54 protein-coding genes (2 of these 54 cut by a window edge) are annotated in these 55,859 nt (G+C 71.7%); 25 read left to right on the top strand and 29 right to left on the bottom strand.

The annotated features are described in order from the left end of the window. Together WFJ17_RS10675 and WFJ17_RS10680 are read right to left on the bottom strand one after the other, a co-directional pair. Positions 1-169 carry the beginning of a DNA-3-methyladenine glycosylase family protein gene (locus WFJ17_RS10675; RefSeq protein ID WP_336648404.1) on the bottom strand. 779 nt of this gene lie to the left of the window's left edge, so only the first 169 of its 948 coding nucleotides appear in the window; its start codon is at positions 167-169; its stop codon lies beyond the left edge, outside the window. Positions 170-353: 184 nt separating this feature from the next. Beyond that, positions 354-1,076 (bottom strand): winged helix-turn-helix domain-containing protein, encoded by a 723-nt coding sequence (locus WFJ17_RS10680; RefSeq protein WP_251438901.1) that lies wholly within the window; start codon positions 1,074-1,076, stop codon positions 354-356. A 328-nt stretch (positions 1,077-1,404) separates the two neighbouring features. Between WFJ17_RS10680 and WFJ17_RS10685 the strand changes: the two genes are divergently transcribed. The 3 genes from WFJ17_RS10685 (at position 1,405) to WFJ17_RS10695 (ending at position 6,099) form a co-directional block, all read left to right on the top strand. Further along, the gene (locus tag WFJ17_RS10685; RefSeq protein ID WP_251438899.1) at positions 1,405-1,713 is read left to right on the top strand and encodes a GNAT family N-acetyltransferase; all 309 of its coding nucleotides are present in this window, start codon (positions 1,405-1,407) and stop codon (positions 1,711-1,713) included. 130 nt (positions 1,714-1,843) lie between these two features. Then, positions 1,844-3,076, top strand: coding sequence for an exonuclease SbcCD subunit D (locus WFJ17_RS10690; RefSeq protein WP_336648405.1), 1,233 nt, complete (start codon positions 1,844-1,846; stop codon positions 3,074-3,076). Further along, complete coding sequence (locus WFJ17_RS10695) at positions 3,076-6,099, top strand: SMC family ATPase (protein WP_336648406.1); 3,024 nt, start codon at positions 3,076-3,078, stop codon at positions 6,097-6,099. The genes WFJ17_RS10690 and WFJ17_RS10695 overlap by 1 nt, the downstream gene beginning before the upstream one ends. 19 nt (positions 6,100-6,118) lie before the next feature. On the opposite strand, the gene WFJ17_RS10700 is transcribed toward WFJ17_RS10695, so the two are convergent. The 4 genes from WFJ17_RS10700 to WFJ17_RS10715 form a co-directional block, all read right to left on the bottom strand. Then, a complete protein-coding gene (locus WFJ17_RS10700; RefSeq protein ID WP_251438893.1) occupies positions 6,119-7,273 on the bottom strand; it encodes a thiolase family protein in 1,155 nt (384 codons plus the stop codon). 70 nt (positions 7,274-7,343) lie between these two features. Next, positions 7,344-9,164, bottom strand: a complete 1,821-nt coding sequence (glmS, locus tag WFJ17_RS10705; protein ID WP_336648407.1) for a glutamine--fructose-6-phosphate transaminase (isomerizing) — start codon at positions 9,162-9,164, stop codon at positions 7,344-7,346. A gap of 40 nt (positions 9,165-9,204) precedes the next feature. Next, positions 9,205-9,465 (bottom strand): hypothetical protein, encoded by a 261-nt coding sequence (locus WFJ17_RS10710; protein ID WP_292885488.1) that lies wholly within the window; start codon positions 9,463-9,465, stop codon positions 9,205-9,207. Positions 9,466-9,539: 74 nt separating this feature from the next. After that, positions 9,540-10,697, bottom strand: a complete 1,158-nt coding sequence (locus WFJ17_RS10715; protein ID WP_336648408.1) for an acyl-CoA dehydrogenase family protein — start codon at positions 10,695-10,697, stop codon at positions 9,540-9,542. Positions 10,698-10,783: 86 nt separating this feature from the next. Here WFJ17_RS10715 and WFJ17_RS10720 point away from each other — a divergent pair, with 86 nt between their 5' ends. Continuing rightward, positions 10,784-11,362: a TetR/AcrR family transcriptional regulator gene (locus WFJ17_RS10720; RefSeq protein WP_251438886.1), complete on the top strand. Its 579-nt coding sequence runs from the start codon at positions 10,784-10,786 to the stop codon at positions 11,360-11,362. A gap of 10 nt (positions 11,363-11,372) precedes the next feature. Here the strand turns inward: WFJ17_RS10720 and WFJ17_RS10725 are convergent, their stop codons facing one another. Continuing rightward, complete coding sequence (locus WFJ17_RS10725; protein ID WP_251438884.1) at positions 11,373-11,987, bottom strand: TetR/AcrR family transcriptional regulator; 615 nt, start codon at positions 11,985-11,987, stop codon at positions 11,373-11,375. A gap of 166 nt (positions 11,988-12,153) precedes the next feature. On the opposite strand from WFJ17_RS10725, the gene WFJ17_RS10730 reads away from it, so the two are divergent. Together WFJ17_RS10730 and WFJ17_RS10735 are read left to right on the top strand one after the other, a co-directional pair. Then, entirely contained in the window at positions 12,154-13,626 is a 1,473-nt protein-coding gene (locus WFJ17_RS10730) for an APC family permease (protein WP_336648409.1), read from the top strand. After that, positions 13,623-14,744, top strand: a complete 1,122-nt coding sequence (locus tag WFJ17_RS10735; RefSeq protein ID WP_336648410.1) for a DmpA family aminopeptidase — start codon at positions 13,623-13,625, stop codon at positions 14,742-14,744. Before WFJ17_RS10730 ends, WFJ17_RS10735 begins: the two co-directional genes overlap by 4 nt. Positions 14,745-14,801: 57 nt before the next feature. On the opposite strand, the gene WFJ17_RS10740 is transcribed toward WFJ17_RS10735, so the two are convergent. The 5 genes from WFJ17_RS10740 to WFJ17_RS10760 all read right to left on the bottom strand — a co-directional run bounded on the left by WFJ17_RS10740 (position 14,802) and on the right by WFJ17_RS10760 (position 20,436). Then, positions 14,802-15,623 carry an HpcH/HpaI aldolase/citrate lyase family protein gene (locus tag WFJ17_RS10740; RefSeq protein WP_336648606.1) on the bottom strand — a complete coding sequence of 274 codons (822 nt, stop codon included), beginning with the start codon at positions 15,621-15,623 and terminating at the stop codon, positions 14,802-14,804. Next, positions 15,623-16,105, bottom strand: coding sequence for a MaoC family dehydratase (locus WFJ17_RS10745; protein WP_292885471.1), 483 nt, complete (start codon positions 16,103-16,105; stop codon positions 15,623-15,625). Before WFJ17_RS10745 ends, WFJ17_RS10740 begins: the two co-directional genes overlap by 1 nt. Beyond that, entirely contained in the window at positions 16,102-18,156 is a 2,055-nt protein-coding gene (locus WFJ17_RS10750) for an ATP-binding protein (protein ID WP_336648411.1), read from the bottom strand. The genes WFJ17_RS10745 and WFJ17_RS10750 overlap by 4 nt, the downstream gene beginning before the upstream one ends. Before the next feature lie 5 nt (positions 18,157-18,161). Further along, complete coding sequence (locus WFJ17_RS10755; protein ID WP_442927978.1) at positions 18,162-19,796, bottom strand: carboxyl transferase domain-containing protein; 1,635 nt, start codon at positions 19,794-19,796, stop codon at positions 18,162-18,164. Between the two features lie 82 nt (positions 19,797-19,878). Further along, a complete protein-coding gene (locus tag WFJ17_RS10760) occupies positions 19,879-20,436 on the bottom strand; it encodes a phosphorylase family protein (protein ID WP_251438874.1) in 558 nt (185 codons plus the stop codon). Between the two features lie 96 nt (positions 20,437-20,532). On the opposite strand from WFJ17_RS10760, the gene nadE reads away from it, so the two are divergent. The 3 genes from nadE (at position 20,533) to WFJ17_RS10775 (ending at position 25,921) form a co-directional block, all read left to right on the top strand. Beyond that, positions 20,533-21,351: an ammonia-dependent NAD(+) synthetase gene (gene nadE, locus WFJ17_RS10765; protein ID WP_336648413.1), complete on the top strand. Its 819-nt coding sequence runs from the start codon at positions 20,533-20,535 to the stop codon at positions 21,349-21,351. Positions 21,352-21,465: 114 nt separating this feature from the next. Continuing rightward, positions 21,466-25,164: a TM0106 family RecB-like putative nuclease gene (locus WFJ17_RS10770; protein ID WP_336648414.1), complete on the top strand. Its 3,699-nt coding sequence runs from the start codon at positions 21,466-21,468 to the stop codon at positions 25,162-25,164. Further along, positions 25,154-25,921 carry a GNAT family N-acetyltransferase gene (locus WFJ17_RS10775; protein WP_251438866.1) on the top strand — a complete coding sequence of 256 codons (768 nt, stop codon included), beginning with the start codon at positions 25,154-25,156 and terminating at the stop codon, positions 25,919-25,921. The genes WFJ17_RS10770 and WFJ17_RS10775 overlap by 11 nt, the downstream gene beginning before the upstream one ends. 9 nt (positions 25,922-25,930) lie before the next feature. Here the strand turns inward: WFJ17_RS10775 and upp are convergent, their stop codons facing one another. Continuing rightward, positions 25,931-26,563, bottom strand: a complete 633-nt coding sequence (upp, locus tag WFJ17_RS10780) for a uracil phosphoribosyltransferase (protein WP_233310171.1) — start codon at positions 26,561-26,563, stop codon at positions 25,931-25,933. Positions 26,564-26,662: 99 nt separating this feature from the next. On the opposite strand from upp, the gene WFJ17_RS10785 reads away from it, so the two are divergent. After that, positions 26,663-27,133, top strand: a complete 471-nt coding sequence (locus WFJ17_RS10785; RefSeq protein WP_251438865.1) for a nucleoside deaminase — start codon at positions 26,663-26,665, stop codon at positions 27,131-27,133. Between the two features lie 152 nt (positions 27,134-27,285). On the opposite strand, the gene WFJ17_RS10790 is transcribed toward WFJ17_RS10785, so the two are convergent. After that, positions 27,286-28,176: an alpha/beta hydrolase gene (locus WFJ17_RS10790; protein WP_336648415.1), complete on the bottom strand. Its 891-nt coding sequence runs from the start codon at positions 28,174-28,176 to the stop codon at positions 27,286-27,288. A gap of 15 nt (positions 28,177-28,191) precedes the next feature. After that, positions 28,192-29,163 carry a cation diffusion facilitator family transporter gene (locus tag WFJ17_RS10795; protein ID WP_336648416.1) on the bottom strand — a complete coding sequence of 324 codons (972 nt, stop codon included), beginning with the start codon at positions 29,161-29,163 and terminating at the stop codon, positions 28,192-28,194. Between the two features lie 55 nt (positions 29,164-29,218). Here WFJ17_RS10795 and proC point away from each other — a divergent pair, with 55 nt between their 5' ends. Next, positions 29,219-30,055: a pyrroline-5-carboxylate reductase gene (gene proC / locus WFJ17_RS10800; protein ID WP_336648417.1), complete on the top strand. Its 837-nt coding sequence runs from the start codon at positions 29,219-29,221 to the stop codon at positions 30,053-30,055. A gap of 135 nt (positions 30,056-30,190) precedes the next feature. Here proC and WFJ17_RS10805 read toward each other — a convergent pair whose 3' ends face one another. The 4 genes from WFJ17_RS10805 to WFJ17_RS10820 all read right to left on the bottom strand — a co-directional run bounded on the left by WFJ17_RS10805 (position 30,191) and on the right by WFJ17_RS10820 (position 34,925). Further along, on the bottom strand, positions 30,191-31,783 hold the full coding sequence (locus tag WFJ17_RS10805; RefSeq protein ID WP_336648418.1) for a hypothetical protein: 1,593 nt from the start codon (positions 31,781-31,783) through the stop codon (positions 30,191-30,193). After that, complete coding sequence (locus WFJ17_RS10810) at positions 31,765-32,550, bottom strand: ABC transporter ATP-binding protein (RefSeq protein ID WP_251438860.1); 786 nt, start codon at positions 32,548-32,550, stop codon at positions 31,765-31,767. The genes WFJ17_RS10805 and WFJ17_RS10810 overlap by 19 nt, the downstream gene beginning before the upstream one ends. 280 nt (positions 32,551-32,830) lie before the next feature. After that, entirely contained in the window at positions 32,831-33,502 is a 672-nt protein-coding gene (locus tag WFJ17_RS10815; RefSeq protein WP_336648419.1) for a potassium channel family protein, read from the bottom strand. Next, entirely contained in the window at positions 33,495-34,925 is a 1,431-nt protein-coding gene (locus WFJ17_RS10820; protein WP_292885433.1) for a TrkH family potassium uptake protein, read from the bottom strand. Before WFJ17_RS10820 ends, WFJ17_RS10815 begins: the two co-directional genes overlap by 8 nt. Positions 34,926-35,001: 76 nt before the next feature. Here WFJ17_RS10820 and WFJ17_RS10825 point away from each other — a divergent pair, with 76 nt between their 5' ends. The 11 genes from WFJ17_RS10825 (at position 35,002) to WFJ17_RS10875 (ending at position 43,759) form a co-directional block, all read left to right on the top strand. Then, the gene (locus tag WFJ17_RS10825; RefSeq protein ID WP_251438856.1) at positions 35,002-35,424 is read left to right on the top strand and encodes an ArsR/SmtB family transcription factor; all 423 of its coding nucleotides are present in this window, start codon (positions 35,002-35,004) and stop codon (positions 35,422-35,424) included. A gap of 163 nt (positions 35,425-35,587) precedes the next feature. Beyond that, the gene (locus tag WFJ17_RS10830) at positions 35,588-35,782 is read left to right on the top strand and encodes a helix-turn-helix domain-containing protein (protein ID WP_251438854.1); all 195 of its coding nucleotides are present in this window, start codon (positions 35,588-35,590) and stop codon (positions 35,780-35,782) included. A gap of 133 nt (positions 35,783-35,915) precedes the next feature. Next, positions 35,916-36,014, top strand: coding sequence for a 30S ribosomal protein bS22 (locus WFJ17_RS10835; RefSeq protein ID WP_003792170.1), 99 nt, complete (start codon positions 35,916-35,918; stop codon positions 36,012-36,014). 161 nt (positions 36,015-36,175) lie between these two features. Beyond that, complete coding sequence (locus tag WFJ17_RS10840) at positions 36,176-36,490, top strand: rhodanese-like domain-containing protein (RefSeq protein ID WP_336648420.1); 315 nt, start codon at positions 36,176-36,178, stop codon at positions 36,488-36,490. After that, positions 36,487-36,756 carry a glutaredoxin family protein gene (locus WFJ17_RS10845; protein ID WP_251438850.1) on the top strand — a complete coding sequence of 90 codons (270 nt, stop codon included), beginning with the start codon at positions 36,487-36,489 and terminating at the stop codon, positions 36,754-36,756. Before WFJ17_RS10840 ends, WFJ17_RS10845 begins: the two co-directional genes overlap by 4 nt. Before the next feature lie 117 nt (positions 36,757-36,873). Beyond that, a complete protein-coding gene (locus WFJ17_RS10850; protein WP_251438849.1) occupies positions 36,874-37,176 on the top strand; it encodes a Dabb family protein in 303 nt (100 codons plus the stop codon). Between the two features lie 215 nt (positions 37,177-37,391). Beyond that, positions 37,392-38,210 (top strand): basic amino acid ABC transporter substrate-binding protein, encoded by an 819-nt coding sequence (locus WFJ17_RS10855; RefSeq protein ID WP_251438848.1) that lies wholly within the window; start codon positions 37,392-37,394, stop codon positions 38,208-38,210. A 20-nt stretch (positions 38,211-38,230) separates the two neighbouring features. Next, positions 38,231-39,022, top strand: coding sequence for an amino acid ABC transporter permease (locus WFJ17_RS10860; protein ID WP_336648421.1), 792 nt, complete (start codon positions 38,231-38,233; stop codon positions 39,020-39,022). After that, the gene (locus WFJ17_RS10865; RefSeq protein ID WP_251438846.1) at positions 39,019-39,774 is read left to right on the top strand and encodes an amino acid ABC transporter ATP-binding protein; all 756 of its coding nucleotides are present in this window, start codon (positions 39,019-39,021) and stop codon (positions 39,772-39,774) included. Before WFJ17_RS10860 ends, WFJ17_RS10865 begins: the two co-directional genes overlap by 4 nt. Before the next feature lie 215 nt (positions 39,775-39,989). Beyond that, the gene (locus WFJ17_RS10870) at positions 39,990-41,294 is read left to right on the top strand and encodes an alpha/beta hydrolase (RefSeq protein ID WP_336648422.1); all 1,305 of its coding nucleotides are present in this window, start codon (positions 39,990-39,992) and stop codon (positions 41,292-41,294) included. An 8-nt stretch (positions 41,295-41,302) separates the two neighbouring features. After that, a complete protein-coding gene (locus WFJ17_RS10875; protein ID WP_251438842.1) occupies positions 41,303-43,759 on the top strand; it encodes a bifunctional lysylphosphatidylglycerol flippase/synthetase MprF in 2,457 nt (818 codons plus the stop codon). Positions 43,760-43,936: 177 nt separating this feature from the next. Here WFJ17_RS10875 and WFJ17_RS10880 read toward each other — a convergent pair whose 3' ends face one another. Genes WFJ17_RS10880 through WFJ17_RS10895 form a run of 4 tightly spaced genes read right to left on the bottom strand, consistent with a single transcriptional unit; the run spans position 43,937 to position 47,887 of the window. After that, complete coding sequence (locus WFJ17_RS10880) at positions 43,937-45,034, bottom strand: ABC transporter ATP-binding protein (protein ID WP_251438841.1); 1,098 nt, start codon at positions 45,032-45,034, stop codon at positions 43,937-43,939. Beyond that, on the bottom strand, positions 45,031-45,831 hold the full coding sequence (locus tag WFJ17_RS10885) for an ABC transporter permease (protein ID WP_292885405.1): 801 nt from the start codon (positions 45,829-45,831) through the stop codon (positions 45,031-45,033). The genes WFJ17_RS10880 and WFJ17_RS10885 overlap by 4 nt, the downstream gene beginning before the upstream one ends. Further along, positions 45,828-46,745, bottom strand: coding sequence for an ABC transporter permease (locus WFJ17_RS10890; protein ID WP_374208744.1), 918 nt, complete (start codon positions 46,743-46,745; stop codon positions 45,828-45,830). The genes WFJ17_RS10885 and WFJ17_RS10890 overlap by 4 nt, the downstream gene beginning before the upstream one ends. After that, on the bottom strand, positions 46,742-47,887 hold the full coding sequence (locus WFJ17_RS10895; RefSeq protein WP_251438838.1) for an ABC transporter substrate-binding protein: 1,146 nt from the start codon (positions 47,885-47,887) through the stop codon (positions 46,742-46,744). Before WFJ17_RS10895 ends, WFJ17_RS10890 begins: the two co-directional genes overlap by 4 nt. Positions 47,888-48,062: 175 nt before the next feature. On the opposite strand from WFJ17_RS10895, the gene WFJ17_RS10900 reads away from it, so the two are divergent. Beyond that, complete coding sequence (locus WFJ17_RS10900; RefSeq protein ID WP_251438836.1) at positions 48,063-48,515, top strand: hypothetical protein; 453 nt, start codon at positions 48,063-48,065, stop codon at positions 48,513-48,515. Positions 48,516-48,626: 111 nt separating this feature from the next. Here WFJ17_RS10900 and WFJ17_RS10905 read toward each other — a convergent pair whose 3' ends face one another. Both WFJ17_RS10905 and aspS read right to left on the bottom strand, forming a co-directional pair. Further along, positions 48,627-49,151 (bottom strand): GNAT family N-acetyltransferase, encoded by a 525-nt coding sequence (locus tag WFJ17_RS10905; RefSeq protein ID WP_295032879.1) that lies wholly within the window; start codon positions 49,149-49,151, stop codon positions 48,627-48,629. 211 nt (positions 49,152-49,362) lie between these two features. After that, the gene (aspS, locus tag WFJ17_RS10910) at positions 49,363-51,162 is read right to left on the bottom strand and encodes an aspartate--tRNA ligase (RefSeq protein WP_336648423.1); all 1,800 of its coding nucleotides are present in this window, start codon (positions 51,160-51,162) and stop codon (positions 49,363-49,365) included. Positions 51,163-51,299: 137 nt separating this feature from the next. On the opposite strand from aspS, the gene WFJ17_RS10915 reads away from it, so the two are divergent. Next, on the top strand, positions 51,300-51,695 hold the full coding sequence (locus tag WFJ17_RS10915) for a DUF5684 domain-containing protein (protein ID WP_251438830.1): 396 nt from the start codon (positions 51,300-51,302) through the stop codon (positions 51,693-51,695). Positions 51,696-51,714: 19 nt separating this feature from the next. Continuing rightward, positions 51,715-52,338, top strand: coding sequence for a histidine phosphatase family protein (locus WFJ17_RS10920; protein WP_251438828.1), 624 nt, complete (start codon positions 51,715-51,717; stop codon positions 52,336-52,338). Between the two features lie 61 nt (positions 52,339-52,399). Here WFJ17_RS10920 and WFJ17_RS10925 read toward each other — a convergent pair whose 3' ends face one another. The 4 genes from WFJ17_RS10925 to WFJ17_RS10940 all read right to left on the bottom strand — a co-directional run. Next, positions 52,400-53,647 carry a kynureninase gene (locus WFJ17_RS10925; RefSeq protein WP_336648424.1) on the bottom strand — a complete coding sequence of 416 codons (1,248 nt, stop codon included), beginning with the start codon at positions 53,645-53,647 and terminating at the stop codon, positions 52,400-52,402. Then, positions 53,644-54,531, bottom strand: coding sequence for an amidohydrolase family protein (locus WFJ17_RS10930; RefSeq protein ID WP_336648425.1), 888 nt, complete (start codon positions 54,529-54,531; stop codon positions 53,644-53,646). Before WFJ17_RS10930 ends, WFJ17_RS10925 begins: the two co-directional genes overlap by 4 nt. A gap of 3 nt (positions 54,532-54,534) precedes the next feature. Next, entirely contained in the window at positions 54,535-55,326 is a 792-nt protein-coding gene (locus WFJ17_RS10935; RefSeq protein ID WP_292885769.1) for a tryptophan 2,3-dioxygenase, read from the bottom strand. A gap of 237 nt (positions 55,327-55,563) precedes the next feature. Next, positions 55,564-55,859 carry the final stretch of an HNH endonuclease signature motif containing protein gene (locus WFJ17_RS10940; RefSeq protein WP_336648426.1) on the bottom strand. 1,003 nt of this gene lie beyond the right edge of the window, so the window shows 296 of its 1,299 coding nt (coding positions 1,004-1,299); its start codon lies off the right edge, out of view; it ends in the stop codon at positions 55,564-55,566.

The following is a 55,859-nucleotide window of genomic DNA, read 5'->3' on the forward strand; positions in this document are numbered from 1 at the left end:
TAGTGCGCAGCGCGAGCCAGATCACGGATCCGTCGCGGACGACCGTGGGGTCCTTCGGCCCGCGCCGCAGGATGCCGACCGTCTCGTGCAGATCGAGCGGCGCGCGCGGGCGGTACGAGGTCTCCCGCATCGTCCACGCGCGCGGGGCGGGATCCGCGGCGAGGGTCATGGGAACACCCTAGATCCGGCGGCCGACAGGGGCGCTCAGGATCCGGATCCTCGGGACGTTCGCCGATCGCGCCGGAGCCGTCGAGCGCACGAGAAGTCGCCGAGTGCACCGGACCTCTGCGTCGAAAGGCCGTGCGGTCGTCAGGATCCCGTGCGGTCGGCGGGATCCCGCGGGACCGCCCGGTTCAGAACCGGTCGGGGGAGGGGGTGCCCACGCCGTAGCGGATCGCGACGTCGGCGTGGCGGTCGAAGCGGTAGCCGACGCCGCGGACGGTGCGCACGATGTCCTCGTAGCGGCCGAGCTTGGCGCGCAGCCGGCGCACGTGCACGTCGATGGTGCGCTCTCCGGGGGCCTCCTCGTCGGAGGTCTGCCACAGCGCGCCGACGAGCTCGCTGCGCTCGATCGTCGAGCCCTCGCGCAGCACGAGGTACTGCAGCAGCTCGAACTCCTTGTACGTGAACGCGGCCGAGTCGCCGTCGATCAGCACGCGCTTGCGGGAGATGTCGACGACGACGCCGCCGCCGTCCTCCGGCTCGCGCTCCTCGGCCTCCGCCTTGGAGCGGGCGATCGCGCCGGGCTCGTGCAGCGCGAGGCGCACGACGTCGAGGTCGCGCCCGCCGGTGCCCTGCGGGGCGAGGGCGACCGTGGCGTGGGTCTCGGCGTCGGGGGCCAGCTCGGCGAGGGTGCGGCGCAGCGCGTCGACGAGCAGCGGGAGGCTCACGCCGTTCGTGGCGGCCTTGAGCTCGTCGATGCCGACGTAGAGGGCGAAGCCGCGCGGCGAGCGGGCCGGCGGGGCGTCGACCGCGGGGGCCGGGGCGTCGATCTGGGTGCGCGGCACGGCGTGCAGACGCGGGGCGGCGACGGGGGCGGCGGTGACGGGACGCTCGAGGAGGGCGGTGTTCGACATGATGATGGGTCCTTGAAAGGAAGGAGTCGGTCGGAGACTCGGAGAGTGTTGCGAAGAGACCGGCGAGCCGGAGGAACGAGCACGCGGATGGGTGCTCGAGACTCAGCCCGCGAAGATCACGACGAGCGAGTCAGACAGAGTTCTGTGGCTTCAGCGACACATTCGGCAACACATGCCAACGCAACCGGGCATCATCATCCCGGTCGTCCCGTTCGCCTCCTGGGCGGACATGGGGCGTGCGTTGGTGGTCATGGGGCCGATTATTACCGACGGTGACCAACAATGTCAAAACGAGCCGCCTCCGCGCGTCGGCGGTTAGCGTGGGACGGTGGCGATCTCTTCAGACTCGGATCGGTTCGTGCTCACCCGCGAGGACGACGCGTCGCGCTACACGCTCACGCGCGACGGCGTGCTGGTGAGCGTGCTCGACTACCGTGACGACGGGCGCACCATGGCGCTGACGAGGGCCTTCACGATCCCGTCTTTCCGCGGATCCGGCTATGCCGCGGTGCTCGTCGCGAGGGCCGTCGACGACATCGCGCACCGCGGCGACCGACGCATCGACGCGGTCTGCTGGTACGTCGCGGACTGGTTCGACGCGCATCCCGAGCGGGCCGATCTGCTGCGCGTGCGCTGAGCCCTATCGCCCCGCGCGGCGTGTGTGACGTTGTGTTACGCGGACGGCTTCGACCCGTCGTCGCGGCTCTGCTGCCGCCTCCCGGCACGCCTCGGGCGCAATGTCGGACCCCGTCCGTAGCGTTGAGGGCATGAAGATCCTGCACACCTCGGACTGGCACATCGGCCGGACCTTCCACGGGCACGCCACCCTGGAAGCGCTCGCCGAGGTGCTCGCCGCGCTGGTCGCGCAGGTGCGGGAGAACGACGTCGACGTGGTCGTCGTCGCCGGCGACGTGTTCGACTCGGCGACCCCGTCCGCCCCCGCCTACACGCTGCTCACCGATATGCTCGTCGCCCTGCACGCCACGGGCGCGCGGGTGATCGTGACCAGCGGCAACCACGACTCCGCGGCCCGGCTGGGCTTCCAGGCGCGACTGCTGCGCGAGGGGATCCATGTCGTCACGGATCCGACCGGCATCGGCGAGCCGATCACGATCGAGGACGCGGACGGACCCGTGCGGTTCTTCGGCATCCCGTACCTCGAGCCCGCGATCGTCCGACAGCATGCCGCCTTCCAGAAGCCCGCCTTCCAGAAGCCCGCCCTTCAGAAGCCCGCGTCGCCGCAGCCTGCCGGCGCGACCGAGGACGACGGGCGGCCGCTGCGCACGCAGGCGCAGACGCTCGCGCGCGCGATGGGCCTCGTGCGCGCCGGGATGGCGGAGCACCCCGGCCGCGCGGTCGTGATCGCGCACTGCTTCGCCGCCGGTGTCGACGCGACCACGGGGCTCGAACGCGAGATCCGCCAGGGCGGCATCGACATGGTGCCGGTGTCGCTGTTCGAGGGCGTCGACTACGTGGCGCTCGGGCACATCCACGGGCGGCAGGCGCTCACCGATCGGGTGCGGTACGCCGGGGCGCCCCTGCACTACAGCTTCGGCGAGCAGCACAAGCCCCGCGGCTCGTGGCTCATCGAGCTCGCGGCGGACGGCGCCGTTGACGCGCGATGGCTGGAGCTGCCCGTGCCGCGCCGGCTCGTGACGCTGACCGGATCCTTCGCGGACATCCTCTCGCCGGAGAACGTCGCGGCGCACGCCGACGACTGGGTGTGCGCGGTCTACACCGACGACCTGCCGCAGACCGAGCCCATGCGCCGCCTGCGCGAGAGGTTCCCGTTCTGCGCGCTCGTGCAGCACGAGCCCCTGCGCACGGCCGCGGTCGAGGAGCGCTCCTACACCGAACGGCTGCGCACCGCGGCGACCGACGAGGAGCGCATCGACGCCTTCCTCGCCCATGTGCGCGGCGGCGCCGGGGCGAGCCCGCAGGAGCAGGAGCTGATTCGCGAGGTGCTCGACGACCGCACGCGGGCGGAGGCGCTCGTCTAGTGCAGCTGCATCGTCTCGAGATCGAGGGCTTCGGCCCGTTCCTGCGGCGTCAGACGATCGACTTCGACGCGTTCGCCGCGGACGGCGTCTTCCTGATCGGCGGTCGCACGGGGGCGGGCAAGTCGAGCATCCTCGATGCGGTCTGCTTCGGTCTCTACGGCAACGTGCCCCGCTACGAGGGCGGTGAGAAGCGCCTGCGCAGCGATCACTGCGAACCCGCGGATCCGACCGAGGTCGTCGTGGAGTTCAGCACCGTCTCCGGCCGATACCGGGTCACGCGCTCGCCCGAGTACCAGCGCCCCGCCAAGCGCGGCGGCGGTCTGACCAAACAGGCGTCGGCGGTGGCGCTCGACGAGCTCGTCGGCGGGGAGTGGATCGGCCGGGCCGCGCGCGAGGTCGACGTCGCGCACGCGCTCGGCGAGATCCTGCAGCTGAACCTCCAGCAGTTCCTCCAGGTGATCCTGCTCGCGCAGGGGCGGTTCGCGCGGTTCCTGCTCGCCGACAGCCGGGAACGCCAGTCGCTGCTGCGGCGTCTCTTCGGCACCGGCCGGTTCGAGGACTATCAGAATCGTTTCGACGACCGCCGTCGCGCGTCGGAGCAGGCGCTCGGCGCGGGTCGGGCGAGCGTGAGCGCTCGCGTCGAGCAGGCCGAGAAGCTCGTCGCGGAGAACGGGCTGCAGGGCGCCGATCAGAGCGGCCTCGAGGGGGAAGCGGACCCTCCGGGGGGCGAGTCTGCGGCCTCCTCGCTCGACGAGCGGCTGGAGGCCCTGGGCCGGGCCAGGGCGCGGGCCGACTACCGCGAGGAGCAGCGCCGTCAGGAGCGCGACCTCGCCGAGGCCGCCCACCGCGCGGCGACCGCCGCGCTCGCCTCGGCCCGTGAGGAGAAGCAGGCGCAGACGGAGCGGGATCGTGCCCGCGCCGCGCTCGTCGTGCTCGACGCCGCCGCCGACCGGATCGCCGCGGATCGGCGCACGCTCGACGACGCCCGGGCTGCGGAGGCGCTGCGCCCTGTGCTGAGCGCGGCGGAGCGCACCGCCGCCGCCTCGGCCGCTGCGACCGCCGCGGAGGCCGCGGCCCGCGACTCCTGGCGGGCGTGCACCGCGGCCGATGCCGAGGCGCCGGACGGCTCCGCCGCGGATGCGCTGCGCACCTGGGCCTCCGACCTCACCCGATCCAGCGGCGCCTGGCAGCAGGCGGCCGGGGCGGAGGCGCAGCTCGATGCGCACGAGGCCGCGGTGACGGCCGGGGCACGCGAGGCCGAGGCGATCGCCGGGGAGCAGGAGCTCCGCGATCGGGAACGCGCGGCGCTGCCCGAGGCGATCGAGGCGCTGACCGCGGAGCGCGACGCCCTGCGGCGGCGGGCCGACCGCCGGGCCGACCTCGATGCCGTGGTGGCACAGGCCGAAGCCCGACTGCAGGGCGCCCGGGACGTCGCCGCGCTCACCGAGGCGCGGAACGACGCGGAGCGGACCGTCGCCGATCGTGAGCAGGAGGCCGCAGCCGCCTTCGCGCACGCCGCGGACCTGCGGCGCCGTCGCGATGCGGGGATGGCGGGGGAGCTCGCCGAGGCTCTGCGCCCGGGCGAGGCCTGCAGCGTCTGCGGATCCACGGAGCACCCGGCCCCGGCCGTGCACGCGGATCCGGTCTCGCAGGGCGACGTCGCCGAGGCCACGGAAGCGCGGGAGCGCGCCGCCGAGCTCGTGCGCGCGGCCACGAAGGCGCTGGCCGCACGGGACGCCGACCTGGCCGCCGCCACCGTACGCGCCGACGGGCGCACGGTGGAGACGGCGGAGTCCGAGCTCGCGGCGGCGCGCGCGGAGCGGGATGCCGCCGCTGCCGCGGAGACGGCCCGTGCGGACGCGGACCAGCGCCTCGTCGAGCTGCGGAGCTCTGCCGACCGCCTCGAGACGACGATCGCCGGGCTGTCCGCCCGTCACGCGGAGGCGAATGAGCGCCTCGCCCTTGCCCGTCAGGTGCTCGCCTCCGCCCAGGAGTCCGTCGCACAGGCGCGGGGCGCCTTCACCACCGTCGCCGCGCGGCTCGACGACGCGGCCGTCCGCATCGCCGCCGCGCAGGCGCTCGCGGCGGCGATCGCGGAGCGCGAATCCCGGTCCGAGGCGGCCTCGGTCGCGCGTGCCGAGCAGCAGGAGGCGTTGATCGCGTCGCCCTTCGACGACGCGACGGCCGTCGGAGCCGCGCTGCGCAGCCCCGCGGATCAGGCCGCGCTCGAGGAGCGGATCACGGCGCACGCGGCCGAGCGCACGAAGGAGCGGGCGATCCTGCTCGACCTGGAGCTGCGCACTCTTCCCGACGAGCCGATCGACCTCGCGCCGTACGAGCGCGCAGAGGCCGAGGCGCGCGCGGCCTGGACGACGGCGGTGGATGAGGCGAGCAGATCCCGCGTCACCGCCGCACAGCTCGGATCCCTGATCGAGTCCGCCGCGGCCGAGCACGCGCGCGGCGCCGCAGCGGCGCAGGAGCACGAGGTCCTGCAGCAGCTCGCAGACGCCGTCGCCGGTCGCGGGGCAAACACGTATCGGATGAACCTGGAGACCTTCGTGCTCGCCGCCGAGCTCGAGGAGATCGTCGCGGCCGCGAATCTGCGCCTCGCGGACATGTCCTCCGGGCGCTACCAGCTGCAGCACAGCGACGCCCGCGCCGCGCGCGGCGCCGCATCCGGCCTCGGCATCGTGGTGTTCGACGCGTTCACCGGGCAGACCCGGCCCGCCCAGTCGCTCTCCGGCGGCGAGACGTTCCTCGGCTCGCTCGCCCTCGCCCTCGGGCTGGCGGAGGTCGTCACCGCCCGTGCGGGCGGCATCCAGCTTGACACCCTGTTCATCGACGAGGGCTTCGGATCCCTCGACGGGGAGACGCTCGACGTGGCCATGCGCACGCTCGACGAGCTGCGCGCGGGTGGCCGCACGGTCGGCGTCATCAGCCACGTCGAGGCGATGCAGGAGCAGATCCCGGCGCAGATCACCGTCCGCACGACCCCCGACGGGCCGAGCGTGATCGAGTCCTGAGCCGCCGCGTACCTGCCGCTCAGACCAGTTCGTACACCGTCGCGTTCGCCATACCGCCGCCCTCGCACATCGTCTGCAGGCCGTAGCGGATCCCGCTCTGGCGCATGTGGTGCAGCAGGGTCGTCGCGAGGCGCGCGCCGGATCCGCCGAGGGGGTGCCCGAGAGCGATCGCCCCGCCGCGCGGGTTGACGAGGGCGGGATCCGCTCCGGTCTCCTCGAGCCAGGCGAGCACGACCGGGGCGAAGGCCTCGTTCACCTCGAAGGCGCCGATGTCGCCGATGCCGAGGCCCGCCCGCTCGAGCACCTTCGCCGTCGCCGGGATGGGCCCGGTGAGCATGAGGATCGGATCCGATCCGACGACCGCGACGCTGTGCACGCGGGCGAGGGGGACCAGCCCGAGCTCGGCGGCGCGGGCGCTCGTCATCATGAGCACGGCGGCCGCGCCGTCGGAGATCTGCGAGGCGCTGCCGGCGGTCACCACCCCGCCCTCGAGGAACGGCGTCGGGAGCGTCGCCAGCCGTTCGACCGAGGAGTCGGCGCGGATGCCCTGATCGGTCGTGACCATTCCCGTGGCCGTCTCCACGGGGACGATCTCGTCCGCGAACAGTCCGGCAGCGGTCGCCGCCGCCGCCCGCTGGTGCGAGCGCACCGAGAACTCGTCGAGGTCGGTGCGCGTGAGGCCCCACTTCTGCGCGATGAGCTCGGCCCCCACACCCTGGTTGCCCAGATCCGGATAGCGCTCGTGCATGAGCGGACCGTAGGGGTCCTGACCCACGACGCTGGAGAACATCGGCACGCGGGACATGACCTCGACGCCACCCGCGACCACGATGTCGGCGTAGCCGGCGATGATCGCGGCGGCGGCGCTCTGGATCGCCTGCTGCGACGAGCCGCACTGCCGGTCGATGGTCATTCCCGGCACCTGCTCGGGCAATCCTGCGGCGAGGGCGGCGTTGCGCCCCACGTTGAAGGACTGCTCCCCGACCTGCGACACGCAGCCCCAGATCACGTCGTCGACGAGATCCGGATCCACTCCGGTCTCGGCGAGCACCGCACGGATCGGGTGGGTGGAGAGGTCGACCGGGTGCACGCCGCTGAAGACCCCGCGCTCGGGCTTGCCGATCCCGACCGCGGTGCGGCGCGCGGCGACGATGACCGCGTCTCTGCTGCTCATGGATCCATTGTCCCTCCGCGCGCGCCGGCGCGGTTCCCTCGGGGTGGTGCGCTCGCGCAGCGACCCCGGCTCACTCCACGGTGACCGACTTCGCGAGGTTGCGCGGCTTGTCGACGTCGTGCCCCAGCAGCACTGCGGCGTGGTAGGCGAGCAGCTGGGTCGGGACGGTCAGCAGGATCGGATCCAGCTCGGGCTCGTTCTTCGGCACGACGATCGTGCGCACGTCGAGGTGCGCGAGATCGACACCCGGGTGCGTGATCGCGATGAGCGGCCCCTTGCGCGCGAGGATCTGCTCGGCGGCGGCGAGGTTGCGGTCGGTCAGCTCGTCCTCCGGGATCACCGCGACCGTCGGCATGTGCGGGTCGATGAGGGCGAGCGGGCCGTGCTTGAGCTCGCTCGCCTGATACGCCTCCGCGTGGATGTAGCTGATCTCCTTGAGCTTCTGCGCGCCCTCCCGCGCGACCGGGAACCCCCGCACGCGGCCGATGTAGAACGCGCTCTGCGCCTTCGCGACCTCTTCGGCGACGACGGAGATCCGCTCGGCGCCGTCGAGGATCTCCCGGATCTGCTCCGGGATGCGCTGCAGGCCGCGCAGGATGCGCTGGCCGTCCGCGTGGGAGAGATCGTGGAGCCGTCCCAGGTGCAGCGCGAGCAGCGCGAAGGACAGCGCCATGTTCGTGAGCGCCTTGGTCGAGGCGACGGAGATCTCCGGTCCCGCGTGCAGGTAGATGCCGCCGTCGACCGTGCGGGCGATGGTCGAGCCCACGACGTTGACCACGCCGATCACGCGTCCGCCCTTGCGCTTGATCTCCTCGACGGCGAAGGCCGTGTCGGCGGTCTCGCCGCTCTGGCTCACCGCGACGTAGAGCGTGTCCGACTCGATGATCGGCTGGCGATACCGGAACTCCGACGCGGCCTCCGCGTCGGCCGGGATGCGCGCGAGGTCCTCGATGAGCTGGGCGCCCAGCTGGCCCACGTAGTACGCGGATCCGCAGCCGAGGATCTTGATCCGGCGGAAGCCGCGCAGCTCCCGCGGGTCGAGTCCCAGGCCGTCCAGGCGGGCGGTGGCGAACTTCTCGTCCAGCCGGCCGCGCAGCACGGTGGCGGCGGCCTCGGGCTGCTCGTGGATCTCCTTGAGCATGTAGTGCTGGTAGCCGCTGAGCTCGAGGTCCTCGGCGGCGACGCTGATCTCGACCGGCTCCGAGCTGGTCGGGCTGTTGCCGCGGTCGAAGGTCCGGAATCCGGTCGCCGTCACGGTCGCCAGCTCGCCGTCGTTGAGGTGCACGACCTGGTTGGTGTGCCGCACGAGGGCGGCCACGTCGCTGGCCACGAGCATCTCCTTGTCGCCGATGCCGATGATCAGCGGGGATCCGCTGCGGGCCAGGACGATCCGCTCCGGGTGCTGCTCGTCCAGCACCGCGAGGGCGTAGGTGCCGGTGATCCGGGTGAGAGCCGCGAGCACCGCCTCCTCGAGGGTCGGCGCGTCGGACTGCGCGATGAGGTGGGCGATGACCTCGGTGTCGGTGTCGCTGCTCAGCTCGACGCCGGACTGCGCGAGCTGGGCGCGCAGGGCCGCCGCGTTGTCGACGATGCCGTTGTGCACCACGCTGATCCGGCCGTCCTGGCTGCGCTGCGGGTGCGCGTTCCGCTCGACCGCGGGGCCGTGCGTCGCCCAGCGGGTGTGACCGATGCCCGCGGTGCCGGTGAGGCGCTTGGGGAGCGCGCCCTCGAGCTCGCGCACCCGGCCGACCCGGCGCACCGAGGTGGTGCCCTTGCTCCCGAGCACGGCGATGCCGGCCGAGTCGTAGCCGCGGTACTCGAGGCGCGTGAGGCCTTCGACGAGGACGGGCGCGGCGGCCTGGTGGCCGATGTATCCGACGATTCCGCACATGATGGAGCTCCTCAGGAGGGGGAAGGGGACGGGGACGTGCTCAGCCGTAGACGATGCGGCGCAGCTGCCGCTCGGAGAGCTCCGGAGCCGCGACGCGACGGTCGCGCAGCTCCGCGGCGATGAGGGCGAAGGCCTCCGCGTTGCGCGTGCCGTAGAGCTGGAGCTCGGCGTGGCGGCGCCGCACGAAGGCTTCGACGGTCTCGTCGTGCCAGGCGAGCACGTCGTCGACGACCCGCGCGGCGACGCTCGCCGGCAGACCGGTCGATGCCGCGATCCGCTGGATCAGGTCATCGTCGGTCATGTCACGAGTATGCGGATCCGGAGCGGGAACGACAAGAATCTGCCCGAATTCGGGCAGAAACTATCCCTGCGGTGTCAGAGTCCGAGGCTGCGGGCGATGAGCATCAGCTGCACCTCGGTCGTGCCCTCGCCGACTTCGAGGATCTTCGAGTCGCGGTAGTGGCGGGCCACCCGGTACTCGTTCATGAAGCCGTTGCCGCCGAACACCTGGGTGGCGTCGCGGGCGTTGTCCATCGCGGCCTCGCCGGCGACGAGCTTCGCGATCGCGGCCTCCTGCTTGAACGGCTTGCCGGCGAGCAGGAGCGCCGCCGCGTGGTAGTACGCGCGGCGGGCCACCTGGGCGCGCGCCTCCATGCGGGCGATCTTGAAGGCGATCGCCTGGTGACCGCCGATGTGCGTGCCGAACGCCTGACGCTCCTTGGCGTAGCGCACCGCGTCGTCGACGCAGCCCTGGGCCGCGCCGACCGCGAGGGCGGCGATGGCGATCCGGCCCTCGTCGAGGATCCGCAGGAAGTTGGCGTAGCCGCGGCCGCGCTCGCCGAGCAGGTTCTCCGCGGGCACCCGCACGTCCTGGAACGAGAGCGCGTGCGTGTCCGAGGCGTTCCAGCCGACCTTGTCATAGGGCGGGGCGACATCGAAGCCCGGCGTGCCCGAGGGCACGATGATCGTGGAGATCTCCTTGCTGCGCTCGGTCTCGCCCGTGACCGCGGTGACCGTGACGAACGCGGTGATGTCGGTGCCCGAGTTGGTGATGAACTGCTTCGAGCCGTTGACGACCCACTCCGGGCCGTCGAGTCGCGCGGTCGTCCGCGTGCGGCCCGCGTCGCTGCCGGCGTCGGGCTCGGTCAGGCCGAACGCGCCGAGGGCGGTGCCGGCCGCGAGCGAGGGCAGCCAGCGCTGCTTCTGCTCCTCGGTGCCGAAGCGGAAGATCGGCATGGCGCCGAGCGAGACGCCGGCCTCGAGCGTGATGGCGACGCTCTGATCGACCTTCGCGAGCTCCTCGAGCGCGAGGCAGAGGGCGAAGTAGTCGCCGCCCATGCCGCCGTACTCCTCGGGGAAGGGCAGTCCGAACAGGCCCATCTCGGCCATGCCGGCGACGACCTCGTAGGGGAAGCTGTGCTCGCGGTCGTGCTGCGCCGAGACCGGCGCCACCACCTGCTCGGCGAAGTCGCGGACGGTCGCCGCGAGCTCGCGGTACTCCTCGGGAAGCTCCGACGGGATCGCTTCGGACATGGATCCGCTCCTCAGTGAACGATCGATAACTGAAACAAAGGTTAGCGGGCGTTCACTCGACTGTCCAGGATCGATATCCTTGCCGGATGACCACCGCAAGGGCGCAGGGGAAGGCGCGTACCCGGCAGCGCTTCCTCGATGCCGCGGCGCATCTCTTCGCGGACCGCGGCTTCCACGCGGTCTCGATCGGCGAGCTCGGCACCGCCGTCGGGGTCAGCGGCCCCGCGCTCTACCGCCATTTCGCGAGCAAGGACGCGATGCTCGAGGAGATCCTGCTCGGGACGAGCGAGTTCCTCCTGCGGGGCGGGCAGGACATCCTGGCGGCGACGCCCGGATCCGATCGGGAGCTGCTCGACGCGCTGATCGACTTCCACCTGACGTTCGCGCTGACCCATCGGGACGTGATCCGGGTGCAGGATCGCGAGCTGGGCACGCTGCCGGCCGCGGCGAACCGGCAGGTGCGCAAACTGCAGCGGCAGTATCTGACCCTGTGGTCCGAGGTCGTCGCGCGGCTCCGCCCCGAGGTCGCCCCCGCCGATCGGCAGGTGACGATGCACGCGGTGTTCGGCCTGCTGAACTCGACCGCGCACAACACGGTCGCGGGCTCCGCGAACGAGCGCAGGATCCTCACGGAGGCCGCGCGGCAGGTGCTGCTCGGCGCCTGAGGGCCGGGACTCAGCGGCGCAGCGACAGCTCGGCGCAGCCGGTGACGATGCGGGCGTAGCCGAGCACGAGCTCGCGGGCGCGCCGCGGGCCCGCCGACCGGTTGCCGCTGATGATGTGCAGCTCGTAGGCGTCCTCCAGCGAGACGAAGTTCTGCGCCAGATCGATGATGGGCCCGGCGAGGCGGAAGTGCCCCTGCGCGACGCCGAGCTGCAGCGTGGCGAAGTAGAGCGCCACCTGCCGGTCGTACAGGGCCTGCAGCAGCGGGCCCATCGCGGCGCTGCCGCGGCGGAACAGATCGATGTCGTGCATCGCGATGACGAGGGCGTCGTCCTCGCTCTTCGGAATGCCCGCGTCGATCATCACGGCGAGCTGCTCGCGGGCGTCGTCGATGTCGGCCAGCGCCTGCAGGCGGGTCGTGTAGAACCGGTCGCACGCCCAGGTGTACACGTCGTTGATGAGCTGGTCGAGATCGTTGAAGTGGTAGTGCACCGTGCCCGTCGACACGCCGGCGCGCTCGGCGACGTCCTGGATGCGGAGGTTCGCGATGCCGCGGTCGCGGATCGCGTCGAGGGTCGCGAGGATCAGCTGATCGCGACGCTCCGGAGTCTTCTTCGCGCTTGCCATGCGCCCATCCTTGCAGGGCGACGGGGTCGGCCGGCATGTCCTGTGCGGATCCGCCTGTCCGATACGCAGTTGACTCGCCAGTCAGAAAATTGAGTTCAAGGATTGACTTAACAGGGGATCTGTTTTTGACTGAGCCGTCAGTTGTCCACAGACGGAAGGCTCGATGATGAGCGATGGACTGCAGGAAGAGCTCGGCGAGGCCGCCGGCGCGAGGGGGGCGAAGGCTCCGGGGATCGTCCCCGACGCCGGGAAGTACGAACAGCAGCTCTCCCGGGGGCTGACCTTCAAGGAGAACATCCTGATCACGCTGTCGGCGGTGACGCCCGCGTCGAGCGTGTTCATCATCGTGCCGGCGATCATCAACGGCATCGGCGGGGCCTCGGCCCTCGCCTTCCTCATCGGCGCCCTCGTCGGCGTCTTCGTCGCGCTCTGCTATGCCGAGCTCTCCAGCGCGTTCCCGATCACGGGCGGCGAGTACGCGTTCGTCGCGCGCACGCTCGGCAAGCCCTGGGGCTTCGGCCTCTTCCTGCTGAACCTGGTCAGCGGCGTGCTCATCATCGGCGTGATCGCCTCGGGTGCGGGCCAGTACCTCGGCGTCCTCTCGAACGCGCTCGGCGGCGGTTGGGTCGGGATCGTCGTGATCCTGGTGACCACCGTGATCGCGTGCCTCGGGATCAAGACCAACGCGTGGGTCACCGGTGTCTTCCTCATCCTGGAGATCGGTGCGCTGGTCGTGCTCACGGTCGTCGGCTTCCTGCACGTGAGCCAGCCGATCTCGACGCTGTGGACCGTGACCACGAGCGGCCCGGGCGGCGCGCTCGTCAGCGCCTCCGCCGGACTCGTGGTCTCGTACACCGCGACCGCGCTGTTCGCGTTCAACGGCTACGGCGCCGCCGTCTACTACGCCGAGGAGACGAAGAACGCGCGCTCCACGATCGGACGGGCGATCCTGTGGTCGCTCGTCATCGCCGTGGTCGCCGAGATCGTCCCCACCATCGCCGTGCTGCTCGGGTCGAAGGATCTGGCCGCCCTCGTCGCCTCTCCCGCCCCGATGACCCAGTTCCTCACCGAGCGCGCCGGTCCGGTCGTCAACACCCTGGTCAGCGTCGGCATCGCGATCGCCGTGATCAACGCCGTGCTCGCGATCATCCTGCAGTTCGGGCGCACCCTGTTCTCCTCCGCGCGCGACCGCTCCTGGCCCGACGCCATCAACCGTCCGCTGGGCCGGATCCACCCGAGGCTGCGCACCCCCGTGGTCGCGACGATCATCGTCGGAGTGATCGCGGCGCTCTGCCTCTGGCTCGTCCCGTTCTCCGTGCTGCTGGTCGCGACGAGCGCCGGCATCGTCATCCTCTACGCCCTCGTCGGCCTCGCCGCGTTCGTCGGACGGATCAACCACACCACCGACGCCGCCGAGTACCGGATGCCGATGTGGCCCGTCGCGCCGATCCTGATGACCCTCGCGACCCTCGTGATCCTCGTGATGAGCCTCATCGCCGACTGGATGCCGGTCGCGGTCGCCGTCGGGATCTTCGCCGTCGGCCTGCTCTACTACGCGCTCTATCTGCGCGGGAAGCCGGACCGCTGGACGCTGCCGCTGCCCGCCGACGAGGAGCTCGAGGACGAGGTGCGCGGATGAGCCGGGACCGCGCGCGCGACCTCGGACTGATCCGCGGGGGTGTTCCCGGCCGGGACAACGCCATCACCGACGTCCCGGGCGTCGAGGTCGGCTACCGCACGCTCATCGGGGACCGCGGGCCGGTGGCCGTGCGCACGGGGGTCACCGCGATCCTGCCGCGCGGGCGGGCCGGCGCGGCGGATCCGGTGGCCGCTGGGGTGCACTCCCTGAACGGCAACGGCGAGATGACCGGATCCGTGTGGATCGCGGAATCCGGCAGCCTCGGCAGCCCGGTGCTGATCACCAACACGCACTCGGTCGGGGCCGCGCACGAGGGCGCGATCCGCTGGATGCTCGACGCCGTCCCCGGGGCGGCGGACCAGTGGCTCCTGCCGGTCGTCGCGGAGACCTGGGACGGGCGGCTCAACGACATCAACGGGCTGCACGTCCGGCCGGAGCACGCCGTGGGCGCGCTGGAGGCGGCGCGACCCGGGCCCGTGGACGAGGGGGCGGTCGGCGGCGGCACGGGCATGATCTGCTACGGCTTCAAGGGCGGATCCGGCACGGCGTCGCGCCGGGTGGCGCTGGGCGACGCCGAGTACACGGTCGGGGTGTTCCTGCAGGCGAACTTCGGCGAGATGTCGGAGCTGACCGTGCAGGGCGTGCGCATCGGGCCGGTGCTCAAGGCCGAGGCGTCCGCGGCGGCGGGGCCGTCCGCGGCGGTCGCGCCCGTCCCGCCGCCGCAGGGGGCGGGCAGCGTGATCGTGGTCGTGGCGACCGATGCGCCGCTGCTGCCTGGGCAGTGCACGGCGATGGCGCGGCGCGTCTCGCTCGGCCTCGCCCGCACGGGGACCGCGGGCTCGCACTTCTCCGGCGACATCTTCCTCGCCTTCTCGACGGCGAACGCGGGAGCGCTCGCGAGCCGCTTCCCCGCCGAGGAGGAGGCGGTCGTGCTCGACGACCTGCGCGCCGTGCCCTGGGGGCGGATGGACGCGCTCTACACCGCCGTGGTCGAGGCGACCGAAGAGGCGGTGCTCAACGTGCTGGTCGCGGGCGAGGACATGGTCGGCCACAAGCAGAGCATCCCGGGCCTGCCGATCGAGCGGGTGCGGGAGCTGCTGGCGGGGCGGGCGGGGTAGGGCTGCGGGCCGTCCTGCGCTCCGGGGGACGTCCGTCCGGACGTCCGTCCGGACGTCCTACCGGCCGAGGATCGCCCTGGCCTGGCGGAGCACCGGCTCGTCGACCATGTGCCCGTCGAAGCGGAACACCCCGGGCCGCAGCGCGGCCTCGGCGAGGACGCGCTCGGCCCAGTCCGTCTCCGCGGGGGTGGGCGCGTAGGCCGCGCGGATCACCGTCGCCTGGCCGGGGTGGATGCAGGCCGTCGCGTCGAAGCCGCTCGCGGCGGCGTCGAGCGCCTCGGCGCGGAGCCCCTCGACGTCGGCGATGTCGAGGTGGACGGAGTCGACCGCGGCACGCCCCGCCGCCTTCGCCGCGAGCAGCACGCGGGAGCGGGCGTGCCGGGCGACGTCGCGGTAGCCGCCGGGATCCCGTTCGCCCTGACCGAACCGGCTGGATCGGCCGGACATGCTCGCGATGAGGTCCTCCGCACCCCACATCAGCCCGATCGCGGCCGGGTGCGCGGCGATCTCCTCGGCGTGGACCACCCCGCGTGCGGTCTCGCACAGGGCCAGGACCCGGTGGCCCGCGGCGTGCAGAGCGTCGAGGTCGGCGGCGGACTCGGCCTTGGCGAGCATCGCGGTGCGATAGCCGGTGCTGGCGAGGGCGGCCAGGTCGAGCGCGTGATCCGCCGTTCCCGCCGGGTTCACCCGGACGATCGTGCGCTCCGGATCCAGCGCCGAGGCGGCGACGCGCTCGCGGGCGGCGGGCTTGTCGGCGGGGGCGACCGCGTCCTCGAGATCGAGGATCACGGTGTCGGCCGCCGCGAGCGCCTTCTCGTAGCGGTCGTCGCGGTCCGCCGGGCAGAACAGCAGGGCGGGGCCGTGCAGGATCCCGGACATCAGGCGGGATCCGTCGGCAGGCACCGCATGAGCGTGGAACGGGTCGCGAGCGCGACGACCGTGCCGTCCTGATTGCGCATGGTGTGCGCGAACTCGACGATCCCCTGTCCGGGGCGCGACGACGAGAGCCGCTTCGAGACGATGCGCGTCTCGGCGTAGAGCGTGTCGCCGACGCGCACCGGGGCGGGGAACGAGACCTCCGAGAAGCCGAGGTTCGCCACGATCGTTCCCATCGTGAGCTGCGCGACCGAGAGCCCGACCAGCGTGGAGAGCGTGAACATGCTGTTCACGAGGCGCTCGCCGAACTCGGTGCCCGCGCTCCACGCCGCATCCAGGTGCAGCGCCTGGGTGTTCATGGTCAGCGTGGTGAAGAGGACGTTGTCGGCCTCGGTGACGGTACGGCCGGGGCGGTGCAGGTAGACCGCATCCTCCTCGAACTCCTCGAAGTACAGCCCGCGCTGTTCGATGCGCTTCTCGGTCACGTCCCCGCTCCTTCCGCTCCCTGTGCCTCGCCGGGCTCGCCGGCCGGACGGGCCGGCTCGATCACGGCGAGCGTCTGCCCGCGCGCCACGGTGTCGCCCTGCGCGGCGTGCAGCGCGACGGTGCCGGCGACCCCGGCGCGCAGCACGTGCTCCATCTTCATGGCCTCGACCACGAGCACCGGATCCCCCTCCTCGACGTGCGCCCCGTCCTCGACGTGCACGAGCACCACCGTGCCCGGCATCGGCGAGTCGAGATGCGGCACGCTCGCCGCCTCGGCGGCCCCGCCGCGTGCGGCCCGCTCGATCGCGACGTCGAAGACGGCGCCCGCGTGCGCGACCGCGACCCGGCCGGCGCCGGCCCGGAGCGCCGCGACCGTGCGCGTCACGCCGTCGATCGTGATCGTGCGGCGCAGGTCGCCCGCATCGCGGATCGCGGCGGGGACCGGGGCGGATGCGTCGACGGCGACCGCGAGGGAGGACCCGGATCCGGTCACGAGCACCTCGGCGCGGCGCTCGCCGCAGACCAGGGCGTAGCGCCGGGGGGCGGGCGGCCCGAGCCGCCAGCCGTCGCGGCGCGCCCAGGGGCCGCTCGGGACGTGGCCGGTGCCGGTCCCGGGGGATCCGTCCAGGAGCAGCGCCGCCTCCGCGAGCACCCGCTCGTCCGCCGTCGCGAAGGCGAGGTCGTCGAACCGCCGTGCGATCAGGCCGGTGTCGAGCTCGCCGGCGGCGACCTCGGGCAGCTCCAGCAGTGCCCGCACGAACTCGACGTTCGTGGGGAAGCCGAAGACCGCGGTCTCGTCGAGCGCGCGCACGAGCCGCCGCCGCGCCTCGTCGCGGTCGGCGCCCGTCGCGATGATCTTCGCGAGCATCGGGTCGTAGTCGATCGAGACGTCCAGGCCGTCCTCGATCGCCGTGTCGACGCGGATCCCCTCCCCGGCGGGATGGATCACGCGTGTGACGCGCCCGCCGGTCGGCAGGAACCCGGCGGCCGGATCCTCCGCGTACACCCGCGCCTCGATCGAATGCCCGCGCAGCACGACGTCGTCCTGCGCGAAGGCGAGCCGCTCGCCGGCCGCGATGAGCAGCTGCTGCTCGACGAGATCGAGTCCGGTGACCTGCTCGGTCACCGGGTGCTCGACCTGCAGGCGCGTGTTCATCTCCATGAAGAAGAACTCGTCCGGCCGGGTCGCCTCGACGATGAACTCGACCGTGCCGGCGCCCCGGTAGTCGACGCTGCGCGCGGTCTCGCACGCGGCGGCGCCGATCGCGGCCCGGGTGGCCGCGTCGAGCAGGGGAGAGGGCGCCTCCTCGATGACCTTCTGGTGCCGCCGCTGCAGCGAACACTCGCGCTCGCCGAGGTGCACCACGCTCCCGTGCGCATCGGCGAGGACCTGGACCTCGATGTGCCGCGGCGTGCTGAGGTAGCGCTCCAGGAACAGCGCGTCGTCGCCGAAGCTCGCGGCGGCCTCGCGGCGGGCCGCGGCGATCGCGTCGGCGAGGTGCGCCGCGTCGGCGACCACGTGCATGCCCTTGCCGCCGCCGCCTGCCGAGGGCTTGATGAGCAGCGGGTAGCCGATCCCCGCGGCCGCTTCGATGAGGTCGGCGTCGGTGAGGCCCGGCCGGGCGATCCCGGGCACCGTCGGGACGTCGCGCTCGGCCACGGCGAGTTTTGCCGTGATCTTGTCGCCCATCGTGCGGATCGCCTCCGCGGTTGGGCCGATGAACACGATCCCCGCCGCGTCGCACGCCTCGGCGAACGCCGCGTTCTCGGCGAGGAAGCCGTACCCGGGGTGGATCGCCTGGGCTCCGGTGGACCGGGCGGCGGCGATCACGGCGTCGATCGACAGGTAGCTCTGCGCCGCGGGGGCCGGGCCGATCCGCACCGCGACGTCCGCGAGCGCGACGTGGCGGGATCCGGCGTCGGCGTCGCTGTACACGGCGACCGAGCGGATGCCGAGCCGGCGCAGCGTCGCGATGACCCGGCAGGCGATCTCGCCGCGGTTGGCGATGAGGACGGTGTCGAACACTCCGACAGGCTCAGTGCGGCGCATCTCACTCACATCCGGAAGATTCCGTAGCCGGGCGCCTCGGTCGAGGGCGCCCGCGTCACGACGTCGAGCGCGAGGCCCAGCACGTCGCGGGTCTGACCGGGCTCGATGATCCCGTCGTCCCAGAGCCGGGCGGTGGAGTAGTACGGGCTGCCCTGCTCCTCGTAGGCGGCGCGGATCGGGGCCTGGAACTCCGCCTCCTCCGCGGCCGACCAGGATCCGCCCGCGGCCTCGATCTGATCGCGGCGCACGGTCGACAGCACCGATGCGGCCTGCGGTCCGCCCATCACCGAGACGCGCGCGCCCGGCCAGAGCCAGAGGAAGCGGGGGGAGTACGCCCGTCCGCACATCGAGTAGGTGCCGGCGCCGAAGGATCCGCCGACGACGACCGTGAGCTTCGGCACCGAGGCCGTCGCGACCGCGTTGACCATCTTCGCGCCGTGCTTCGCGATGCCGTTCGCCTCGTACTCCCGGCCCACCATGAACCCGGTGATGTTCTGCAGAAAGATCAGCGGGGTGCGGCGCTGCTCGCAGAGCTGGATGAAGTGCGCGCCCTTGAGCGCCGACTCCCCGAACAGCACGCCGTTGTTCGCGATGATCCCGACGCGGTGCCCGTGGATCCGCGCGAACGCGGTCACCAGCGTCGTGCCGTACTCGGGCTTGAACTCGGTGAACTCGCCGCCGTCGACGATGCCGCGGATGATCGCGCGGGCGTCGTAGGGGACGGTGAGCTCGACCGGGACGACGTCGAGCAGGTCGACCGGGGGCGGATCCGCGATCGCGGCGGACGGCCCTTCGAGCCCTTCGCGAGCACCCCAAGGCCAGGCCTCGGGATCCGCGGGCGCCGGCGACGGCGGCAGGGTGGCGACGATGTCGCGGACGATGCGCAGCGCGTCCTCGTCGTCCTCGGCGAGATGGTCGGCGACGCCGGAGATCCGGGTGTGCACCTCGCCGCCCCCGAGATCCTCCGCGGAGACGACCTCGCCCGTCGCCGCCTTCACGAGCGGCGGTCCGCCGAGGAAGATCGTGCCCTGGTTCCGCACGATCACCGTCTCATCGCTCATCGCCGGCACGTAGGCGCCGCCGGCGGTCGACGAGCCCATCACCGCGGAGATCTGCGGGATGCCGTCGCGGGACATCCTGGCCTGGTTGTAGAAGATGCGGCCGAAGTGGTCGCGATCGGGGAACACCTCGTCCTGCATCGGCAGGAACGCGCCGCCCGAGTCGACGAGGTACACGCAGGGGAGCCGGTTCTCCGCGGCGATCTCCTGCGCGCGCAGGTGCTTCTTGACCGTGATCGGGTAATAGGTGCCGCCCTTGACCGTGGCGTCGTTCGCGACGACCATGACGTGCCGGCCGTGGATCAGCCCGATCCCCGCGATCACGCCGCCGGACGGGGCGTCGCCGCCGTAGAGCCCGTAGCCCGCGAGGGGCGCGACCTCCAGGAACGGGCTGCCGGTGTCGAGGAGGTGGTCCACCCGGTCCCGGGCGAGCAGCTTGCCGCGCTCGGTGTGCCGGATCCGGGACTTCTCCGGTCCGCCGAGGGCGGCCTCGGCGCGACGCGCGCGCAGTTCGTCGACGAGCTCCCGGTAGGTCGGAGCCGGGGCGCTCGGCGCGGATGAATCGGACACAGCACCCTCCATTGGGCGACGACGGGACGTGATTCAGATTAGCGAGCGTTAACTGAAATGTCCATGGGGTGCTCGGCCGCGAGGAGCGCCGGGTTCAGACCCCGTACTCGTCCCGGATCCGGTCGCGCAGCTGCACGCTGCAGGCGGCGACGGTCTCGTCCCAGACGGTGGTCGCGCCATCCTGGGCGGTGTCGGAGATCGCGCGCAGCACGCGGATCGGAACGCCGAACTGGTCGGCGACCCAGACGTAGGCGTAGGTCTCCATGTCCACGAGCACGCCGCCGAGGCCCCGGATCCGCTCGACGACCGCGACGTCGTCGACGAAGCTGTCGCCGGTCGCGATGATCAGCCCGTCGCGCCCTGTCGCGACGCGCGGCGGCAGGGAGACGTGCTGCCCGACGACCCCGTCCAGATCCTGGACGTCGTGCTGGATCGCCGCGGTGATCTCGTAGACGCCTCCGGGAAGCTCCGGATCCACGCCGCCGGCGGTGCCGACGACGACGATCTCCTCGTACCCGGCCGCATCCAGCGCACGCGTGAGGCCGTAGGCGGCCTTGAGCTTGCCCGGGCCCGTGACGAGGCGCTCGAAGCCCTCCAGCGACTCGGGGAAGGCCTGCAGTTCGGACGCGAGGGCGGCGACGAGGAGTCTCATGCCTCCATCCTCGCAGGCGCGGCACAGGCGGGCGGCGGCGTTCACACGCAGGAAACGTGGCCGTTGGATACTGGATCCCACGACCGAAGGAGCAGCATGACCCTGCAGCAGGACATCGCCACAGACCTCGGGGTGCGCCCCGACGTCGACCCCGCGGCGGAGATCGATCGCCGGATCGGCTTCCTCGTCGACTACCTCCGGCACACCGGCGCCAAGGGGTACGTGCTGGGGATCTCGGGCGGGCAGGACTCGACGCTCGCCGGCCGGCTCGCGCAGCTCGCCGTCGAGAGGGTGCGCGCCGAAGGGGGCGAGGCGACGTTCATCGCGGTGCGCCTTCCCTACCGGGTGCAGCACGACGCCGACGACGCGACCGCGGCGATGGCGTTCATCGCCGCCGACGAGGGGGTCGAGGTCAACATCGAGCACGGCGTCGACGGTCTGGAGAACGACCTCGAGGCGGCCGGCCTGGAGGACGTCGCCGACTTCCACCGCGGCAACATCAAGGCGCGCCTGCGGATGGTCACCCAGTACGCGATCGCCGGGCAGCGCGGCCTGCTCGTGATCGGCACGGACCACGCCGCCGAGGCGGTGACCGGGTTCTTCACGAAGTTCGGCGACGGCGCATGCGACCTCACGCCGCTCGCCGGACTGACCAAGAGGCAGGGCAGGGCCCTGCTGCTCGCGCTCGGCGCCCCGGACCGCCTGGCCTACAAGGTGCCCACCGCCGACCTCCTCGACGGGACGCCGGGCCGCGCCGACGAGGACGAGCTGGGACTGACCTACGAGCAGATCGACGACTTCCTGGAGGGGCGAGAGGTCGCCGCCGACGTGGCGCAGCGCATCGAGGCGCGCTACCTCGCGACCTCGCACAAGCGCCGTCAGCCGGTCACCCCCGACGACACCTGGTGGCGCTGAGCCGGGCCGTGGTCCTCCGTCGCGCCGACGGGAACCTGATCGGGTGATGTCCGCGGCCCCGTCTAGGGTCGAAGCGACGGCCTGATCGGCCGCCACCCGAAGACAGGAGCCCTCGTGCGCGTGATCACCCCCTCCGGATCCGACCGGAAGCGCGTGATCTGGAGTGCCACGGATCTGAAGCTCGCGGCGGAGTGCGAGTTCGCCTGGGCCCGGTCGCTGGATGCGAAGCTCGGGCGCATCGACGCCGTCGAGGATCCGGAGGATGCGACCCTCGCCCGGGCCGCCGCCCTGGGGGATGCGCACGAGCTCGTGGTGCTGGACGACGACGTGGCCCGGTACGGGAGGTCGGTCGACGGCGGACCCGGCGTGGTCGAGCTGCCCAAGGTGTCTTCGACCGATGCGGAGGGGCTCGCCGGCGTCGTCGCCGACACGATCGGCGCGTTGCGGTCGGAGGCGACGGTGATCTATCAGGCCGCCTTCTCCACGCCCGAGTTCGTGGGATTCGCCGACTTCCTCCTCCGCGACCCCGACGGGCGCTGGCGCGTGCAGGACTCCAAGCTCGCCCGCACCGCCCGCGCCACGGCGCTCATGCAGCTGGCGGCCTATGTCGACCAGCTCGACCGGCTGGGCATCCCGCGGTCGGACGAGGTCGATCTGATCCTCGGCGATCACCGCATCTCGACGCACGCCGTGCGCGACGTGCTGCCGCTGTTCCACGTGCGCCGGGCCCGGCTCCGGGCCCTCATCGCGGACCGCGGCATCGAGCAGGGCGCCGCCGGCGCGCCGCTCGCCTGGGGCGATGACCGTGGCGACCTGCAGGTCGTGGCCTGCGGGCGCTGCGCGACGTGCGAGATCGAGGTCGTCGCGCATCGGGATCTGCTGCTCGTCGCCCGCATGCGGCCGGTGCAGCGCGCTCGCCTCCGCGCCGCGGGCATCGCGACGATCGACGACCTCGCCGCGGCCGGATCCGCGCCCGACGGGATGAGCTCCGAGACGTTCGAGGCGTTGCGCGCCCAGGCCCGGCTGCAGCTCGCGGCGATGGCCGCCGAGAGCGCCGCCGCGCAGCCGGGAACGGAGGACGCGCACCCCGTGCCGCCGTTCGAGGTCGTCTCCGCGGCGGCGATCGGCATGATGCCGCGCCCCAGCCGGGGCGACCTGTTCTTCGACTTCGAGGGCGACCCGCTCTACACCGAACCGGGCCGCGGAGGGCATGCGGCCGACGGGCGCTGGGGGCTGGACTACCTCTTCGGCTGGGTCGACGACGCGGAGCAGTACTCCGCGCTGTGGGCGCACGACTTCGCGGCGGAGAAGCAGGCGCTGCTCGACTTCCTCGACTTCGTGGCCGTGCGCCGGGCGGCGCATCCCGACATGCACATCTACCACTACGCGCCCTACGAGACGTCCCATCTGCAGAACATGGCGGAGCGGTACGGGGTCGGCGAGGCCGACGTGGACCGTCTGCTGCGCGAGGGCGTCTTCGTCGATCTGTATCCGCTGGTGCTGCGCACGGTGCGGATCGGATCCCGGTCGTACTCGATCAAGAAGCTCGAGCCGCTGTACATGGGCGAGGAGGTGCGCACCAGCGACGTGCAGAAGGGCGACGACTCGATCGTGCAGTACGTGCAGGCGCGGGGGCTCGCCGCCGCCGGCCGCACGGCCGAGGCCGACGCGATCCTCGCGGACCTGGCCGACTACAACCGCTACGACTGCGTCTCGACCCGGCGGCTGCGCAATTGGCTCGTGGGGCTCGCCCGGGAGGCCGGGGTGCTGCCCGCCCCTCCCGATGAGCCCGAGACGCGCGCCTACGAGCCCGCACCGCTCTCGCTCGCGCTGCAGGCCGAGGGGCACCGCGTGCAGGAGGCCGCGCGAGAGGCGGGGCTGACCGGCACCGAGCTCGAGCAGGCCGGGCAGCCGCACCGGGTCGCGGCCGCCGCGATCGACTACTTCCCCCGGGAGGCGAAGAGCTTCTGGATCTCGCACTTCCAGCGTCTGCGCGAGCCGGTGACCCTGTGGGAGTCCACGCGCGACGTGCTGCGGGTGGATCCGGGGCGTTCGGCCGTCGTGCAGGACTGGGGACAGGAGGAGGGCGCCCGTGCGGTCACCCGTCTCATCGACCTGCACGGCGAGCTCGCCCCCGGCAGCACGCTCGGCGTCGGCGGCAGTCCGTTCGCGCTGTACGCGTCGCCGCCGCCGTTCTTCGGAGAGTTCCCCTCGCGCGTGATCCACGTTCCGCACGAGGTCGAGATCGTCGAGGTGCGCGACGACGGATACCGGATCCGCGAGCGCTCGATCGGCGGGCAGACGTGGAACGAGCTGCCGCTCGCGCTCACGCCCGCCGCCCCGCCCCGCGTGAACTCGCTGCAGGCGACGATCGAGGAGTGGGCGGCGGCCGTGCTCGACGCCGCGCCCGCGTTCCCGCACGACGCGGCGACGGACGTCCTGCTGCGAGCGGTGCCGCGCACGGCGTCGGGGGCGCCGATCCCCGCGATGGACGGCGATGCCGCCGAGACGGGGGAACCGCGCCGGGAGGCCGCCGACGTGATCGTGCGGGGGGTGCTCGACCTCGATCGCAGCTACCTGGCCGTGCAGGGCCCTCCGGGGACGGGCAAGACCTTCACGGCGGCGCGGGTGATCGCCCGGCTCGTGAACGAGCACGGCTACCGGATCGGCGTGGTCGCCCAGTCGCATGCGATCGTGGAGCACCTGCTCGACCGGGTCGTCGCCGCGGGGGTCGCGCCGGCGCAGGTCGCCAAGGCGCCGAAGGATCCGGAGGCGGATCCCGTGTTCACGCCGATCCGCAAGGACGGGATGGCGGGGTATCTCGCCGAGCAGCACGCCGCCGGACTCGGCTGCGTCGTGGGCGGGACCGCCTGGGACTTCTCTAACACCCGGCGTGTGCAGCGCGGGGAGCTGGATCTGCTCGTCGTCGACGAAGCGGGCCAGTTCTCCCTCGCCTCGACGATCGCCGTGGCCGCGTCCGCGCAGCGCCTCCTCCTGCTCGGCGATCCGCAGCAGCTCCCGCAGGTGAGCCAGGGCACGCACCCCGAGCCGGTGGACACCTCGGCCCTGGGGTGGGTCATGCACGATCGGGCCGTCATCGACCCGGCGCACGGATCCTTCCTCGCGCGGTCCTGGCGCATGCACCCCGCCGTGGCGGATCCCGTGTCGCACCTCTCCTACGCGGGGGCGCTCGCCTCCGCGCCGGGTGCCGAGCTGCGCACGGTCGAGGGGCTGGAGCCCGGGCTGCACGTGCGGCCGATCCGGCACCGCGGCAACGCCACGCAGTCGCCCGAAGAGGCGGCCGAGGTGGTGCGCATCGTCGGCGAGCTGGTCGGACGCGCCTACGTCGACGGGATGGTGGCCGCGGCTCCCCGGCCCCTCGAGGAGACGGACATCATCGTCGTCGCGCCGTACAACGCCCAGAAGCAGCTCATCCTCGATGAGCTCGCGGCCGCGGGATTCCCGGATGTGGCCGTGGGCACGGTCGACAACTTCCAGGGCCGGGAGGCCGTGGTCTCGATCACCTCGCTCGCGGCATCGAGCGGCCGCGACGCCCCGCGCGGACCGGAGTTCCTGCTGCTGCAGAACCGGCTCAACGTGGCGATCTCGCGAGCGATGGTGGCCGCCTTCCTGGTGCACTCGCCCGCCCTGCTGGACGACCTGCCGTGGACCCCGGAGGGCGTGGCGCGCCTGAGCGCGTTCGCTCACCTCGTCGGGGCGGATCGGGAGGAGCATCCCGCGGCCGACGAGGCCGGGGCTGCCGTGGGCGGCCTCGTCACGACCGGAGCGCAGGGATCAGCCGGTGCACTCTGAGGCCGAGATCGCCCGCGCATCCGCGGCCTGGGTCTGGTTCCCGCGCGACAGCGAGCAGGAGAGGTCCGAGCTGCAGCTGGTCCGCTACCCGTCGCGGTTCGGCGGCGGCGTCCGCGGATCGCAGGTCGCGTCGGCCCTGGACCCGGCTGAGGTGCTGGATCTCGCGGTCGCGCGCACGCGCGCCTGGGGGGAGGGACGGGTCGTGTTCTGGACGAACGCGGCCGACAGTCCCGACCTGGAGGACGAGCTGCGCCGACGCGGCGCCGTGCACGACGACACGGTGACCGTGTTCGCCCGCCCGATCCCGGGAGAGCCGATCCCGGTGCCCGACGACATCGACACCGTGATCGTGCGGACTCTCGCAGACGTGCGTGACGTGGATGAGGTGAGCGTCCCGGTGTGGGACCAGCTCCCCCTGGACGAACAGGGGCTCGCCGAGCAGCTCGACGAGGTGACGGCGGAGCTCGCGACCGGGACCGGCGCCAGGGTGCTGGCCCGCATCGACGGCCGCCCGGCCGGCACCGCCGGCTGCACGATCGCCGACGGCTTCCTGCGGCTCTGGGGTGCGGCGACGCTGCCCGGCTTCCGCGGCCGGGGCGCGTATCGCGCCGTGCTCGCCGAACGGCTGCGCCTCGGTGCGGAACTCGGTGCGACCACCGCGCTCGTCAAGGGGCGGGTCGCGACCTCGGCTCCGATCCTGGCGCGCTGCGGGTTCGTCCCTTACGGCGAGGACCGCTCCTACGTGCTGACGGTATGACGGCGGGACTCAGACCGTGCCGTACAGGCGGTCGCCGGCGTCGCCGAGGCCGGGCACGATGTAGCCCTTCTCGTTGAGGCGCTCGTCGAGGGCGCCCAGCACGAGCGTGACGTTGCGGTCACCCACGAGGCTCTCGATCGCGGCGACGCCCTCCGGCGTGCCCAGCAGGCAGATCGCCGTGACGTCGTCGGCGCCGCGGTCGAAGAGGAACTGGATCGCGGCGGCGAGCGATCCGCCGGTCGCGAGCATCGGGTCGATCGCGAAGCACTGGCGTCCGCTGAGGTCATCGGGCAGCCGCTCGGCATAGGTCGTCGGCTCGAAGGTCTCCTCGTCGCGGACCATGCCGAGGAAGCCGACCTCGGCGGTCGGGAGCAGCTTGACCAGGCCTTCGAGCATGCCGAGTCCGGCGCGCAGGATCGGCACGACGATCGGCCGCGGCTCCGAGATCTTCACGCCCATCGTCGTCGTGACCGGGGTGGTGATCTCGATCGGGCTCACCCGCACGTTGCGCGTCGCCTCGTAGGCGAGCAGCGTCACGAGCTCCTCGGTGAGCTGGCGGAACACCGGCGACGGGGTGCGCGCGTCGCGCAGCACCGACAGCTTGTGGGTGATCAGGGGGTGGTCGGCCACGTGAACGCGCATGATTACAGGGTACTGGCGTTTCCGGTTCCGTCGATCGGCAGGGCCGGCCCGCCCCGACCGGCGGAGTGATGCGCCCGGACCGAGCCCTAGGCTGGGCGCATGGCAGATCCGGATCCGCGGGCGGCGGAGGCGACGGCGATGGACCGTGCGCTCGTGCTCGCGGCCGAGGCCGCCGCGGCGGGGGAGATCCCGGTCGGCGCCGTCGTCCTGGACGGAGAGGGGCGGATCCTCGGTGAGGGCCGCAACGACCGGGAGGAGACGGCCGATCCCACCGGTCATGCCGAGATCGTCGCCCTGCGGGCCGCGGCAGCGGCCGGCGGATCCTGGAACCTCGCCGGCTGCACGCTGGTCGTCACGATGGAGCCGTGCGTGATGTGCGCCGGCGCCATCCTGCAGTCCCGGATCGGTCGGGTCGTGTTCGGCGCCTGGGACGACAAGGCGGGTGCCGCGGGTTCGCTGTACGACGTGCTGCGCGACCGTCGGCTGCCGTACCGCGCCGAGGTCGTCGGCGGGGTCCGCGAAGCCGAGGCCGCCGATCAGCTGCGCGCGTTCTTCGCCGAGCGGCGCTGAAGCGAGCGGAGCGGGCGCTTTTCGGGGTCGTCGAGCGACGACGGCGGAGCCGACCGAGAGAAACGCGGTTCTCGCGATTCTCGCGGATCGCCGCGTTTCGTCTCGCTCGCTTCGCGTGCTCGCTCAACGACCCCGGTAGGGGTTCTGCGGGCTCAGCGACCCCGGGGCCGGGCCGCGAGGCGCGCGAGGCGCTCCACCGCGAAGAGGTAGGCCTGGGCGCGACGGTCGAAGTAGCCGCGGTGCCGCACGCCGCGCTCGTCGACCTCCGTGCGGGAGGCATGGCCCTCGGTCGCCTCGCCGGTCTCGTCGCCGGCTCCGGGGATCGGGCCGCCGTCCGACGAGTACACGATCGCGCCCTCGATGTCCCGCGGGTCGACCGGGTGCGCCCCGAGCCGGCCTAGGGGAGCGGTGGCGTCGCTCGAGGCCTCGGTCGCGTAGAACGAGAACGACCGCGCCGACACGGCGTCGGCCACGGCGTCGGCGGCCATCCGCGTCATCCCCGCCGAGGCGATCGAGAACGCCATCGACACGGGTCCCGCCCCGTCCAGCAGGACGAGCTCGCCGAACAGCGTCGACGAGTAGGAGTACGCGAGCACCGCGATCCGGGCGGCCGGATGCTCATGGTGCAGGTGCACGAGATCGCCCGCCAGGCGCGCGGCGCCCACGGTGGCGTGCCTCGTCGCCAGGGCGGACAGGTGCGTGCCGGAGTCGTAGCCGAACCAGGCGACGGTCGCGATCCGCCCCGATCCGCCGCGCAGCAGGCTCGCACGGATCGTGTCGGCGCAGAGCGCCTGCGTGATCTCCGCCCACGCGGGGAACGCGGCGAGGTCGGTGTCGATGCCGTGCAGCACGACGGCGATGAGATCGGACGCACCGAGGTCGCCGAACGCGACGGCGGCGCGCGGCTCCTCGCCCTCGAAGAACAGCGAGATCAGCCGGGCCTGCGGATCCGCCTGCAGGACGTCCCGGACGTGCTGCAGCTTCTGCCGCGCATCGGCCGACAGCGACGGGTCGGCCAGCGCCTCGGCGAGCGGGTCGACCATGGTGGATCCGCGCGGTCAGTCCGCCGAGCGCAGCACGAAGGCGTCGGTGGAGGGCGAGGGATCCAGCGCAGGCCGGTAGATGTCCGGCTCGAGGTAGATGACCCGTGCCGCGGGCACGGCCGCGCGGATGCGGCTCTCGATCGCGTCGATGTCATCGGCCGCGGCGCGGACGGTCTTGTCCGAGGTGAGCGCGATCTTGGCGGCGACGAGCAGTTCGTCGGGGCCGAGGTAGAGGGTCTTGATGTGGATGAGCTTCTCGACCTCGTCGCCCGCGTGGATCGCGTCCACGATGCGGTCGTGATCCGCGTCGTTCGCTCCCTCGCCGACGAGCAGGCTCTTCGTCTCGACGCCGAGCACGATCGCGATGAGCACCAGCAGCAGGCCGATCATCAGGGTGCCCAGGGCGTCGAAGACCGGGTTGTGCGTGATGAGCGTGAGGCCGACCCCGAGCAGGGCGAACAGCAGACCGGCCAGGGCGCCGGTGTCCTCGAGCAGCACGACGGGCAGCTCGGGCGCCTTCGCGCGACGGATGAACGAGATCCACGACTGCCCGGCCGGGCGCACGTGGTTGCTCTCCTTGATCGCGGTGCGCAGGGAGAACGACTCGAGCACGATCGAGACGATGAGCACGGCGAGCGGCAGCCACCACCAGGTGCGGTCGATCTCGTGAGGTTCGACGAGCTTCTGCACGCCCTCGTAGATCGCGAAGACACCGCCGACCGAGAACAGGATGATCGACACGACGAAGGCGTAGACGTAGCGCTCGCGGCCGTACCCGAACGGGTGTTCGCGGTCGGCGCGTCGCTGGGCCTTGCGCCCGCCGAGCATGAGCAGCAGCTGGTTGCCGGAGTCGGCGACCGAGTGGATGGCCTCGGCGAGCATCGACGCGGATCCGGAGAGCAGCCAGGCGATGAGCTTCGCGAGGGCGATGCCCATGTTCGCGAGGAACGCCGCCAGGATCGCCTTGCCGCCACCGGATGCACTCATGCCACGAGTCTAAAGCGGCCGCGTGCGATGCGCCGCCGCCTCGTAGGATGGCGGCATGGTCGAAGCGCTCCCCTCTGTCGCGTTCCTCGGTGCCGGAGCGATGGGGGGTGCGATCCTGCGCGGCGTCGTCGCGAGCGGGATCCCCGTCGACGGCGGCATCACCGCCACCAATCGCACCGCGGCGCGCGCGGCCGAGCTCGACGGGCTCGCGGGCGTGCGCTCGATCGCGCTCGAGCAGGAGACGTCCGGCAACGCGGTCGCCGCCTCGGCACGCATCGTCGTGGTCGGCGTGAAGCCCGCGATGGTGCCGGACCTGCTCGACGAGATCGCCCCGCATCTGCGCGAGGACGCGATCGTGGTGAGCATCGCCGCCGGTGTCACCCTGGCGACTTTCGCCGCGCACCTGCCCGCCGGGACGAGCGTGCTGCGCTCGATGCCGAACACCCCCGCCACCGTGGGCCGTGCGGTCACCGGCCTCGCTGCGGCCGCCGACGTGACCCCGGAGGAGCGCGCGCTCGTGCGCCGCCTGTTCGAGACCGTCGGATCCGTGATCGAGGTCGAGGAGTCGCAGATCGATCCGCTCTCCACGATCTCCGGATCCGGTCCCGCCTATGTGTTCCTGCTGATCGAGGAGCTCACGAAGGCCGCGATCGGCAAGGGCTTCGCCGAGTCGGAGGCCCGCCTCATGGCCGAGCAGACGTTCATTGGCGCCACCGCCCTGCTCGAGGCCTCGGGCGAGGATCCCGCCGAGCTGCGCCGCCGCGTGACGAGCCCGAAGGGCACGACCGAGCGCGCCGTCGCGGTGCTGCAGGAGGCCGACCTCGCCGCGCTGTTCGCCCGGGCCACCGACGCCGCTCTCGCCCGGGCTCGCGAGCTCGCCGCCGGCGCCTGAGCGAGCGCGCACGGCGGCGACCGACGCGAGACATCGCTTCCCGCTTGAGACACCGCTTCCCGCTTGAGACACCGCGACAGGCGCGATGTCTCAAGCGGAACGCGGTGTCTCACGGATCCGCCGTGAGACGCTCGCTCAGCCCTCGCTCGAGACCTCGGCGAGCACCTCGGGCCAGCGGCGGTCCAGGATCCTGCCGCCCAGGGTCGTCCCCGCCCAGATCGCCAGCCCGCCGAACAGCAGCGCGCAGGCGAGGCTCAGCCAGCCGAGCCAGGGCGTCCAGATCGCGGCGATCGCGAGCCCGAACGCCGGGCCGCCGATGATGAGGCTCAGCGGCGCGATGATGAGCATCGCGAGCATCGACTGCACGCCGCCCGAGGACCCGCGTCCGAACGGGTTCGCCTCCGGCGCCGGGGCGCGACCGGGCAGGAACGCGCCCGTCCAGACGCCGCCGGCGGCCGAGACGGCACCCAGCCCGAGGGCGGCGCCGAGGCTCGCCGGCACGAGATCCATGCGCCCGGCCAGCATGCTCGCCGCCACGCACAGCACGACGGTGATCGGGACGGCGATGATGCCGAACCCGAGCACGCGCCCCGCCCGATCCGCCCTCCCCGGCACGCCGGTGTGGATGTGCAGGGCGATCGCATCGTTGTCGTAGGCGATCCCCAGCTGCAGGACCGTGCCGATGAGCAGGGCGTTGATCGCGGGGACGAGGATCGTTCCGTCGCTGAGCGCGAAGGATCCCGTGCCCCGTCCGTTCATGAGCGCCATCCCGATCAGCAGCGCCGGCAGCAGCAGCATCATCACGGTGTTGATGACCTGACGCGGATCGCGGCGCGCGTAGCGCATGGTGCGGGCCGCGATCGCGCCCACGGCGGACGCCGGCAGGATGCGGTCCAGCAGGCCGCCGGAGCGCACCCGCCCGCCGCCGCGGCTCTGGACCGGGGCGACCAGGCGCGCGGCGAGCAGTCCGCGCGCGGCGAACCACAGCGCGACCACGCACGCCAGCGCGACCAGCAGGCGCAGTCCCGCACCGGGGAGGTCGCCGGCCGCGAGCGCCGCGGAGACGCCGAACACGGCGCCCAGCGGCGTCCACCCCGCGGCGTCGGCGATCACCGGCAGGAGCGCGGAGGGATCGGAGAGCTGGGCGAACGCGCGGATCATCACGTTGATGAGCAGCCCTGAGCAGGCCACCACGAGCACCGCCACCGTGACCACCAGATCCCGCATCCGCCGGCCCGCCAGCCAGCCTGCGAGCAGGCCGCTGACCACGCGAGCGCCCAGCACGCAGGTGGCGAGCGCGACCGGGATCAGCACCACGGCGGAGATCAGGGCGAGCGGGCTCACCGACCAGCCCACGAGCATGAGCAGCAGGGCAAGGGTCGTGCCGATGCCGCCGATCGTGGTGATCCCGGCGACCACGAGCCCCGGCAGCAGGGAGCGCGCCGTGACCGGCAGCAGCGCGAACCGCTCGGGCGCGAGCGTGTCGTCGGCGCTGACCACGATCGATCCGATCCACCACACCAGCACGATCGCGGATCCCACGACCACGAGCGTGCGCACCGCGGCGTCGGGGGCGGCGATGCGCAGGGCCACCAGCCCGGCCGCGAGGGCGGCGAGCAGCCCCAGCGCCACCATCGCGGACACGATGACCGAGACGATCAGCCACGGGTTGCGGCCGAACTGGTGCCCCAGCTGCCGCCAGCGCAGTCCTACGAGGAGCGCAACCATGCGAGCGTCTCCGATCCGAGCTCGTGTGCGCCGACCAGGGAGAGGAAGCGCTGCTGCAGGGTCTCGCCGGCGCGCACCTCGTCGAGGGTGCCGTTGGCGAGCAGCCGGCCCTCGGCGACGATCGCGACGCGGTCGCACAGCGACTCCACCAGCTCCATCACGTGGCTGGAGAGCACCACGGTGCCGCCTCCGGCCACGAACGAGCGCAGGATCTGCCGGATGGTCTCGCCCGAGACCGGGTCGACCGCCTCGAGCGGCTCGTCCAGGATCAGCAGCCGGGGAGCGTGGATGAGCGCGCACGCGAGCCCGATCTTCTTGCGCATGCCGGCGGAGTAGTCGACCACGAGGGTGGTGCCGGCGTCGGCGAGTCCGAGCGCCGCGAGCAGCTCGCCGGCGCGGGCGGTGACGTCCGCCTCGCTCATGCCGCGGAGCAGGCCGGTGTAGCGCAGCAGCTCGGCGCCGGTGAGGCGGTCGAGCATCCGCACGCCGTCGGGGAGCACCCCCATGCGCCCCTTCGCGGCCGCGGGATCCCGCCAGACATCCGCGCCCAGCACCTGCGCCGAGCCCGCGTCGGGGCGCAGCAGGCCGGTGGTCATCGCGAGGGTCGTGGTCTTGCCCGCGCCGTTCGGGCCGAGCAGCCCCAGCATGGATCCGGCGGGGACGTCGAGCCAGAGGTCGTCGACGGCGACCTTCTGCCCGAACTGCTTGCGCAGGCCCTGCAGCGAGAGCACCGGTGGTGCGGCGGTGGGGGCGGTGGAGTCGATCATGCCTCCATCCGACCATGCCGTCAGAGCTCGCGGCATCCGCCGCGAGGCGGATATCCCTCCCGCGCGCTCCTCTCCCGCGCCCTCCCTCCCGCGCGCTCCCCTCCCGCGAAACCGATCCTGCATCCCGAGACAGCGGATGAGAACGTCGGTCTCGGGACGAGAGTTCGGTTTCGCGGTCGCCGGAGGGGCCCGCGGGAGGGGGCGCGGCGGAGGGGCAGCGCGGCGGGAGGGGGCGCGGCGCCGAGAGGGGGCGCGGCGAGGCGGAGGGGATCGGAGGGCGTCAGCGGTCCAGCGAGGAGAACCGCTCGATGTCGCTGTTCGTGCCGGAGACGATGACGAGGTCGTGGTTCGTGACCACGGTGTCGGCCTCGGCGTAGCGGAACGGCTTGCCCGGGCTCTTCACCCCGACCACGGTCACGTTGTACTTGCTGCGCACGCCGGACTGGTTCAGCGGCACGCCCCGGATGAACTTGGGCGGGTACATCTTGGCCAGCGCGAAGTCGTCGTCGAAGCGGATGAAGTCGAGCATGCGCCCGCTGACGAGGTGCGCGACGCGCTCCCCGGCCTCGCGCTCGGGGTACACCACGTGGTTGGCGCCCACGCGGGCGAGGATCTTTCCGTGCGACTGCGAGACCGCCTTCGCCCAGATCTGCGGCACCTGGAGATCGACGAGGTTGGCCGTGATGAGCACCGAGGCCTCGATGGACGAGCCGACCGCGACCACGGCGACCTGGAAGTCCTGGGCGCCGATCTGGCGCAGGGCGTCGATGTTGCGGGTGTCGGCCTGGACCGCGTGCGTGACGCGCTCCGACCACTTCTGCACGAGTTCGAGGTTGGTGTCGATCGCGAGCACCTCGCGGTCGAGCCGGTCCAGCTCGCCGGCGCACGCGGCGCCGAACCGGCCGAGCCCGATCACGAGCACCGGAGCGTCGTTGCGCAGCACTTCAACCAACGATGGGCCTTTCCACGGGCAGCGAGTAGAGCTGCGTCCGGCTGGTCGCGGCCACGGCCGCGGCCAGAGTCACTGTACCAACGCGCCCCATGAAGATCGTGGCGGCGAGGATGTAGGTCGCGGGATCCGGGAGGTTCCCGGTGACGCCGGTGGACAGTCCCACCGTGCCGAACGCGGAGACCACGTCGAAGAGCACCTCGTCCACGGAGAACTTCGTGATCTGGCTGATCGCGATGGTCGAGACCGCGACGATCGTGGCCCCCCACGCGACGACGCTGAGCGCGACGCGCTGCACGTCGGAGGGGATCCGGCGGCCGAACGCCTGCACGGAGGGCCGGCCCTTGGCCTCGCTGACCACGGCCAGCGCGAGCACGGCGAGGGTCGTGACCTTGATGCCGCCCGCGGTGGACGCGGAGCCGCCGCCGACGAACATGAGCATCGACGCGGCCAGCATCGAGGATCCGTTCAGATCGCCCATGTCCACGACGTTGAAGCCGCCCGAGCGCGTCATGGCGGAGAGGAAGAACGCCTGGAACGTCGTGTCGCCGGCGTCCATGGATCCGAAGGTCTTCGGGTTGTCGAACTCGAGGAGCAGGAACACCGCGGCGCCGATGACGAAGAGCACGACCGTGGTGATGATCGTGAGCTTGCTGTGCAGCGACCACCGTCGCACGTGCCAGCGCTGGCGGGCGAGGGTGTAGATCACGGGGAAGCCGAGGCTGCCGAGGAAGACCCCGAGCATGAGCACCGTGAGCACGTAGTAGTTCTGCGCGAACGGCGCGAGGCCGCCCGGGTTCGGGGTGAACCCGGTGTTCGTGAACGCCATCGCGGAGTAGAACGGCGCCTCCCAGAGGGCCGTCACCGGATCCACGCCCGCGGTGAGCAGGGCGGGGTAGAGCAGCACCATGAGGCCGGCCTCGATCGCGAATGCCGAGATCGCTACCGTGCGCAGCAGCGCGCCGACCTCGCCGAGGCGCACGGTCTGGCTCTCGTTCACCGGACCGCCGTGCGCGCGCATCGGGTTGGTGTCGCCGGCGGCGATGAGCTTGGCGCGCAGGCCGAGGCGCTTGGAGATCACCAGGCCCATCACACTCGCGAGCGTCAGCACGCCGAGGCCGCCGATGTTGACCCCGACGAAGATCACGCCGAGGCCGAAGCCCGACCAGTGCGTCGCCATGTCGACGGTGGACAGGCCCGTGACGCAGATCGTGGAGACGGCGGTGAAGAGTGCGTCGGCGAGCGGGGTCACGGTGCGATCCGCGCTCGCGATGGGCAGTGAGAGCAGCGCGGTGGTGATCAGGATGAGCGCCGAGAACACGACGATCGCGAATCGAGACGGGGAGGACGTCGTGAGGGTCTTGACGATCCGGACGATGCGGCGGGCGATCTCGGAGAAGGATCGCGCGGGGATGCTGCGCGCCATGGTGCGGCCCCTCCGATCCTCCGTCCGCCAAGCCTTCGTCATGGTACTCCGCCTCCGGCGCGGCTACTGTGAAGGCATGACCGACATCTTCGACGTGATCGCCGACGGCACGAGACGGGACATCCTTCAGCTCCTGCGCCAGCGGTCCGAAGAAGGGGATGCGGGCACCAGCGTGACCCAGATCGTGAGCGAGCTCGGGATCAGCCAGCCGACGGTCTCGAAGCACCTCAAGGTGCTGCGCGACGCGGAGCTGGTCACCGTCCGTGAGGACGGACAGCGTCGGTTCTACAGCATCGAGGCGGCGCCGCTGGAAGAGGTGGACGACTGGCTCGTGCCGTTCCTCGCCGACGCCTACGGCGACTCGGCCCCCGACATCTCCGGCCTCGCCGCCGTGCCGCCGCTGCCGGACGGCGCCGCGCACGCGGCCGAGGTCGTCGGCCGCGCCGCGGCCAGTGCCAAGCACGTCGTGCAGACGGCGCTCAAGCGGCTCGGGGCCTGATCCGACTGGCCGGGAGGCGGCCGAGCGGATCGCGTGGTCCGGAACAGGCCGAGCATCGGTGGGTCACAGCTGTCACACGGGTTTACAGCCGTCTCCATCAGCCCCTACAGTTGTCGCATCCCGCCGCACAGGGCGTGCCGCGGGCCGAGGGGGGTAGATGGGGATGCCCGAACCGCTTCCGGATGTGCGCTTCCTGACGGTCGCCGAGGTGGCCGCGATCATGCGCGTGTCCAAGATGACGGTGTACCGGCTGGTGCACGCGGGCGAACTGCCGGCGATCCGCTTCGGACGCAGTTACCGCGTGCCCGAGTCCGCGGTCACGGCGGCGCTGCACAACCCGGTCGCCGATGCCGGCTGACGTCCGAGGGGCTCCCGCACGCGATGCGTCGGGCGACCGCGGCGCGGTGCGCTAGACTGTTCCGAGGCATTTTTCCATGCCCCGATCCCGGGCGTCGTGTGCGACGCCCAGCCCCTGACGTAGTGAGGTTTCCGTGGGTTCTGTCATCAAGAAGCGCCGCAAGCGCATGGCGAAGAAGAAGCACCGCAAGCTGCTTCGCAAGACTCGCCACCAGCGCCGCAACAAGAAGTAAGCGGCTGCGCCGATACGGCCGGTCAGTCATCGACCGGAGGTCGTTGACGCGCAAGTCACTGAGCGCCCCCGATCGTTCCGATCGCCGGGGCGCTTCGTGCATTCCGGGCCCGGGGCGACCCGACGCGCCGGCGCGCCGCCGGGTCTGGAAGAATCGGATCCATGAAGACGATCACCGTCGCCCAGCTGGCCGAGCGCGCCGACACGCCCCTCATCGACGTGCGCGAGCGCAGTGAGTTCGCCTCGGGCCACGTGCCCGGCGCCGTGAACCTGCCCATGTCAGAGATCGGCGATCTGCTGCACGAGCTGCCCGACGGCGCCTTCGACGTCATCTGCCAGCTCGGCGGACGCTCGGCGCGCGTCGTCGAGGCGCTCGAGGCGCGCGGCTACGACGTCACGAACGTCGAGGGCGGCACGGCGGAGTGGATCGCCGAGGGGCGCGAGGTCGAGTTCCCGGCGGAGGATCCCCGGCTGTGATCGCACTGACCCTGATCGGCAAGCCCGACTGCCATCTCTGCGAGGTGGCCTCGGACGTGGTCGACGCGGTCGTCGCGGAGCTGCCGGACGCGCTCGCCGAGGACATGGAGATCACCGAGCTCTCCATCCTCGACGACCCGGCGCTGTACGAGAAGTACTGGGAGAAGATCCCGGTCCTGCTCATCGACGGCGAGGTGCACGGCCACTGGCGGATCTCGCCCGACCGGCTGCGCGAGGCGCTCGCCGCGCGGGCGGACGCTCGCTGAGAGCACCGAGGGACCGGGATCCGCGGATGCGGGACCACGGGCGGGAGCCGCGAGCGGAGGGCGCGTCGGCGAGCGCGCAAGGACAGCAGAGAAACAGCGAAGAGGAAGAGTGCAGCGATGGCCCTGCGGCATGTGGTGACCTGGAAGATGGCGACCGAGGATCCGGCGCAGCGCGCCGAGCACGCGGCGGGGATCGTCGCGCGGCTGCAGGGGCTCGTCGGCGTCGTGCCGTCGATCCGTGCGCTGTCGACCGGGGTGAACGCGCTCGAGATCGACGGGAACTGGGACGTCACGCTCGTCGCGGACTTCGACGACGCCGCGGGCCTCGACGCGTATCAGGTGCACCCGGCGCACCAGGAGGTCGTCGGCTACGTGCGCTCGGTCGCGGGCGGACGCTCCGCCGTGGACTTCGAGATCTGATCCCGGTCGCGGGATCTCGGAGACAGCGTCTCGGATCCCAGATGATCCGCCGGGCGTGCCGCTGCCGCGGAGGCGCGGGATTCCGCGGCGACGGGCGCCGATACCGAACCGAGACACCCGGGCGCCCCGTTCCGTTACCCGGCAGTAACACGAGCGTGTCAAGATTGTCGGCAACCCGCACCAGGACGCCCGCGTCCTCGACACAGGAGTCGCACATGGAACGTCGCTCGAAGCTCGCCTACGGACTCGCCCTCGCGGCGGCCGCCACCCTCACCCTCGCCGGGTGCTCGACCGGGGCGTCGTCCGACCCGACCGCGAGCGCGGCCGGGGGCACGGACTACGGCCTGATCACCGCCGGCACCCTCACGGTCTGCTCGGACATCCCCTACAAGCCCTTCGAGTACGAGGAGACGGCCGGCTCCGGCCAGTACACCGGCTTCGACGTCGACCTGCTCACCGCGATCGGCGACAAGCTCGGCCTCAAGACGCAGTTCCAGGTCACGAACTTCGACACGCTGCAGTCGGGCACCGCGCTGCTCGCCGGACAGTGCGACATGGGCGCCTCGGCGATGACCATCACCGAGGACCGCAAGAAGAACATCGACTTCTCCGACGGCTACTACGACTCGCTGCAGTCGCTGCTGGTGAAGACCTCCTCCGGCATCAAGGACATCAACGGCCTGAGCGGCAAGAACGTCGGCGTGCAGCAGGGCACGACCGGAGAGAACTACGCGAAGGAGCACGCCAAGGGCGCGAACCTCGTGCAGTTCTCCGACGACGGCGTGCTGTGGCCGGCGCTGCAGGGCGGTCAGGTCGACGCGATCCTGCAGGACCTCCCGGTCAACGTGCAGCACGAGAAGGACGACCCCTCCTACAAGGTCGTCGAGACCTACAAGACCGACGAGCAGTACGGCTTCGCGTTCGCGAAGGGCAAGAACGAGGCCCTGCGCAAGGCGGTCAACGAGCAGCTGAAGGCGCTCAAGGACAACGGCGAGTACCAGAAGATCTACGACAAGTACTTCACCGCGAAGTGACCGGGGTCTGATCAACGCCGATGGCCCTGAAGAAACGGACCCGCACGCGGGTCTATCACTACACCGTCTACGCGGTGATCATCGCGCTCATCATCTGGGCCGTGATCGCCACCGACTGGCCCACGGTCGCGAAGCAGTTCGCGAATCCCGAGGTCGCCATGAAGCTGCTCCCGGGCATCATCACGGTCGGCTTGAAGAACACCGTCCTCTTCACGATCTACTCGTTCGTTGGCGGCTTGATCCTCGCGGTCGTGCTCGCCCTGATGAAGCTGAGCGACGTCCCGCCGTTCCGCTGGGCGGCGACCGTGTGGATCGAGTTCTTCCGCGGCATCCCCGCGCTGATCACGATCTTCGGCTTCGGGATCATGCTGCCGATCGCGACGAAGGTCACGATCCCCGGGGCGCCGGTGGGCGCCGCGGTGCTCGGCCTCATCGTGGTGTCGTCGGCCTATATGGCCGAGACGATCCGCGCGGGGATCCAGGCGGTGCCGAAGGGACAGACGGAGGCCGCACGATCGCTGGGCATGTCCTCCGGCCGCACGATGTTCTTCATCGTGCTTCCGCAGGGCTTCCGGATCATCATCCCGCCGCTCACGAACGAGTTCGTGCTGCTGCTCAAGGACACCTCGCTGTTCTTCGTGATCGGTGCGACCCCGCTCACCTATGAGCTGACGACCTTCGCCCGCAACGGGCTGTCCACCTATGCGAACGCCACGCCGCTGGTCATGGCGGCGCTGCTGTACCTGATCGTGACGCTGCCGTTGACGCGGCTGACGGCCTGGCTCGAGCGACGGATGGCGAGGGAACGATGAGCACCGACCTGATCAATCTGAGCGCCCCCGCGATCGACATCCAGGGCCTCGTCAAGCACTACGGCGACAACGAGGTGCTCAAGGGCATCGACCTGACGGTGAACGCCGGCGAGGTCGTCTGCGTGATCGGCCCCTCCGGATCCGGCAAGTCGACGCTGCTGCGCTCGGTGAACATGCTCGAGGAGCCGACCGGCGGGAAGATCGTGATCGAGGGGATCGACATCACGGATCCCGACATCGACATCGATCGGGTGCGCGCGCGCATCGGCATGGTGTTCCAGAGCTTCAACCTGTTCCCGCACATGAGCGTGCTGGGCAATCTCACGATCGCCCAGCGTCAGGTGAAGAAGCGCGGCAAGGCCGAGGCAGAGAGGGTCGCCCAGGAGATGCTGGAGCGGGTGGGCATGGGCCACAAGGCCGACGCCTACCCGAGCCACCTCTCCGGCGGTCAGCAGCAGCGCGTGGCGATCGCGCGCTCGCTGTGCATGAATCCCGACATGATGCTCTTCGACGAGCCGACCTCGGCGCTCGACCCCGAGCTCGTGGGCGAGGTGCTGCAGGTCATGCGCACGCTCGCCGACGAGGGCATGACGATGATGGTCGTCACCCACGAGATGGGCTTCGCCCGGGAGGTCGGCTCTCGGCTGATCTTCATGGACGGCGGGCACATCCTCGAGGAGGGCGACCCCCGCGAGGTGCTGGCCAACCCCCAGCACCAGCGCACGAAGGACTTCCTGGCGCGCGTGCTCTGACGCCGCCGAGCGGAGCCCCGAGCCCGCCGGCGCATCCGGACTCCTGTCCCGGTGCGCCGGCGGGCTCGTCGCGTCGGCGGGGGATCTTATCCGGGGCCGCGCGTGTTCATAGGCTCCTCCAAGCTCCGGCAAAGCGCGCGTACCGATGACGCCGAGCGGGCACCGATTACGATGAGTGGTCGCCACCGCCCGGGGGCGGGAGAGCGAAGGTCCCCATGCTGCGCTGGCTGCTGGAGCTCGACCTCGTCGACGGCCCGGTGCCGTGGACGATCTGGATCCTCGCCGCCGCCGGCGCGGTCGCGCTGCTGATCCGTCCGCTGCGGCGGCGCTGGATCGTGCGGGCCGGGATCGGGATCCTGCTCGGGGCGCTCGTGGGATGGTTCCTGGTGGTGTGGGCCGACGTGACCAAGGCGTTCGAGCTGCCGATGCCTCCGGATGTGAAGTGGTGGACCACGGGCGGATTCGCCCTGCTGGGCCTGTCGATCGTGAGCCTCTGGCGGTCGCGCTGGTGGCAGAAGGCGATCGGGATCCTCACCATCATCACCTCCATCCTGTCGATGTTCCTCGGCATCAACCTGGCCTTCGGGCTGGATCGCTCCCTCGGCGAGATCCTCGGGGTGAACACCCTGGCCTCGGCCGGAGGGTTCGCCGCGCCCCTGACGACCCCCGCCCCGACGACGCCGCTCTCCGAGACATGGCACGCACCGGCGGGCATGCGCAAGAGCGGGGAGACGCGGGTGCTCTCCGGCGACCTCAAGATCCCGTCGACGGGCGGGTTCGTCCCCCGGGACGCGAGCATCTACCTTCCCCCCGCCGCGCTCGTCAAGGATCCGCCGGCGCTGCCGGTGATGGTGCTCATGATGGGCCTTCCCGGCAGCCCCAACCCGCGCGCCGTCGCGGGGGTGCTCAACGGCTTCGCCGCCAAGCACCAGGGCCTCGCGCCGATCGTCATCGTCGCCGACCAGCTGGGCTCGCAGACGCAGAACCCCGGCTGCGTGGACTCGAAGGCGTTCGGCGGCGTCGAGACCTACTTCAACACCGACATCCCGAACTGGATCCGCACGCATCTGCGGGTGCTTCCCGATGCGAAGGACTGGACGATCGCGGGCTACTCGAACGGCGGCGCCTGTTCCTTCATCTACGGCGCCCGTCACCCCGAGATCTGGGGGAACATCGCCAACACCTCCGGCGAGCCGTGGGCCGGCTTCGCCGACCCCGCCTCGGTGCTCAAGCCGGTGTACGGAGGAGACCAGGCCGCGTTCGACGCGAACAAGCCCGAGGCGATCCTCCGGGAGCACCCCGGTGCATACGCCGACCACTGGGCGGTCTTCTCCGCCGGGGCGCTGGACAAGAAGTACGGCCCGGCGAACCGGACCTCGGCCGATCTGGCCGAGGCGGCGGGATTCCGCACGACCTTCCATCTCATCCCGAACGCGACGCACAGCGGACCCGGTCTGTACGGAGGCCTCGCCGAGGCGTTCTCGGTACTGTATCCCCGGTGGGGATTGGCGGCAGGATGAGGATCTCGGTGGCACAGACTGCGGGCGCCGTTTCGCGCCGCGTCGCCGGCTACGTCCGGCGGCATCCGTTCGCCGTGGCGCTGAGCGCCCTGCTCGTGATCACGGGCCTGTCCTTCGGCACGCTGTGGGGGCGGCACCCCGCAGGACTCGGCGTCAGCCCCCTCGTGCTCGGCAGGGAGCGGCAGTGGTGGACGCCGCTCACGGCGCTGCTCGTCCCGAACTCCTGGGGCGGGCTGCTGCTGTCGGTGCTGCTCGCGCTCACCCTGCTCGCCTATGCGGAGCGCCTCATGGGCACGCGACGGGTCATGATGTCGTTCCTCGTGACCGGGGTGCTGGGCGTGCTGCTCGGCGTCGGGATCCAGTCCCTGGCCTGGTCCTGGGGGCAGGTGTGGGCGCGCGTCGACTCCCGCGGCGTGGTGTTCGACCCCGCGATCGGCATCCTCGGCGCGATCCTGGCCGGCAGCGCCTTCGCCCCCGCGCTCTACCGGCGCCGGATCCGCCTGATCGGTCTCTCGCTGCTGGTCACGTTCACGCTCTACGGCGGTGACGCGGACAGCGTGTACCGGCTCCTCGCCGCCCTGACCGGTCTGCTCCTGGGGCTGCTGCTCACGAGCGGCGCCCCACGCCCCGTCGTCTATCGAAGCTCCTTCGGGGAGACCAGGACGCTGATCGCCGCGATGGTCGCGGTCACCGGCCTCGGCCCCCTGATCGTGCTGCTCACCGGTGTCGGGATCGGGCCCCTCGCACCCGTCGTGGCGGGCCTGCGCGGCGTCGACATCTCGGGCATCACCGACGCGTGCGCACGCAACAACGCCTCCGCCCACTGCGTCGCGGGCGTCACGACCGCCTTCGCCGCCGGCACCGGCGTGGTGCTCATGAGCCTGGTGCCGCTGCTGCTCAGCCTCATCGCGGCATGGGGGCTGCGATCCGGGCGCCGGGCCGCCTGGTTCCTCGCGATCGGCGTGAACACGGTGATGGCGCTGCTCACGGGCATCAGCCTGGTGGTGCGCTCGATCCGGAACCCGACCGACGTGGTCGAGATCGATCGGCAGTTCCCCGGATTCTCGGTGCTCGCGATCCTCGTCCCGGTGGGCATGTGCATCCTGCTGGCGATCACGCACCGCCGGTTCGCCGTGCGCGCGTCGCGTGTCGCCGTCCGGCGGTTCGCGGTGACCATCGGCATCGCGTTCGCGGTGCTGGCGACGACGAACATGATCCTGGTGACGGTGGTCTCGCACTCGCCGTCGTTCTGGTCGTCGCTCGCGACCACGCTGCGCCGCTTCCTGCCCACGATCATCGGCCATCCGGGCGGCCACAGCCCGCTCACCGGGCTCGCCCTGGTGCTGCACCGCGACGTCGGCGCACTGTTCTGGATCATCTTCGCCCTCGCTCTGCTCCCGCTGCTGCGGGCCCGTTCGCGCAGCACCGCCGACGAGGCGGAGCGCTTCCGCACCCAGCTCCGCGAGACGGACGGCGGCACCCTCGGCTTCCTCGGCACCTGGGAGGGCAACGAGCACTGGTTCACGGCGGACGGCCGGGGTGCGGTCGCGTACCGGGTGGTGAACGACATCGCGATCGCCGTGGGCGATCCCGTCTGCACCCCGGGCGACGCGGCGCAGACCGTGCGGGGATTCCTCGACTTCTGCGACGCGAACGCGTGGACGCCGGTCTTCTACAGCACGCACGACGAGTTCGTGCCGACCTTCCGCGCGCTGGGGTGGCGGAGCATCTCGGTCGCCGAGGAGACCGTGGTGCCGCTCGATCGCTTCGAGCTCACCGGCAAGGTGTGGACGAAGGTCCGCCAGCCGTACAACCGCGGCCAGCGCGACGGCCTCACCACCCTCTGGACGACCTGGGAGCAGCTGCCGGCGGGGCTCGTGGCCCAGCTCGACGCGCTCAGCGAGCAGTGGATCGCCGAGAAGGCGCTGCCCGAGATGCGGTTCACGCTGGGCGGCGTCGAGGAGCTGAAGGATCCCGACGTCGAGATCCTCCTCGCGATCGGCCCCGAGGGAGAGCTGCAGGCGGTGACCAGCTGGATGCCGGTGTGGCGCGAGGGCGAGCTGATCGGACGCACCCTGGACTTCATGCGCCGCGCGGACGGGGCCATGCCGGGCGTGATGGAGTTCGCGATCGCCTCGGCGGCCCTGCACATGAAGGAGCAGGGACTCGCGGTGATGAGCCTGTCCGGCGCTCCGCTCGCGCAGACCGTGGAGGCGGATGCCGACGCGGACCGCGATACGATCACCCGCCTGCTGGGCTGGCTCAGCCGCGTGCTGGAGCCCGCGTACGGGTTCGCCTCGCTGCTGCGCTACAAGGGGAAGTTCAACCCGGAGTACCGGCCCATGCACCTGTTCTACGCCGACAACGGGCAGCTGCCCGCGATCGGCCTCGCGATCGGCCGCGCCTACCTGCCCGACGCATCGCCCGCCGAGTACGTCGCGCTGGCCCGGTCGCTGGCCGGCTGAGACCCGCTCACCGCCGTCGTCATCCGCGTCGCGCCTGAACCCGTGCAGGGCGGTGGCCTTCCCGTCGCAGAAAGTGTCGCTGTCGTCCGCTCGGAACGACACTTTCTGCGACGGGAGCAGACCGCATCCGCCCTCTCCGACGCTCCGGTGGCACGCGGAGCGGACGGGACGGTGCGGCTAGGCCGCGGTCCCGCCCCGGCGCACCGCCACGGGCTCGGCGTCGACCGCGAGCCCGACCCGGTCGCCGTACGCGGGACGGATCCGTGCGGCGTGCTGCACGCGCACCAGCGCGCCGTCCTCGGTGCGCACGAGCGTGCGCCGCATGCTGCCGAGGAACATGCTCTCCTCGACGGATCCGGTCACCGCCGCGTCGGAGGCATCCACCAGGCGCACGTTCTCGGGGCGCAGCAGCACGTCGACCTCGCCGGTCGCGGGCGTCTGCAGCGGGAGGTCGGTGCCCCAGACGCGCACGCTTGCGCCGTCGGCGATCCCTCGGACCACACTGGAGAGCCCGACGAACGCGGCGACGTGCGCGGTCGCCGGACGCAGATACAGCTCCTCGGGGGTGCCGATCTGGTCGATCCTGCCCGCATCCATCACGGCGATCCGGTCGGAGACGCTGAGCGCCTCCTCCTGGTCGTGGGTGACGAAGACCGTGGTGATCCCGAGCCGCAGCTGGAGCCGGCGGATCTCGTCCCGCAGCTGCACGCGCACCTTCGCGTCGAGGGCGGACAGCGGCTCGTCCAGCAGCAGCACCCGAGGCTCGGTGACGAGGGCGCGGGCCAGGGCGACGCGCTGCTGCTGCCCGCCGGAGAGCTGATGCGGGAACTTGTCGGCGTGGGCCTCGAGCCCCACCAGGGCGAGCGCGTCGAGCGCCCGCGTGCGCGCCTCGGCGGTGGGCACCTTGCGCCGGCGCAGTCCGAACGCGGTGTTGTCGACGACGCGCAGGTGCGGGAACAGCGAGTACGACTGGAAAACCATGCCCAGATCGCGCTTGTTCGTGGGGACGCCGGAGACGTCCTTCCCGCCGAGCAGCACGGCTCCGCCGTCGGCGCTCTCGAGCCCCGCGAGCACGCGCAGCAGCGTGGTCTTGCCGCATCCCGACGGTCCGAGGAGCGAGACGAACTCGCCGGGCGCGATGTCGAGGTCGATGCCGTGCAGCACCGTCGTGCGGCCGTAGCTCTTCACGATGCCGTCGAACTGCACGCGCGTGCCGTCGGCGCGATCGGCGAGCAGGGAGTTGTCCGCCGTGCGGGGGAGCGCGGTGTCGCTCATGAGTCGGCCTTTCCGGAGCGGCCGCGCGCGGCGCGTCCGATGATGAGGAGCAGGAGGAAGCTGAAGGTGAGGGCCATCAGGGCGAACATCGCCGGCGCCCAGCCGTCCTGCTTCTGCACGACGACGAGCGCGGTCTGCAGCACCTCCCGGTTCAGCAGGGACGCGATCGTGTACTCGCCGAGCACGACGGCGATCGACAGCAGGGACGCGGCGAGGAGGCCCTGGCGCAGGTTCGGCGCCAGCACGCGCAGCACGACCGTGAACCAGCCGGCGCCCAGCGAGCGGGCCGCCTCGGCGAGGGTCGTCAGATCGACGGCGTCGATCGAGGCCTGGATGGAGCGGTAGGCGAACGGCAGCACGGTGATGCCGTAGGCGAACGCGAGCGTCCAGGCGCCGGTGCCGAGCGAGCGCCCGATCTGCAGGTAGATCGGGGTGAGGCCGACGACGAGCACGATCGCCGGGATCGAGATGGGCAGCAGCACCGCGAACTCGAACACGGGGCGCAGGCGGGGGAAGCGCAGGTTGACGAGGATCATCGTCGGCGTGAGGAGCAGCAGCACGATGAGCACCGTCACGACCGCGAGGATCAGCGAGTTGCCGAGGCCCGTCCAGATCGGCTGATAGACCGAGGCCTGGGCCGGATCCCCCAGAGCCGCCCAGTGCGCGACGGTGAAGGCGCCGGTGTCGGGGGCGCGGAAGGTGTACGCGAGCGTCGCCGCCAGCGGGATCAGGAAGAACAGCCCGACCACGATCCCGATGATCCAGCGGGTCGCGGCGGAGGGGCCGAGCCGGTTCACGACTGCCACCTCGCCGCTCGGCGCGCCACCAGGGAGTACAGCCACATCACGATCCCGACGACGACGATCATGCCGAGCGCGAGGGCTCCGGCGAGGTTCTCCCGGCCCAGCACGGTCTCGCTCGTGAGCGCGGCGCGGATCTGCAGGGGCACGATCTGGGCGCCCTGGCTGGCGAGGGCGGCCGCGGTCGCGTAGGACGAGAAGGCGTTCGCGAACAGCAGGAGGAAGCTCGCCAGGAAGGCGGGGGCGAGCACCGGGATCCCGATCCGCAGCCAGAAGCTCGCGCGCGTGCCGCCGAGGGTGAGGTTGGCCTCGGCCCACTGCGGCTTGAGCGCCGAGAGCGCCGGCATGAACGTGATGACCATGAGCGGGATCTGGAAGTAGAGGTAGGGCAGGATCAGCCCGGGCAGCTCGTAGATCCACGGGCCCTGGGCGTAGAGGGAGATCCCGACGTCCTTGAGGAGCTGGGTGATCACGCCCTGCAGGCCGATCGAGGCGATGAACATGAAGGCGAGCATCACGCCGCCGGTCTGGGCGAGGACGCCGGAGGCGGCATCCACGACCGTGCGCACCGCGCCGGCGGGATTCATGTCGAGGAGCGCGTAGCAGACCAGTGCGCCGGCGATCGCTCCGATCGCGGCGGTGAGCAGCGAGAGGCCCGCAGAGTTCGCGAACGTGAGGAGCACGGTGGGATCCCCGAGCGCGGAGAGGTTGCTCCAGGTGAAGGATCCGTCCCGGGTGAAGAACCCGGTCGCCACGGCCAGCAGCGTGGGCAGGGCGAGGAAGATCAGCAGGTAGGCGGCGAACGGCACCAGGCCGACGGCCGCGAGGACGGACGACCCGCGCCGGGCCGAAGCACGAGGCTTCGACCCGGCGCGGGGTGCGGCCGGAGCCGCGGTGGCGGTGGAGGTCACTGGACCGCCGCTGCCCACTTCTCGCCGAGCAGCTTGCCGGCTGCGGTGCTCTGCGCCTCGGTCGGCACGACGGTCTCCTTGGGGGCGGCGGGCAGCGCGGCCGCGAGGGTCTTGTCGATCGTCCCGGCCTTGGTCATGGCGTCCGCGCGGACCGGGCGGGCGCCGCCCTTCAGCCACAGGTTCTGGCCCTCGTCGCTGTAGAGGAACTCCTGCCAGAGGCGCGCGGCGGCCGGGTGCGGGGCCGCCTTGTTGATCGCCTGGTTGTAGTAGCCCGCGTAGCCGGTGCCCGGAAGCACGACCGTCTTCCAGTTCTTGTTGTCCTTGACGTGCGCGGCGTTCAGGTAGTCCCAGTCGAAGACGACGGGGGTCTCGCCGCTCGCGACCGTCGCCGTCGTCACGTCGACCTTGAGCAGGTTGCCGGCCTTCTGCAGATCGGCGAAGAAGTCGACGCCCTTCTGGTAGTCGTCCAGCGTTCCACCGGACTGCACCGTGGCGAGGCCGACCGCGGCGAAAGCGGCGCCCGCCTGGGTGGGGTCGCCGTTGAGCGCCACGGCGCCCTTGTACTCGGACTTCTTGAGGTCGGCGAGCGTCTTGGGCTCGGGGAACTTCGAGGAGTCGTAGCCGATCGACATGTACCCGCCGTAGTCGCCGGTGAACAGGCCCGTCTTCTCCTTGAGGTTCTCGGGGATGTCCTCCCACGTCGAGACCTTGTAGGCGGCGAACTTGTCGGTGTTCTGCAGCGTGACGGTGAGACCGAGGTCGAAGACGTCGGGAGCCGTGTCGAGCCCCTCGTTGGTCTTCGCCGCCTGGATCTCCTCGGCGCTGGACGCGTCGGGGGAGGCCTCGTTGATCGTGATCTTCGGGTACTTCTTCTTGAACGCGTCGAGGATCTCGCCGTAGTTGGCCCAGTCGTGGGGCAGCGCGATCACGTTGAGCTTGCCCTCGGCCTCGGCCGCCTTCTCGAGGTCGGCCAGGGTTCCGAAGTCCTTGAGGGACGTGGCGGTGGCGGCCTTGGCGCCGGTGCCGGCGGAGCCGCTGGGGTCGGCCGAAGCGGATCCGGAGCAGGCGGAGAGCAGGAGCGCGGCGCTGGCGGCCAGCGCGATGCCGGCGCCGATGCGCGCACGACGGGTGCTGATGGGCATGATTTCCTCTCGGTGTCCGGCGCGGGCGCCGGTTCGGGTCGAGAGGGAATGTACGGCGGCCGGGTTACCGGCATCACGGAGACGGATGAACGCGTCGTGAACGGCGGGGATCCGATCCGCCTCGCCCGCGCGCCGGCGGCTTCCGTCGTGGTGTCCTGGCTGGTTGGATCGGAGTATGGATCTTCCCGACGTGATCGAGCTCGACGGCGCCACCCTCATCCGCATCGACGCGCCGGAGGACGTCGCCTGCTGGACCGCGGGCGTCGAGGGCGGCGACGGCGGATGGACGGTGAGCATCGTCGTCGAGCCGGCCGAGGCGCCGAGCGCGGAGGCGACGGAGACGGCGCAGGGCGTGGTGGACGAGTTCGGCGCGCTCAGCGAGGCCGCCATCCGCTATCTGGTCGAGGAGCTGCAGGATCCGGGACTGTCCGCGGCGGATCGGGCGCTGCTCGCGGCCGAGGAGCCGCCGTTCGGCGCTCCGGAGGCGGTGGTCTGGCAGGACGGCACCTGGATGATGCGCTTCGCCGAGAGCGGCCTGGAGATCGGCGAGGAGTACGGCATCGGCGTGATGTTCGCCGGCCGCACCCCTGTCGCGATCGAGGACCTGTCGGACCCCGACGAGGTCTGAGCGGTCCGAGCCGTGGTCGTTGAGCGAGCACGGCCGCAGGCCGCGCGAGACGAGACGCGGTGATGCTGCGCGATTGCCGCGTTTCGTCTCAGTCGCCTTCGGCGTCTTCGCTCAACGACCCCGGGGGGCGGGCGCGGCGTACTTGAAGCCGCGATGGGAGCCGGTGAATCCGAGCCGCTCGTAGAAGCGATGCGCGTCCAGTCGCTGAGCGTCCGACGTGAGCTGAACGAGGGGGCTGCCCAGCTCGGCGGTCGCGACGTCCATCACCCACCGCATCAGCGCGGATCCGACGCCGCCCGAGCGCAGCTGCGAGCTCACCCGCACGGCCTCGACCAGCAGGCGGGTGGATCCCTGACGGGACATCCCGGGGATGCGCGTGAGCTGGAAGGTGCCGACCACCGTCCCGTCGTGCTCGGCGACGAGCAGATCGTTGGATCCGTCGGCCAGCACCGACTCCAGGCCCGCCCGGTAGGCGGGGAGGTCGTCGTCGGAGGCGGTGTCGCCGCGCGCCGCGCTGATCGCGTCGTCGGCGAGCAGCGCGACGATCGCAGCGGTGTCGTCGGGGCGAGCACGGCGCAGGGTCACGACACCGATCCCGGTCTGGATCGGCACGGGCAGGGTGAGGTCGGCGAGCATGTCTCGATCCTGTCACGGGCGAGCGGCGGGTGCCGCGTGGATCCGGCGTGCGGCGCGGACCCGGCGTGCCGCACGGACCCGGCGTGCCGCACGGACCCGGCGGGCGCCGCCCTGTCCGCTTCGCACGGAGAAAAGCGCTTCGCTCGGACGGAATCGCGGAATCCATCCGAGCGAAGCGCACATCTCCGAGCCTGGCGCCCGGTGCGGGGCCTTAGGCCTGGGCGGGCGCGGGCTCCTCGTCGGACTCCGCGACGGCGTCGACGCCGGCCTCCTTGCGCTGCTCCGCGGTGATCGGGGCGGGCGCCGCGGTGAGCGGGTCGAAGCCGTTGCCGGTCTTCGGGAACGCGATGACCTCGCGGATCGACTCGGTCTTGGAGAGGTGCTGCAGCACGCGGTCCATGCCGAGCGCGATGCCGCCGTGCGGGGGAGCGCCGAACTTGAACGCGTCGAGCAGGAAGCCGAACTGCTCCTGGGCGACCTCGTCCGAGATGCCCATGACCTCGAAGACGCGCTTCTGCACGTCCTCGCGGTGGATGCGGATGGATCCGCCGCCGAGCTCGGAGCCGTTGCAGACGATGTCGTACGCGTAGGCGAGGGCGGATCCGGGGTCGGTGTCGAAGGTCGCCTCGAACTCCGGCTTGGGGCCGGTGAAGGCGTGGTGCACGGCGGTCCAGGCGCCGGCGCCGACGGCGACGTCGCCCGAGGCGACGGCGTCGGCCGCCGGCTCGAACATCGGGGCGTCGACGACCCAGGTGAACGCGAACACGTCGGGGTCGAGCAGACCCAGACGGCGCCCGATCTCGACGCGCGCGGCCCCGAGCAGGGCGCGGGAGTCCTTCGCGGATCCGGCGGCGAAGAACGCGCAGTCGCCCGGTGCCGCGCCGACGAGCGCGGCGAGACCCGCCTGCTCCGTCTCGCTGAGGTTCTTCGCGACGGGTCCGCCGAGCGTGCCGTCCTCGTTGAACAGGACGTACGCGAGCCCGCGGGCGCCGCGCTGCTTGGCCCAGTCCTGCCAGGCGTCGAGGGCCTTGCGCGGCTGCGAGGCGCCGCCGGGCATGACGACCGCGCCCACGTAGTCGGCCTGGAACACGCGGAACGTGGTCTCGGAGAAGTACTCGGTCGCCTCGACGAGCTCGAGCCCGAAGCGCAGGTCGGGCTTGTCGGATCCGTACTTCGCCATCGCGTCCGCATAGGTCATGCGCGGCAGCGGCGTCTCCACCTCGACGCCGATGGTGGCCCACATCGCGCGGATGACGGCCTCCATCATCTCGATGACGTCCTCCTGATCGACGAAGGCCATCTCGATGTCGAGCTGGGTGAACTCGGGCTGACGGTCGGCGCGGAAGTCCTCGTCCCGGTAGCAGCGCGCGATCTGGAAGTACTTCTCGACGCCGCCGACCATGAGCAGCTGCTTGAACAGCTGCGGGCTCTGCGGCAGGGCGTACCAGCTGCCGGGGTGCAGGCGCGCGGGCACGACGAAGTCACGGGCGCCCTCGGGGGTGGAGCGGGTGAGGGTCGGGGTCTCCACCTCGGTGAACTCGCGCTCGTGCAGCACGTCGCGCAGCGCCTTGTAGACCTTCGAGCGCAGCTGCAGCGGCGCGATCGAGGCCGGGCGGCGCAGGTCGAGGTAGCGGTGCTTGAAGCGCACGTCCTCGCCGACCGGGTCGGCCTCGGCGAGGCCCGAGGACACCTGGAAGGGCAGCGGCGCCGACTCGTTGAGCACGACGACGTCCTGCACCACGATCTCGATCTCGCCGGAAGGCAGGTTCGGGTTCTCGTTGCCCGCAGGACGGCGCGAGACCTCGCCGGTCACCTGCAGCACGAACTCGCTGCGCAGCGGGCGCGCCGTCTCCTCGTCGCGGATCACCACCTGGGCGATGCCGGTGGCATCGCGCAGATCGATGAAGGCGACTCCTCCGTGGTCACGACGGCGATCGACCCACCCCGCGAGGGTGACGGTCTGACCGATGTGCTCGGCTCGCAGTGAGCCTGCCGTGTGGGTGCGAAGCACGGATTACGCCTCCAACTAGGGAAAAGGGATCCCCGTCATTCTACGGGGACGGGCCGGATGCCTCGTGGGGAGGCGATGCGGATCACTAGACTCGCGGCAGCACCACCCCTCGACCGATCCCCTGGAAGGCGCTCCCCATGCACATCCTCCCCACCGAAGACCCCACCGACGCGGCCGGCAACATCTACGCGGGGCTGTTCTCCGGCACCACCAGCATCTTCGCGCTGATCTTCTACGTCATCGTCGTGATCGCGCTGTGGAAGGTCTTCACCAAGGCCGGACACCCCGGGATCCTCGCCATCATCCCGATCGTCAACCTCATCTTCCTGATCAAGATCGCCGGGATGAGCGGCTGGTTCGTGCTGCTCTACCTCATCCCGATCGTCAACATCGTCATGTCGATCATCGTGGCGATCAAGCTGGGCAAGAACTTCGGCAAGGGCGGGGTCTTCTCGTTCTTCCTGCTGTGGCTGTTCTCGTTCATCGGCTACTTCATCATCGGGTTCGGATCCGCCCAGTACCGTCGCGTCTGAGCGAGGACCTCGCATACCGATGGCCGCGGAAAGACTGCACCTCGTCCGGCACGGCGAGGTCTTCAACCCCGACCACGTGCTCTACGGGCGTCTTCCCGGCTATCACCTGAGCGAGGCCGGTCGGCGGATGGCGCAGGCCGCCGCCGACCACCTCGCCGGGCTGGACCGGCCCGTCTCGGCGCTGCGCTGCTCGCCGCTCGAGCGCACCCAGGAGTCGGCGGAGCCCTTCACGGCCGCCTTCGGCCTCGCGCCACGGCTCGATGATCGCATCATCGAGCCGTGGAACGTGTTCGAGGGCACGCGGATGCGCCGTGCCCTGATGAACCCCTGGAACTGGCGGCACCTGCGCCGCCCGTCCGTGCCGAGCTGGGGCGAGCCCTACGCGTCGATCGCGGACCGGATGCGCGCCGCGATGGACGAGGCCTGGCACGAGGCGCCCGGTGGCGACGTGGTGTTCGTGTCGCACCAGGCGCCGATCTGGATCACGCACCTGTCGGTCGCCGGGCTCCCGCTGCGGCACGATCCCCGCACGCGGCGCTGCGCGCTGTCGAGCATCACCTCGTTCGAGCGCGTCGGCGACGTGTGGCGCGAGGTCGACTACGCCGAGCCCGCCCCGGCCGGCATCGACCTCGGCGCGGTCTGAGGCCCCGCTTATCGAGTCGTCCCCCTCACCACGGCCTATGGCTCGTGGTGAGGGGGACGACTCAATGGGTGAGCGCGTCGCGCACGGCGATGACCCCGAGCAGGGTCTCCTCGTGCGAGGTGCTCAGCGGGGACAGGCCGAGCCGGATCCCGTCGGGGAACCGGAAGTCGGGGATGACCCCCTCGCCCCAGAGCTCCTGCGTGACCGCCTGGAAGTCGGGGTGGCCGATCGTGACGTGGCCGCCGCGCAGGGCGCTGTCGCGCGGGCTGAGCAGCCGCACGCCGAGCGGGACGAGGAGCTCGTCCGCGGCGCGCACCGCGAAGTCGGTGAGCGAGACCGACTTCGTGCGCACCGCCTCGATGCCCGCCTCGGCGATGAGATCGAGCATCGCCTGCATGGCGAGCATGCTCGTCACCGGCGGCGTGCCGCTGAGCAGCTGCCGGATGCCCGGGGTCGGCGCGTACTGCGGGCCCATCGCGAAGATGTCGGCGGCGCTCCACCAGCCCTGGATCGGCTGACGGATGTGCGGCTGCAGGTCGCGGCGCACGTAGGCGAAGGCCGGGGAGCCGGGTCCGCCGTTGAGGTACTTGTACGTGCAGCCGACGGCCAGATCGGCGCCGCTGTCGTCGAGCCGCACCGGGACGGATCCCGCCGAGTGGCACAGGTCCCAGAGGATCAGGCCGCCCGCCTCGTGCACCTGCGCCGTGATCGCCGCCATGTCCGCCAGGGCGCCGGAACGATAGTCGACGTGGCTGAGCACGACCAGCGCGGTCCGCTCCGACAGCACCGGCGCGAGGTCGTCGACCGTGACGCCGTGCACCGGATCCGGCTGCACCCACACGAGCTCCATGCCCAGCTCGGCCGCGACGCCCGCGGCGATGAAGCGATCGGTCGGGAAGTTGCCCTCTTCGATCACGATCTCGGTGCGGCCCTCGCCGGCCGCCGCGGCACCCGCGCGGATGAGCTTGTAGAGCACCACGCTCGTCGAGTCCGCGACGATCGTCTGCCCGGCGGCGGCGCCCAGGGCGACCTCGGCGATCCGGTCGCCCAGCCGCTCCGGCAGGTCCATCCACTGCTCGTCCCAGGAGCGGATGAGGCGCGTGCCCCAGTCCTCGCGGACGAATGCCGCGAGCCGCTCCGGGACGACGGCGAGCGGCCGCCCCAGCGAGTTGCCGTCGAGGTACGCCTGCACGCCCGGCGCCTCCACGAACGCGTCGAGGTGCGCCCGCAGCGGATCGGCGGCGTCGAGGGCGCGCGCCGCCGCGAGCAGCTCCGCGGTGGTGTCGGCGGGGGCGGTGGGGTCGCTCATCGGGTGCCTTCCGTTTCGGCGGGTTCGAGGGAGACGGGTTCGAGGTGGACGGGTTCGACGTCGAACGGGTCGGCGTCGCGGGCGGGCAGGAGGAACCGCCGGCCGGCGGTCGCCGCGACGGGCACCAGCGCGCGGATCAGCGCGGCGCCGCGGATGCCGGCCTCGCGCAGCGCGCCGACCTCGGCGGGGTTCAGATCGACCGGGGTGTCGCCGTTGCCCATGTCCGTGCCGTAGCGCACGGTGCCGCCGTGCGCGTGGAAGCGGCGCACGTTGTCGATCGCGATCTCGCGCGCCTCGCCCTCGTGGATGCCGAGGGTCGAGATCCAGGCGATCCGTCCCGCCTGGCGGGCCACCTCGTCATCGCTCAGCCGCTCGGTGAAGGGGGCGTGCGCGAGGGCGCGGACCCCCAGGCGCGGCATCCGCTGGGCCTCGCCCGGCCCCTCGGCGTGCGCGACGACCGGGAGCCCCGCCTCGTCGGCGGCGCGGACGATGCCGGCCACGAGCTCGTCGCTGAACACCGGCCCCGCCGTGCGGTTGCTCGCGATCTTGATGACGGAGGCTCCGGCCGCCTTCATCTCGGCGACGGCGGCGACGGCGCCGTCGAGGTCGTCCAGTTCGCGCACGGATCCGGCGGGCGCCCAGGAGCGATCCGAGGGGTAGCCGCCGGTGGGGGTCAGGAACGCGCCCGCGTAGGAGATCGCGATGCCGTGCGGGTCATGACCGAAGCGCTCCGAGACCGCGCCGGCGATCCGCGCGATCTGCACCGGATCCGACCCGAGGTCGAGTCCGCGCCCGAGCCTGCTGGATTCGAGCAGGCCGACGTCCACGAGCTGCAGGTGCACGTGATGATCGGTGAACCCGCCGATGGAGAGGGCTTCCGCCATCGGTCACCGCCCGATCTCGGTGCGCACCGCGTACAGCTCGGGGAAGAAGGTGAGATCGAGGGCGCGCTGCAGGAAGTCGACCCCGCTGGATCCGCCGGTGCCGACCTTGCGGCCGATCGTGCGCGTGACGGTGCGCAGATGCCGGAAGCGCCAGAACTGGAAGTTGTCCTCGACGTCGACGAGCTCCTCGCACGCCTCGTACAGGTCCCAGTGCTCGTGCGGGTTCTCGTAGATCGCGGTGAGCACCGGCACGAGCGACTCGTGCATGCGATACGGCTGCCGCACGTCGCGCTCGAGGATCTCGGCGGGGACCGGCAGCCCCCGTCGTGCGGCGAGCCGGAGGAACTCGTCGTAGAGCGTCGGGCGCTCCCACTCCGCGGTCAGCATCGCGAGGTTCTCGGCGTGATCGCGGAACACCCCGAGCATCCGCTCGTTCTTGTTGCCGAGGGCGAACTCGACGGCGCGGTACTGCACCGACTGGAAGCCGGAGGAGTTGCCGAGGTCGCCGCGGAACTCCGCATACTCGGTGGGGGTCAGGGTGGCGAGCACCGACCACTGCTGGGTGAGCACCTCCTGGATGTGCTTCACCCGGGCCATGTGCTTGAGCGCCGACCGCAGGTCGTCCTCGGCGAGCCGGTCGCGGGCGGTGCCGAGCTCGTGCAGCACGAGCTTGAGCCACAGCTCGGTGGTCTGGTGCTGGATGATGAACAGCATCTCGTCGTGGTGCTGCGGCACGCTGACCGGATGCTGTGCGCCGAGGAGCCGGTCCAGGTCGAGATAGGAGCCGTAGGTCATCCGATCCTTCAGATCGGTGACGATGCCCTCTTCGAGCGCGCGTTCGTTGTCCGCCACCGGCGACCTCCTCGTCGTGTACGTCTCCAGTATTTCATCGGCGCTTCGGAAGCGTCTGTGATCGGAGCCATCGCCCCGCCCCCCTGATCCGTCTCGCTGCACGTGCCATCGGCTGCGCGAGTGTGCAGGCGAGGACCTCCGCCCGTGTTCGTTCTCGCCCGCGCTTGTCTCCGCCCGCGGTCATGCGGCGGCCGTGCGGGCGGAGTCCTCTTCGGGCGTGTCCTGCGCCACGAACATGACCCGCGGCGGCGGCGCGTCCGAGTACTCGACGCCGGCGGGGGTCGTCCAGACGATGGTCCCGTCCCGGCGCTGGCGCGCGGTCCAGCGCCACCTCGCGTCGACGTCCGGGTGCTTGAGGGCATGGTGGGTGGCGCAGAGGCACGCGAGGTTGGTGATCGCGGTGGGGCCGCCGCGGGCGTGGTCGTAGGTGTGATCGATCTCGCACCTGCGCGCGGGTCTGCGACAGCCAGGGAACC

This window comes from Microbacterium sp. MMO-10 (genome assembly GCF_037148715.1).
In the GTDB taxonomy this organism is placed as follows: Bacteria; Actinomycetota; Actinomycetes; order Actinomycetales; family Microbacteriaceae; genus Microbacterium.

Coding starts and splice junctions, on each gene's coding strand:
- WFJ17_RS10900 (WP_251438836.1), top strand. CDS start 48,063: ATGGATCTTCCCGACGTGATCGAGCTCGACGGCGCCACCCTCATCCGC.
- WFJ17_RS10725 (WP_251438884.1), bottom strand. CDS start 11,987: ATGGCAAGCGCGAAGAAGACTCCGGAGCGTCGCGATCAGCTGATCCTC.
- WFJ17_RS10915 (WP_251438830.1), top strand. CDS start 51,300: ATGCACATCCTCCCCACCGAAGACCCCACCGACGCGGCCGGCAACATC.
- WFJ17_RS10880 (WP_251438841.1), bottom strand. CDS start 45,034: ATGAGCGACACCGCGCTCCCCCGCACGGCGGACAACTCCCTGCTCGCC.
- WFJ17_RS10790 (WP_336648415.1), bottom strand. CDS start 28,176: ATGGTCGACCCGCTCGCCGAGGCGCTGGCCGACCCGTCGCTGTCGGCC.
- WFJ17_RS10690 (WP_336648405.1), top strand. CDS start 1,844: ATGAAGATCCTGCACACCTCGGACTGGCACATCGGCCGGACCTTCCAC.
- WFJ17_RS10895 (WP_251438838.1), bottom strand. CDS start 47,887: ATGCCCATCAGCACCCGTCGTGCGCGCATCGGCGCCGGCATCGCGCTG.
- WFJ17_RS10785 (WP_251438865.1), top strand. CDS start 26,663: ATGGCAGATCCGGATCCGCGGGCGGCGGAGGCGACGGCGATGGACCGT.
- WFJ17_RS10755 (WP_442927978.1), bottom strand. CDS start 19,796: ATGGAGGGTGCTGTGTCCGATTCATCCGCGCCGAGCGCCCCGGCTCCG.
- WFJ17_RS10930 (WP_336648425.1), bottom strand. CDS start 54,531: ATGGCGGAAGCCCTCTCCATCGGCGGGTTCACCGATCATCACGTGCAC.
- WFJ17_RS10735 (WP_336648410.1), top strand. CDS start 13,623: ATGAGCCGGGACCGCGCGCGCGACCTCGGACTGATCCGCGGGGGTGTT.
- WFJ17_RS10850 (WP_251438849.1), top strand. CDS start 36,874: ATGGCCCTGCGGCATGTGGTGACCTGGAAGATGGCGACCGAGGATCCG.
- WFJ17_RS10715 (WP_336648408.1), bottom strand. CDS start 10,697: ATGTCCGAAGCGATCCCGTCGGAGCTTCCCGAGGAGTACCGCGAGCTC.
- WFJ17_RS10760 (WP_251438874.1), bottom strand. CDS start 20,436: ATGAGACTCCTCGTCGCCGCCCTCGCGTCCGAACTGCAGGCCTTCCCC.
- WFJ17_RS10810 (WP_251438860.1), bottom strand. CDS start 32,550: ATGATCGACTCCACCGCCCCCACCGCCGCACCACCGGTGCTCTCGCTG.
- WFJ17_RS10825 (WP_251438856.1), top strand. CDS start 35,002: ATGACCGACATCTTCGACGTGATCGCCGACGGCACGAGACGGGACATC.
- WFJ17_RS10925 (WP_336648424.1), bottom strand. CDS start 53,647: ATGAGCGACCCCACCGCCCCCGCCGACACCACCGCGGAGCTGCTCGCG.
- WFJ17_RS10720 (WP_251438886.1), top strand. CDS start 10,784: ATGACCACCGCAAGGGCGCAGGGGAAGGCGCGTACCCGGCAGCGCTTC.
- WFJ17_RS10805 (WP_336648418.1), bottom strand. CDS start 31,783: ATGGTTGCGCTCCTCGTAGGACTGCGCTGGCGGCAGCTGGGGCACCAG.
- WFJ17_RS10680 (WP_251438901.1), bottom strand. CDS start 1,076: ATGTCGAACACCGCCCTCCTCGAGCGTCCCGTCACCGCCGCCCCCGTC.
- WFJ17_RS10740 (WP_336648606.1), bottom strand. CDS start 15,623: ATGTCCGGGATCCTGCACGGCCCCGCCCTGCTGTTCTGCCCGGCGGAC.
- upp (WP_233310171.1), bottom strand. CDS start 26,563: ATGCGCGTTCACGTGGCCGACCACCCCCTGATCACCCACAAGCTGTCG.
- nadE (WP_336648413.1), top strand. CDS start 20,533: ATGACCCTGCAGCAGGACATCGCCACAGACCTCGGGGTGCGCCCCGAC.
- WFJ17_RS10830 (WP_251438854.1), top strand. CDS start 35,588: ATGCCCGAACCGCTTCCGGATGTGCGCTTCCTGACGGTCGCCGAGGTG.
- WFJ17_RS10820 (WP_292885433.1), bottom strand. CDS start 34,925: ATGGCGCGCAGCATCCCCGCGCGATCCTTCTCCGAGATCGCCCGCCGC.
- WFJ17_RS10870 (WP_336648422.1), top strand. CDS start 39,990: ATGCTGCGCTGGCTGCTGGAGCTCGACCTCGTCGACGGCCCGGTGCCG.
- WFJ17_RS10855 (WP_251438848.1), top strand. CDS start 37,392: ATGGAACGTCGCTCGAAGCTCGCCTACGGACTCGCCCTCGCGGCGGCC.
- WFJ17_RS10935 (WP_292885769.1), bottom strand. CDS start 55,326: ATGACCTACGGCTCCTATCTCGACCTGGACCGGCTCCTCGGCGCACAG.
- WFJ17_RS10700 (WP_251438893.1), bottom strand. CDS start 7,273: ATGAGCAGCAGAGACGCGGTCATCGTCGCCGCGCGCCGCACCGCGGTC.
- WFJ17_RS10710 (WP_292885488.1), bottom strand. CDS start 9,465: ATGACCGACGATGACCTGATCCAGCGGATCGCGGCATCGACCGGTCTG.
- glmS (WP_336648407.1), bottom strand. CDS start 9,164: ATGTGCGGAATCGTCGGATACATCGGCCACCAGGCCGCCGCGCCCGTC.
- WFJ17_RS10865 (WP_251438846.1), top strand. CDS start 39,019: ATGAGCACCGACCTGATCAATCTGAGCGCCCCCGCGATCGACATCCAG.
- proC (WP_336648417.1), top strand. CDS start 29,219: ATGGTCGAAGCGCTCCCCTCTGTCGCGTTCCTCGGTGCCGGAGCGATG.
- WFJ17_RS10920 (WP_251438828.1), top strand. CDS start 51,715: ATGGCCGCGGAAAGACTGCACCTCGTCCGGCACGGCGAGGTCTTCAAC.
- WFJ17_RS10730 (WP_336648409.1), top strand. CDS start 12,154: ATGAGCGATGGACTGCAGGAAGAGCTCGGCGAGGCCGCCGGCGCGAGG.
- WFJ17_RS10860 (WP_336648421.1), top strand. CDS start 38,231: ATGGCCCTGAAGAAACGGACCCGCACGCGGGTCTATCACTACACCGTC.
- WFJ17_RS10795 (WP_336648416.1), bottom strand. CDS start 29,163: ATGAGTGCATCCGGTGGCGGCAAGGCGATCCTGGCGGCGTTCCTCGCG.
- WFJ17_RS10905 (WP_295032879.1), bottom strand. CDS start 49,151: ATGCTCGCCGACCTCACCCTGCCCGTGCCGATCCAGACCGGGATCGGT.
- WFJ17_RS10840 (WP_336648420.1), top strand. CDS start 36,176: ATGAAGACGATCACCGTCGCCCAGCTGGCCGAGCGCGCCGACACGCCC.
- WFJ17_RS10750 (WP_336648411.1), bottom strand. CDS start 18,156: ATGCGCCGCACTGAGCCTGTCGGAGTGTTCGACACCGTCCTCATCGCC.